Genomic DNA, 44,520 nt, shown 5'->3' on the forward strand with positions numbered 1-44,520 from the left:
GAGCAACCTCTTCACACATGCCACACATCGCAACACTCCTTCAGATCAGGGTGTTGCAACCACGGCTAGAAATCGCCCGTTCACGTGAACGCTCCAGCCGGTGGGGATGCGCACGGCTGGACGGGCGGCGCGAAGTGGCGGTCGAGCACGCCGGCCGCCGTCACTCCGGCAGAAGGCTGGGCGACTTCGTCCAGCAGGCCGGTGCGCCCCGGGTCGGCGCGTCCCGTCGAGGCGTCCTCAGGCGCTGAGACCGGCGGCGGCCACGTGGCTGACTGCGTCGCGGCTGCTGGCCCACTGCTCGTAGCCCGCCTCCCTGATCGCCACGGACACCGCGCCGAGCAGCTCGGCGCGCAGCCCCAGGTGGGCGCTGCGGACCTCGACCGTCTCCGCGGTGGAGGTCTGGGCATACCGGTCGATCGCCTCGCGCACCCCGTCGACCAGCGGGGCGCTGGCCGTCCCCAGCTCCCCACCGAGCACGATGCCCCGCGGGTTCAGCCAGTTGCACAGGTCGGCGAGCACCCGGCCGAGGGTGCGGCCCGTCTCGGACAGGTAGCGCGCCACCGGGGGGTGGCTCGCGACCTCGGCGAACGGGTGCGGACCCTCGCCGACGGCGATCCTGGACTGCCCGAGCAGCTGCCGCACGAAGGCACTGGAGACGACCGTCTCCAGGCAGCCACGGTTCCCGCAGCGGCACCAGGTGCCCTGGTCCGACAGCTGGGTGTGCCCCACCTCGCCGGCCAGGCCGCGTGACCCGGAGTAGGGCACGCCGTCCAGGATCAGCCCGGCGCCGAGACCCTCGTCCAGGCGGAGGTAGATCAGGTCGCGCAGCCCCCGCCCGGCGCCGTAGCGCAGCTCGCCCTGAGCACCCATGTCGGCGTCGTTGGCCACCACGACACGGACACCGAGCATCCGGGTGAGCTCCTCCTCCGGGCGGATGTCGAGCCAGTCCGACAGGATCGTCGTGGACCGGATCGCCTTGGTCCGGCCATCGATCGGCGCAGGGATGCCGGCCGCAGCACACCGGACGTCCTTGCTGGTCAGGCCCGCCCTGTCGAGCAGCCGGGCCGCGGTCCCGGAGGCGACGTCGAGCGCGGAGCGGGCGTTGCCGTCGACGTCCACCGTGCTCCACTCCTCGGCCACGACCTCGCCCTGGAGGTCGGCGATGCACACGGCCACGTGGGTGTGGGCGAAGTCCATGCCGATGACGTAGCCGCGATCCGCCCGGGGCACCAGGAGGGCGGAGGGCCGCCCGCGCCCGGCCCCCTTGCCGCCCGGGCGCAGGACGTCCTCCTCGACCAGCCGCTCGTCCAGCAGCTCCTGGACGACGGCGGCGACGGCGCTGCGGGACATGCCGGTGATCTGGCAGAGGTCGGCCCGAGTGACTCCTGCACCCCGACGGATGATCTCCATCAGCTGGGTCTTGGTCCGGCTCCGGCGCGCGTCCTGCGGTGTGGGTGGCTGCATGGGGTAACCCTACGGCAACTTAAGGAGTGTTGCAAGAGTCTTTCTATGTTTTTTTGTCCTGGTATGCCACATAAAGGTTCGCGCTCGCCTCTTGCGGCTCGGGGAGCCGACCTGCCTTACTCGGCAGGACTGCGCGCAGAGTCGCTCGCGCGCTCGCCCCGAGAGGACGTCAGATGACTGGTCGCACCGTCGCCGTGCTGGGCCCGATCCCCTACGACCGGGTCACGACCCACCAGGGCGGGGTGACCGAGAAGTTCGGCTGCGCGCTCTACACCGTCGCGGCGCTCTCGGCGCTGCTGGACGAGGACGACACGATCCTGCCCATCGTGCACGTGCGGGAGGCCGACGCCGAGACCATCCGCGGCCTGCTCCGGCAGTTCCCGCAGGTCGACCTGACCGGCGTGCGCTCCGGCCACGACCGTGGCGACGTCGTGGAGCTCACCTACCGCGACCAGAACTGGCGGGAGGAGCGGCAGTCCCACTTCATGGCCCCGATCCGACCGGAGGACGTGCACTTCGCCCTCGAGGCCGACGCCTTCGTCTGCGTCCCGATCACCGACTACCAGGTCAGCCAGGACACCCTGCGCTACCTCAAGACGCACGGGCGCGGCACCATCCACCTGGACGGGCACGGCCCCACCGTGGCCCTGACGGCCGGTGGGAAGCGGGCTCACCGGCTCTGGATCGACCGGGACGCCTGGCTCCCCTACCTGCACGTGCTGAAGATGAACCTGGACGAGGCCGGGTCCAGCTGGTTCCCGCCCGGCAGCGAGCCCAGCACGACCGGCGCCGAGCCGTTGCGCGTGGAGGACCTGCCCGACTTCGCCCAGCACTGCCTGGACCGGGGCGTCGAGATGGTCTGCGTGACCCTGGACGAGCAGGGCTGCGCGGTCTACTCCCGCGGTCCCGACGGGTCCCTGGTCGAGGAGCTCGTGGGCCGGATCCCCGTCTCGGACGTCGTCGACACGACGGGGTGCGGCGACTCCTTCGCCGCCGGCCTGGCCTACGGCTACCTCGAGACGGGGGACCCCGTGGCCGCGGCCCGGTTCGGCAACGCCATGGGGGCCCAGCGCTGCCGGTCGACCCGGCTCGACGGCTACCTGCCGCTGGAGCAGACCAGGGAGCAGATCCAGGACGCCTACCAGGGGGCGCCCGCGTGACCGAGCCGGACCCGACCTGGGAGGTCGTCGAGGAGACCTTCGACGAGGAGCACGCCGCCACCATGGCGACCCTGCTGTGCGTCGGCAACGGGCGGGTCATGACGCGCGGCACCCTGGAGGAGGGCCACGTCGGCGACCTCCCCGGCACCTTCGTCGCCGGCCTCTACGACGCCCACGACGTCGCCGTCACCAACCTGGTCAACGCCCCCGACGTCTTCGACGTCCGGGTCACGGTGGACGGCACCCGGCTGGGTATGCAGTCGTGCGAGGTGGTGGAGCACGAGCGCAGGCTGGACCTGCGCACCGGTGTGCTGCACCGCCGCACCGTCCTGCGCGATGCCGGCGGCGCGATGACGAGGCTCGAGTCCTGGCGGTGGGCGAGCCTTGCCGACCGGTCCCTGCTGGCGATGCGCCTGGAGGTCACACCGCTCGGCACGCAGCGGACGGCCGCCGTGACCGTCGAGCACGTCCTGGACGGCCACCGGCGCAACCTCGACCTGGCGCCCGAGTACCCGCCGGACGCGGCCTTCGGGCCCCAGACGGTGTGGGACAAGTGGACCCGGGCCAGGCACCTGGAGCACGTCGGCACCGAGGAGATCGGGGACGTCCTGGCCCTGATGTCCCGCACGATCGAGCGCGGGGTGCGTCTGGTCACCGCTGCCGAGGCGTCCGTCACCGGCCCGTCGGCGCAGCGGCGCAGCGTGGTGCACGGCTACGAACACGTCGAGGAGCGCCTGGAGTGGGAGGTCACCGGCGGCGAGACGATCGGCATCGACCGGTTCGTCGCGGTCGCCACCTCGCGTGCCGGGGCCGACCCGAGGCAGACCTGCCTCGAGGCGCTCGAGCGGGCCGGCACCCTGGGCTACGACGCCGCGCGGGCCGACACCGAGGCGGCCTGGGCGCGCGCCTGGGAGGTCTGCGACGTCGTCGTCGACGGTGCCCCGGACCTGACGCACGCGGTGCGTTTCGGCATACACCACCTGATCGCCGCCGCCGACCCGGAGGACCCCACGGTCAACATCGGGGCCAAGTCGCTCAGCGGCGAGGGCTACAAGGGCCACGTGTTCTGGGACACCGAGGTCATGATGCTGCCGTTCTTCCTGCACACGCTCCCGGACACCGCACGCACGCTGCTGCGCTACCGGCACCAGCTGCTGCCGGGGGCACGTGAGGTGGCGGCCGCGGGCGGGCACGCCGGCGCCCGCTATCCCTGGGAGTCGGCGGACCGTGGCACCGAGGAGTGCCCGCGGACCACCCCCGACGGCAAGCACACCTTCTGGATGCGCGAGGAGGAGCTGCACGTCTCGGCCGACGTGGTCTACGCCATGCTGAACTACGTCGACCTCACCGGCGACGAGGACTTCCTGGTCGACGTGGTCGCGGAGGTGGCCTTCGAGACCAGCCGGTTCTGGGCCAGCCGTGCCGAACGCGTGGACGGGGGCTACTCGCTGGTCCGGGTCATGGGTCCGGACGAGTTCCACTCGCACGTGGACGACAACGCTTTCACCAACGAGCTCGCGCGGTGGCAGCTGCGGCGCTCCGCCGACCTGGCGGACCATCTGTCCGCATCCCGGCCGCAGGAGTATGCCGCTCTCGCGCGACGGCTCGACCTGGCCGCGGACGAGCCGGCCACGTGGCGGGAGGTCGCCGAGGGGCTGCGGCCGCCGCGGATCGTGGACGACGTCGTGGAGCAGTTCACCGGCTACTTCGACCGGCTGGACGTGCCGATCACCGAGTGGGACGACAACGACATGCCCCGCTACCCGGAGGGCTACCACCACTTCAACTGCGAGGAGACCATGCTGCTCAAGCAGCCGGACGTCCTCATGCTGGTGCTCATGCTGCCGGACCTGCTCACCCCGGACCAGGCCGCGGCCTCGTTCGACTTCTACGAGCGCCGGACCCTGCACAAGTCCTCGCTGAGCCCGGCGATCCACGCCATCGTCGGGCTGCGGGTGGGCGACCCGAGCCGCGCCGTGCGCTACCTGCACCGCAGCGCCTTCGTCGACGTCCACGACAACCAGGGCAACACCCGGGACGGGATCCACATCGCCTCCGCCGGCGGGACGTGGCAGGCCCTCGTCTTCGGCTTCGCCGGCTTCCGGGTGGCCGACGGCGTGCTGACCCTCTCGCCGTGGCTGCCGCAGGAGTGGGAGGCGCTGCGGTTCAGCGTCGCGCACCAGGACGCACGGCTGGCGGTGGTGGCGCGTCGGGACCAGGTCGAGCTGACGCTGCACGGGCCGCCCGGCAGCCGGCGCAGCGTCCGGGTGTGGGACGTCGAGCGGGAGATCGGCGTCGGTGAGCCGGTGGTCGTCCTGCGGGACTCCTGACTCAGCCTCCGGCGGCCTGGGCCGCGATGTCGTCGAGCAGCACGGCGTGGATCAGCTGCGAGGCCCAGTCGAGGATCTCCTGGTCGCGCAGCGGTCGGCCACCCACCGGCGCGGTCTTCGGGACGGGCACGAGGATCTGCCGCAGCGCGGGCTTGATGATCGTGCCCCGGTAGACGCGGGTGAGCCGCAGCTGCTGGCTCTCCCGCAGGTTCTCCACCGGCGCGAAGCGCACCATCTGTCCCTGCATCGCGACGTCGCTGATCCCCGCCTCGCGTGCGACGGTCCGCAGCCGGGCCACCTCCAGCAGCGTCTGCACCGGCGTCGGCGGGGCGCCGTAGCGGTCCACCAGCTCCTCCCGGATCTGCTCGAGCTCGTGCTCGTCCGCCACCTGCGCCAGCTTGCGGTAGGCCTCCAGCCGCAGCCGCTCCCCCGGCACGTAGTCGTGCGGCAGGTGGGCGTCGACCGGCAGCTCGATCTTGACCTCCGCCGGCGCCTGCTCCCCCTCACCCTTGAAGGCCGCCACCGCCTCACCGACGAGCCGGACGTAGAGGTCGAAACCGACACCCTCGATGTGCCCGGACTGCTCCCCACCGAGCAGGTTGCCGGCGCCGCGGATCTCCAGGTCCTTCATCGCCACCGCCATGCCGGCGCCGAGGTCGGTGTTCGCCGCGATCGTCTGCAACCGGTCCACGGCCGTCTCGGTGAGCGGCTTCTCGGGCGGGTAGAGGAAGTAGGCGTAGGCCCGCTCCCGGCCCCGGCCGACGCGGCCGCGCAGCTGGTGCAGCTGGGAGAGTCCGAAGGTGTCGGCCCGGTCGACGACCAGGGTGTTGGCGTTGGAGATGTCCAGCCCGGTCTCCACGATCGTCGTGCACACCAGCACGTCGAAGCGCCGCTCCCAGAAGTCGACGACGACCTGCTCCAGCCGGTGCTCGCTCATCTGCCCGTGCGCGGTCTCGATCCGTGCCTCGGGCACCAGGTCACGCAGGCGTGAGGCCGCTGTCTCGATCGAGCTGACCCTGTTGTGCACGAAGAAGACCTGGCCCTCGCGCAGCAGCTCGCGCCGGATGGCCGCCGCGATCTGCTTCTCGTCGTAGCCGCCCACGAAGGTGAGCACGGGGTGGCGCTCCTCCGGCGGCGTCGCCAGCGTGGACATCTCGCGGATGCCGGTGATCGCCATCTCCAGGGTCCGCGGGATGGGCGTGGCCGACATGGCCAGCACGTCCACGTTGGTCCGCAGCGCCTTGAGCTGCTCCTTGTGCTCGACGCCGAAGCGCTGCTCCTCGTCGATGATGACCAGCCCGAGCTCCTTGAACCGGACGGTCGAGCCGAGCAGCCGGTGGGTGCCGATGACGAGGTCGACCGACCCGTCCGCGATCCCGTCGACCACGGCGCGCGCCTCGGCGTCGGACTGGAACCGGGACAGCGCCTTGACCACGACGGGGAACTGGGCATACCGCTCGGAGAAGGTCTGCAGGTGCTGCTGCACCAACAGCGTGGTGGGCACCAGCACGGCGACCTGCTTGCCGTCCTGGATCGCCTTGAACGCCGCCCGCACCGCGATCTCGGTCTTGCCGTAGCCCACGTCACCGCTGATCAGACGGTCCATCGGCACCGTCTTCTCCATGTCCGCCTTGACCTCGTCGATGGAGACCAGCTGGTCCGGCGTCTCGGCGTAGGCGAAGGCGTCCTCCAGCTCGCGCTGCCACGGGCTGTCCGGCCCGAAGGCGTGCCCGGTCGTGGCCTGACGGGCGCTGTAGAGCCGGATCAGCTCGGCGGCGATCTGCTTGACGTGCTTGCGGGCGCGGGACTTGGTCTTCTGCCAGTCCGCCCCACCCAGCCGGTGCAGCGTCGGCGCCTCACCGCCGACGTACTTCGTCAGCTGGTCCAGCTGGTCGGTCGGGAGGTAGAGCCGGTCACCGGGCTGGTTCCGCTTGGACGCGGCGTACTCCAGCACGACGTACTCCCGCGTCGCGCCCTGCACCTGGCGCTGGGCCATCTCGACGAAGCGGCCGACACCGTGCTGCTCGTGCACGACGTAGTCGCCCGGGCGGAGCTGGAGCGGGTCGACCTGGTGGCGCCGCCGCGAGGGCATGCGCCGCATGTCCCGGGTGCTGCCGCCGCCGCCCTGCTGGCCGGTGAGGTCGGTCTCGCCGAGCAGCACCAGGCCGTCCTCGAGGACGAAACCGCGACCCACCCGACCGGTGGTGATGAGCACGCGGTCGGTGTCCAGCGGCTCGGGAAGGCCGTCGGGGCCGTCGTGCAGGCGGTGCGGCACCTCCCGCTCGGTCAAGACCTCGCCCACGCGACGGGCCAGGCCCGCGCCGTCCAGCGAGAGCACCACCGGCCGGTCCTGGGTGAGCCAGCCCCGCAGGTCTGCGACCAGGGCGTCCACGTCGCTGCGGTATGCCGTCGCCGGCGTCGACGGGACGCTGACGGCGGTCGATCGGGGTGCGGCGACACCCTCGTCCGCGCCGTCCTCGACGAACTCCTCCAGCGACTCGTCGGCGGCGAACGCGGACAGGGTCCACCACGGCACACCCACGCCGAGGGCGTGCCCGCGCATGTCGGCCAGCGACCAGGACGAGGCCGTCCCGAGCAGCTGCTGCAGGTCGATGGGGACGGCCGCACCGCCGCCGGCAGCGGCGGCCCACCCGGCCTGCATGAACTCCTCGCTGGTGCGCACCAGGTCGTGCGCCCGGGTCCGGACCCGCTCCGGGTCGAGGACGACGACGCGCGAGGCCTCCGGCAGCACGTCCACCAGCGTCTCCATGCCGTCCACCAGGGCCGGGGCCAGCGACTCCATGCCCTCGACGGCGATGCCCTCGGCGATCTTCTCGAGCATGTCGGCGGCCCCCGGCAGCGTGTCGACCAGCTCGGCGGCCCGCGCCCGCACCGCGTCGGTGAGCAGCACCTCGCGGCACGGAGGGGCATACAGACCGTGCCCGGCGATCTCCAGGCTGCGCTGGTCCGCGACCTTGAACCACCGCACCTCCTCCACCGTGTCGCCCCAGAACTCGACCCGGACCGGGTGCTCCTCGGTCGGCGGGAAGACGTCGAGGATGCCTCCGCGCACCGCGAACTCGCCGCGGCGCTCGACCATGTCGACCCGGGTGTAGGCCGCGGCCGCCAGCGCCTCCACGACCTCGGTCATCGGGCGTTCGTCACCGGCCACGAGCCGGACGGGCACCAGCTCGCCCAGACCGGCGACGAGCGGCTGCAGCAGGGCGCGCACGCTGGCGACCACCACCCGGGCCGGGCCGGCGGCGGGATCCGCACCGGTGCGGTCCGGGTGGGCCAGGCGGCGCAGGGTCGCCAGCCGGTGCCCCACCGTGTCCGAGCGGGGGCTGAGCCGCTCGTGCGGGAGGGTCTCCCAGCTGGGGAAGCCGGCGACCGCGTCCGGACCCTCCGGCAGCAGGTCGCCCAGCATCCCGACCAGGTCGTCGGCCTCCCGTCCGGTGGCCGTGACCGCCAGCACCGGCCCCTGCGGGGGCTCCGCCTGGTCGGTGTCCGTGGTGGCGAGCAGGGCGACGAGGGCAGGGTGCATGCCCGGGGAGACCGACACCTCCAGCGTGGGCTCCCCCGTCGCGGCGGCCTCCAGCACGGAGGAGACCTGCGCCTGCGGGCGCAGGGCGGCGAGCAGCGGGGCGAGCGGCATGGGGTGCAGACCTCGGTGAGGAGAGGAACGGGTGAGGGACGGCATACCAGTCTAGGACGGGACGCCGACAGACCTGTCGCACGAGCCTCCCGCACCGGTGGCGCCCGGGCACCCGGTGGCGCGCCCGTGCCCGGTCAGGCAGGATCGCCTTCGTGAGTGAGTCGACACACCACGCCGTGGAGGGGCGCCGCCGGGGGCTCCGGACCGCCCTGACGGTGATCGCCGCAGCCGCCGCCCTCTCCAGCCTCGCCCAGCCGGCGGTCGCCGAGGAGCCGAGCTACCTGGAGGACGCGGTCTACGACGCCGCCGACGTGCTCAGCGGCGCGGAGGAGGAGGCGGCCGCGGAGCAGATCGCGGCGTTGCGCGAGGACACCGGGCTGCAGCTCTTCGTGGCCTTCGTCGACACCTTCACCGATGCCTCGGGGTCCACGATCGACGGGCCGGAGTGGGCCGAGCTCACCTCGCAGGAGTCCGGGATGGGCGCGGGCGACCTGGTGCTCGCCGTCGCCGTCGACCAGCGCGCCTACGGGCTCGGCGACATCGGGGAGACGCTGAGCGACGCCCAGCTGCAGACGATCCAGCTCGAGGACGTCGAGCCGCGGCTGGCCGACGACGACTGGGGCGGGGCCGTCGAGGGCGCCACCGAGGGTTTTGCGAGGGAGTATGCCGCGGGCTCCTCGTCCGGGTCCGGTGTCAGCGTGCCGGACGGCGAGGACGTCTACCCGCAGTCCTCCGGTGGCGGGCTGGGCGGCGCCTTCCCCTTGCTGTTCTTCGCCCCGCTGGCCATCGGCGGGGTCGCCATGGCGGCCCAGCGGATCCGTCGCCGTCCCGACCCGGGTGCGAAGGTGCCCGACCGGGCTCAGGGTCCCAGCCTGCCCGAGCTGCACCGCCAGGCGTCCGAGGCCCTCGTCGGCATGGACGACGCGGTGCGCTCGGCCGGTGAGGAGCTCGACTTCGCGCAGGCCCAGTTCGGCACCCAGCAGACCGAGGCCTTCCGCGAGGCCCTGGGTCGCGCCCGGACCGCCGCCAAGGAGGCGTTCAGCCTGCGCCAGCAGCTGGACGACGACATCGAGGAGCCGGAGAGCGTGCAGCGCGGCATGCTCGGCCGGATCCTGACGCTGACCGGGCAGGCCCGCCAGGAGCTCGACGCCCAGGCAGAGGAGTTCGCCCGGATGCGGTCGCTGCAGGACCGGGCCCCGCAGTTCCTCGCCGAGCTCGAGACCCGCGCGAGGGAGACCCGTGGTCGTCTGCCCGCCGCCGAGCAGGAGCTGCGCGGCCTGGCCGCCCGGCACCCGGCCGGCGCGTTGACGACGGTGCGGACCAACCTCTCCCAGGCCACCAACCTGCTCGACTCCGCGGACGGATTCGTCACCGCGGGGCGCCAGTCCCTGGACCGCGACGACCGCGCCTCGGCCGTGGCTGCGGCCCGCGCCGCCGAGGAGTCGATCGGCCAGGCGACGACGCTGCTGGACCAGATCAGCAGCGCGGACGCCGACCTGCGCAACGCGACCGAGGAGATCGCGGAGGGCATCGCGTCGCTGTCCGCCGACCTGCAGGATGCCCGCCCGCACGGCGGTGAGCCCACGATCGCCCAGGCGGTGCAGCGCGCCCGGGCCGCGATCGAGCAGGCGCAGGCGATCGGCAGCGGAGGCGACCCGCTCCGGGCGCTGGCCGAGCTGGACAGTGCGGAGCACGCGCTCGACGCCCTGCTGGAGCCGATGCGGGAGGCGGACCGCCACCAGGCCAAGCTGCGGGGCGACTTCGAGGCCAGGGTCAGCCGGGTCGGCGCCCGCCTGCAGAGCATCAACCAGACCGTGTCCACCCGCCGTGGCGCGGTGAGCAGCACGGCCCGCACCCGGATCTCCGAGGCGCTGCGGCTCTACGACGAGGCCGTCGCCCAGGCGTCGGAGTCGCCGACCGCCGCGATGGACCTGCTCACACGCGCAGAGCAGCTCGGCGAGCAGGCGCTCACCGAGGCCCAGCGGGACGCCGACCACTGGGGCAGCGGGTCCGGCGGGCTCGGCACCCCCTACTCCCGGGGCGGGTCCCGCGGGATCGACCCCTGGTCGGTCCTCCTCGGCGGCATCCTCTCCGGTGCCGGCAGCTCGCGGCGGCACAGCGGCGGCTGGGGCGGCGGTGGTTCGTTCGGCGGGGGCGGCGGCTTCGGTGGAGGCGGGGGCTTCGGTGGAGGCGGCTTCGGCGGCGGAGGGGGGAACTTCTCGGGCGGGCGATTCTGAGGGCGGCCGGCGCACGGCAACCGTCGTCGCCGAGCGGACGTCATACTCTCGACATCCGACCAGCAGGACCCGCGCCTCGACGCGGGAGGAGAAAGGACAAGACCAGATGACCCAGAAGCAGACGATCATCGGCCGGGTGAGCCAGCTGGCCCGCGCCAACATCAACGCCCTGCTGGACCGGGCCGAGGACCCGGAGAAGATGCTGGACCAGCTGGTCCGGGACTACACCAACTCGATCGCCGAGGCGGAGGAGGCGGTGGCGCAGACCATCGCCAACGTGCGGATGGCCGAGGCCGACCTGCAGACCGACCGCGAGGCGGCCGCCGAGTGGGGGCGCAAGGCCGCGGCCGCGTCGGCGAAGGCCGAGGAGATGCGGGGGGCGGGGGACCCCGACGGGGCCTACAAGTTCGACAACCTGGCGCGGGTGGCCCTGGGTCGGCAGATCCAGCACGAGAACGACGTCTCCACCGCCGAGCCCACCATCACCCAGCAGAACGAGACCGTGGAGCAGCTCAAGAGCGGCCTGGTCACGATGAAGACCAAGCTCGAGGACCTGAAGTCGCGGCGCAGCACGCTGGTCGCCCGCGCCCGGTCTGTGGAGGCGCAGGAGAAGGTCCAGGACGCGATGTCCTCCATCGACGTCATGGACCCCAGCAGCGACCTGTCCCGCTGGGAGGACAGCATCCGCAAGCAGGAGGCGATGGTCGCCGGGCGGGCCGAGGCGCAGTCGGCCAGCCTGGAGGACCAGTTCGCCGAGCTGGAGAGCAGCAGCGGGGACGCCGAGATCGAGGCGCGGCTGCAGCAGCTGAAGAACCAGGGCTGAGCCCGATCTCCGGCTGAGCCCGATCTCCGGCTGAGCTCGATTTCGACCTTGGGAATCGTCGCCATGGCGACGATTCCCAAGGTCGAATTCGTGCAGTCCCCCCACGACGGAGGGTCGGCGCGGGGTCAGCGGGTGTGGAAGCGCTGCTGGGTGGCCTCCAGGCCGAGCTGGACCAGGTCGACGACGGCGTCCTCGCCGTCCCCGATGAGCAGCTCCACCTCGGTGCGGTCGCGGGCGGGGAAGTCGGACAGCACGTAGTCGGCCGGGTCCTGCCGGCCGGGCGGGCGGCCGATGCCGAGGCGCACCCGCAGGTAGTCACGGCTGCCGAGGGACTGGCTGATCGAGCGCAGCCCGTTGTGCCCGCCCTCGCCGCCGCCACGCTTGAGCCGCACCTGCCCGGGCTCGATGTCCAGCTCGTCATGGATGACGACGACCCGCTCCACCGGCACCTTGTAGAAGGAGGAGAGGCCGGCCACCGGGGACCCGGACACGTTCATGTAGGTCATCGGGCGGGCGAGGACCGCCCGCGGGCCGGGAAGCCCGCCGGGCATCGTCCCGAGCCGCACCTCGGCGGCCCGGGCACGGCCCGCCTTGTGCTCCTTCAGGGTGCTGCCCGCCGACGCCGCCATCGCCTCGACGACCATCGCACCGACGTTGTGCCGGTGACCGGCATACCTCGGGCCGGGGTTGCCCAGCCCGACCACGAGCCACGGCGCCTCGCTCATCGTTCCTCTCCTCTGCCGGCGTCCGGCCGGTGACGCGGCGCGGCCGCGCCCGGGGCAACCCTGGGCGCGGCCACGTCAGCGCGGGAGCGGGCACGACGGCGCGTGCCCACCCAGGACCTCACTCGTCCTTGGCCTCGGCGTCCTCGCCACCCTCGGCGTCGCCCTCGCCCTCGGAGTCGCCCTCGCCCTCGGCAGCCTCGTCGTCCTCGTCGGACTCCTCCTGCTCGATGCCGGCCTCCGCCTCGGCCTCGGCCAGCTCGGCCTCCAGCGCCTCCTCGGACATGGCCTGCGAGACGTTGACGACCAGCGCCTCCGGGTCGGTGACCAGGGTGACGCCCTCGGGCAGCTCGACGGCACCGGCCAGGATCTGGGTGCCGGCCTCCAGGCCCTCCACGGACACGGTGATCCACTCGGGGATGCTGGTGATCGGGGCCTCGACCTCGAGCACCGAGTGGTCGGTGGTGACGATGGTCTCCGGAGCGGCCTCGCCCTCCAGGTGGACGCCGACGTCGACGGTGACCTTCTCGCCCGCGCGGACGACGACGAGGTCGACGTGCTCGATGAAGCGCTTGATCGGGTCGCGCTGGACGTCCTTGGCCAGGGCCATGTGCGCCTCGCCCTCGACGTCCAGGGTCAGCACGGCGTTGCTGTGACGCAGCGCCAGCATGGCCTCGTGGCCGGGCAGGGACAGGTGCAGCGGCGGGGTGCCGTGGCCGTAGAGGACGGCGGGCACCTTGTCGGCGCGACGGATGCGGCGGGCGGCGCCCTTGCCGAACTCGGTGCGCTTCTCGGCGGAGATCTTCAGCTCGTCAGCCATGCGGGTCAGACCTTTTCGTGCGGAGGGATGCGGTGTGCAGGGTCAGGCCTCGACGCGGGACACGGCGCGGGGCAGCGTCAGCCGTGAGCTCTTCGTCGATGACGGACACCGTGACGCGTCCCTCGCCGAGGCAACGCCGACCAGTCTATCGCCCGCGCCGCCGCGGCACGAAATCAGGCGCGGCCCTCGAACATCGAGGTGACCGAGCCGTCCTCGAAGACCTCCCGGATCGCGCGGCTGATGAGCGGGGCGATCGAGAGCTGGGTGAGCTTGTCCATCGCCAGCGCCTCGTCCGAGAGCGGGAGCGTGTTGGTCACGACCACCTCGGTGGCCACCGAGTTCGCGAGCCGCTCCACGGCGGGCTCGGAGAAGATCGGGTGGGTCGCGGCGATGACCACCTCGTTGGCGCCGTCCTTCATCAGCGCCTCGGCGGCCTGGCAGATGGTGCCACCGGAGTCGATCATGTCGTCGACCAGGATGCAGGTGCGCCCCTCGACCTCACCGACGACGCGGTTGGCGACCGACTGGTTCGGCCGGGTCACGTCGCGGGTCTTGTGGATGAAGGCCAGCGGCACCCCGCCGAGCTTGTTGCTCCACCACTCGGCGACCTTGATCCGACCCGCGTCCGGGGAGACGACGGCGAGCTCGCGGTCGCCGTAGTTCCGCTTGACGTGCTCGGACAGGATCGGGGTGGCCATGAGGTGGTCCACCGGCCCGTCGAAGAAGCCCTGGATCTGGGCGGTGTGCAGGTCCACGCACAGCAGCCGATCCGCGCCGGCGGTCTTGAACAGGTCGGCCATCAGCCGGGCCGAGATCGGCTCCCGGCCACGGTGCTTCTTGTCCTGGCGGGCATACCCGTAGAACGGGAGCACCACGGTGATGCGCTTGGCCGAGCCGCGCTTGAGCGCGTCGATCATGATGAGCTGCTCCATGATCCACTCGTTGACCGGCGCGACATGGCTCTGGATGACGAACGCGTCGCAGCCGCGCACCGACTCGTCGAAGCGCACGTAGATCTCGCTGTTCGCGAAGGAGTGCGCCTGCATCGGCACCAGCTCGGTGCCCAGCTCGGCCGCCACCTCGTCGGAGAGCGCCGGGTGCGCCCGCCCGGAGAAGACCATGAGGTTCTTCTCGGTGGTCCTGTGGATGCCCATCAGTCCTCCTGCGCCGTCGTGTCGTCCGACGATCCTTCGGGTATGCCGGTGCCCGGGTCGGTGGCCCCGCTCGCCTGTTCCGCCGCGGCCGCGGTCGGCGTGCCCGCGCGCCGGCGCGCCACCCAGCCGTCGATGTTGCGCTGCCGCGCCCGGGCCACCGCGATCTGGCCAGGCTCGACCCGTCCCTCGATCGTCGAGCCCGCGGCGACGTAGGCACCATCCGCGATGTCGACCGGTGCCACCAGCACGGAGTCCGAGCCGACGAAGCTGTGCCGCCCGACGGTGGTGTGGTGCTTGGTGACGCCGTCGTAGTTGGCGAAGATCGTGCCCGCCCCGATGTTGGCGCCCTCGCCGATGGTCGCGTCACCGCAGTAGGTCAGGTGCGGGACCTTGGCGCCGGGCCCGATCTCGGCGTTCTTGGTCTCCACGAAACCCCCGATCTTGCCGCGCTCCATGAGCACGGTCCCCGGCCGCAGGTAGGAGAACGGCCCGACGGTGGTGTCCGCACCGATCTGGGCGTGCTCGGCCTGGGTCCGCACCACGCGGGCCCGGTCACCGACCTCGCAGTCGCTCACCGTGCTGTCCGGCCCGATCGTGACCTCGGCGCCGATCGTCGTGGCGCCGAGCAGCTGGGTGCCGGGGCGGATCACCGTGTCCTGGCCGATCGAGACGTCGGCGTCGATCCACGTCGTGTCCGGGTCCACGACGATGACCCCGTCGCGCATGTGCTGCTCCACGATCCGGCGGTTCAGCTCCTTGCCCAGCGCGGCCAGCTGCACCTTGTCGTTGACACCCTCGGTCTGCATCAGGTCGGCCAGCGGGTGGGCGACCACCGGACGTCCCTCCTGGCGGGCGATCTTGATGACGTCTGTGAGGTACTTCTCGCCCTGCTCGTTGGCCCGGCCGACCTGGTCCAGCGCGCGCCGCAGCACCTCGACGTCGAAGGCGTAGATCCCGGAGTTGAACTCCCGGATGTCGACGACGTGCGCGTAGTCCGGGTCCCCCTCCTCACGGCGCCGCCTCGCGTCCTTGAACTCCATGATCTCGGCCAGCTCGCCGTCGGCGTCGCGCACCACGCGGCCGTAGGTCCCGGCGTCCTCGACCACCGCGGAGAGCAGGGTCACGGCGGAGCCCCGCTCCTCGTGCACGCGCGTCAGCTCGCGCAGCGTCTCGCCGGACAGCAGCGGGACATCGCCCATGGTGACCAGCACCGTCCCGGTCAGCTCAGGGGGCAGCGCGGCCAGCCCGCACTCGCAGGCCCGGCCCGTGCCCGGCACCTCGTCCTGGTCCGCGACGATCGCCCCGGGGTCGATCTCGGTGACGTGCGCGGCGACCTGCTCCCGCTCGTGCCGCACGACCACGGCGAGGTGCTGCGGCCCGACCTGGCGGGCGGCATACATCGCGTGACCGACGAGCGAGCGGCCGCCGATGCGTTGCAGCACCTTGGGGATGGAGCTCTTCATCCGGGTTCCCTGCCCGGCGGCAAGGATGATGACGGCGGCGGGGTGGTGGGACGTCACGGCACCGACTGTACCTGTGCGGGATCGGCCCGCGACCCGGCCTTGGCATGATGGGGTGGTGAGCTCCAGCGCGAAGACCTCCCGACACCGGATGACCGGCCCGCAGCGGCGGCAGCAGCTGATCGAGGTGGGGCGTGCGCTGTTCGCCGAGCGGGGCTTCGAGGGCACCAGCGTGGAGCAGATCTCCGAGGCGGCGGGGGTGTCCAAGCCGGTGATCTACGAGCACTTCGGTGGCAAGGAGGGGTTGTACGCCGTCGTCGTGGACCGCGAGATCCAGGCGCTGCTCGGGCAGATCACCGACGCGCTGACCGAGCACGAGGGCAACGCGCGGGCGCTGCTCGAGGCGGCGGCGATGGCGCTGCTGGACTACATCGACCACTCGACCGACGGCTTCCGGATCCTGGTCCGGGACAGCCCGCCCGGGCAGTCGACCGGGTCCTTCGCCTCGCTGATCAGCGACATCGCGACGCAGGTCGAGCACATCCTCGCGGCCGAGTTCCGGCGGCGCCGGCTCGACCCCAAGACCGCGCCGCTGTATGCCCAGATGCTGGTCGGCATGGTCGCGATCCCGGGTGGGTGGTGGCTCGACTCGCGGAAGATGAAGAAGGACGACGTGGCCGCCCACCTGGTCAATCTGGCGTGGAACGGGCTGGCCGGCATGGAGGCCAAGCCGACCTTGCGCACCGGGGTCAAGGGCTGACCCGAGCCGTTAGGCTTGCCGGTGCTTTCCCCGGTTGCTCTGCTGGTAGGGGCCGCCTGACTTTGAATCAGGATTAGCGACGTAGGTTCGATTCCTACCCGGGGAGCCCGTTCTCACGCCGCCGCTGCGGGCGTGTGCGTCGCCTACTGTGGGAGGCATGAGCCCGGCACCGGACGACGAGGTCGACCGCATCGTCGCCGCCTGGCGTCGCGAGCGGCCGGACCTGGACGTCGCCCCGCTCGAGGTCCTCTCCCGCGTCTCCCGCCTCGCCCGGCACCTCGACCTGGCGCGTCGCGACGCCTTCGGGGCGCACGACCTGGAGTCCTGGGAGTTCGACGTGCTGTCCGCGCTGCGGCGCGAGGGCGAGCCCTACGAGCTGACCCCCACGCAGCTGGTCAGGCAGACGCTGGTCACCAGCGGCACGATGACCAACCGGCTCTCCCGGCTGGTCGGCCGCGGGCTGGTGAGCCGTGCGTCCTCGGACGCGGACCACCGGTCCAAGCTGGTCCGGCTCACCGACGAGGGGCGCGGGGTCGTCGACGCCGCCTTCGCCGACCTCGTCGCGCACGAGCGTCGGCTGCTGGCCGGGCTCCCGACGGACCGGCAGGGCGAGCTGGCCCAGCTGCTCAAGGGGCTGCTCGCGCCCTTCGACGACGTCTGACCGAGCGACCTGGCCAACCACCGGCGACGCCCGGTGGGGTCAGGGCCAACCACAGGCGACGGTCGGTGCGCGAAGGGGTTGACTGAACGTTCAGTCAGTGCCATGCTGAACACATGGTCAGCCCTTCCGAACCCGGCGCCGAGGCCGAGGCTGCGGTCAGCACCGTCGAGCCCGGGCTGGAGCGCATCCTCACCACCGCCATCGACCTCTTCGGCCGCCAGGGCGTCAAGGCCACGAGCGTCCGCGCCATCGCCGAGCAGGCCGGCGTCTCCCCGCCGCTGGTGATCCACCACTACGGCTCCAAGGAGCGCCTCCGGGAGGCGTGCGACGAGCGCGTGCTGGCCTTCATCCGGGAGTCCAAGGCCGAGACCATGCGGGCCGGTCTCGGGGGCCCACCGATCCAGGTCGACACCCGCGTGGACGAGGCGCGGCCGGCGCTGCGCTACCTCGCCCGCACGTTGTCCGAGGGCAGCCCGCGGCTCGACGAGTTCGTCGACGACCTGGTCGAGGACGCGATCGGCTACACCGCCCAGGGTGTCGACTCCGGGCTGGTCCGGCCGAGCCAGAACCCCCGGGCCCGCGTCATCATCCTGACGCTCTGGTCGCTCGGGGCGCTCGTGCTGCACGAGCACATGTACCGGCTCCTCGGCGAGGACCTGATCGGCGAGGGCGGGACCGATCTCTACACGCAGACGATGCTGGAGCTCTTCTCCGAGGGCTTCCTCACCGAGCGGGCGCAGCAGGCCTTCACCTTCTCGACCGACACCGACGACACCAGCCAGGAGAGCGCATGAACTCCACGTCCAGCCCTGTGATCGAGACCAGCGACCTGGTCAAGACCTTCGGATCCACCCGCGCCCTGGACGGCCTCGACCTGTCCGTGGCGCAGGGAGAGGTCCACGGCTTCCTCGGGCCCAACGGCGCGGGCAAGTCCACCACCATCCGGGTGCTGCTGGGGCTGCTGCGGGCCGACGAGGGCGCCGCCCGGCTCTTCGGCGCCGACCCGTGGGACGACGCGGTGTCGCTGCACCACCGGCTGGCCTACGTGCCGGGTGACGTCGAGCTGTGGCCGAACCTCACCGGCGGCGAGGCGATCGACCTCTTCGCCCGGCTCCGCGGCACGCTCGACACGAAGCGGCGCTCCGAGCTGTGCGACCGCTTCGACCTGGACCCGACCAAGAAGGCCCGCACCTACTCCAAGGGCAACCGGCAGAAGGTCGCCCTCATCGCGGCGCTGGCCTCCCCGGTCGACCTGCTCCTGCTCGACGAGCCCACGGCAGGGCTCGACCCGCTCATGGAGCTCGTCTTCCAGGAGTGCATCCGGGAGGCCCAGCAGGCGGGCGCGACCGTCCTGCTGTCCAGCCACATCCTGGCCCAGGTCGAGGTGCTCGCCGACCGGATCTCCATCGTCCGGTCCGGCAGGGTGGTCGAGACCGGCAGCCTGGACGACCTGCGTCACATGACGCGCACCACGATCGTCGCCCGCACCGACCGACCGGCCGAGGGTATGCAGTCGCTCACCGGCGTCCACGACATCACCAGCGGCGACGGCGAGGTGCGGCTGGAGGTGGACGGCGAGCACGTCGGCCCGGTGATCACCCGGCTGGCCGAGCACGGCATCCAGAGCATCACCGCGCACCCGCCGACGCTGGAGCAGCTGCTGGTGAGCCACTACGGCCACGAGCCCGAGCCCGAGGAGGTCGCTCGATGACCACCACAAGGTCCGCGCCCCAGTCCACCCGGTCCACGCCGCGCCACCGCGGCCGCGGCGCTCCCAGCACGTCCGGCGGGGGCACGGCGTTCGCCGGCACCGGGACGCTCGTGCGGTTCATGCTGCGACGGGACCGGATCAAGCTCCCGGCCTGGGTCTGCGGGCTCGGCCTGTTCGTCGTCTACATCGGCGCGGCCCTGCCGCAGATCGCGCCGACCGAGGACGACCTCGCCGCCGCGAGCCCCATGCTCAGCCAGCCGATCGGACGGATGTTCTCCGGGCCGGCCTACGGGATGACGCCACCGACCTACGAGAGCTTCTTCGCCGGTGGCTACACGCTCTACCTCTACCTGCTCGCGGCGCTGATGAACATCCTGCTCATCACCCGGCATACCCGGCTGGAGGAGCAGAGCGGCCGCGCCGAGCTGGTGCGCGCCAACGTCACCGGCCGCCACTCCCGGCTGACCGCGGCCCTCGTCGTCGCGGGGATCACCAACCTGGCCGCGACCGTCGTGGTGGCCGGCCTGGCGCTCACCAACGACTTCTCGCCCACCGGGTCGCTGCTGGTGGGAGCCGGTGTCGGCCTGACCGGCATGGCGTTCGCGGGGGTGAGCGCGATCACCGCGCAGCTCTCGGAGTACTCCCGCTCTGCCTCGGGGCTGGCCGGTATCGTCCTCGGAGTCGCCTTCGGGGTCCGCGCCCTGGGCGACATGGCCGAGCAGGGCGGCAGCACGCTGTCCTGGTTCTCCCCGCTGGCGTGGCCGGGCCAGACCGCCCCCTACGTGCTGGACCGCTGGTGGCCGCTGCTGCTCCCGGTCGCTCTGGCCGTGGTGACCATCGCCGTCGCCTTCGCGCTGCAGGACCGGCGGGACCTGGGGGCGGGCCTGCTCGCCGCGCGCCCCGGACGCGCCGAGGCGACGCCGTCGTTGGGCACCGTGTGGGGCCTGGCCGCGCGGCTGCAGCGCGGCCCCGTCCTGGCGTGGGGCTTCGGCATCCTGGTCCTGGGCGTGGTCGACGGGCTCTTCACCCAGGTCATGCTCGACTCGGCCGGGGAGATGCCCGAGGCGTTGCGCCAGGTCTTCGGTGCCGAGCAGCTGGCCGACGGCTACATGTCCTTCCTCGCCGTCTTCGGCGGGTACCTCACCGCGGCCTTCATCGTGTATGCCGTGCAGAGCCTGAAGTCGGAGGAGGACTCCGGCCGGGCCGAGGCGGTCCTGGCCACCCCGACGGCTCGCGTCACCTGGGGCCTGTCGCACGTGGTCGCCACCGGCGTGGGCGCCGTGCTCATCATGCTGGTCACCGGGCTCGCGGTGGGTGCAGCGGCGTCCGGGGTCACGGGCACCGGCTCGATCTTCGGCGACGCCTTCCTCGCCCACCTCAACGTGCTGCCCGCCGTCCTGGTGACGCTGGGGGTCTGCACGCTCGCCTACGGGTGCGCGCCGCGGCTGCTCGCCCCGGTGGGCTGGGCGCTGGTGGCGGTGATGTTCTTCGTCGGCAACTTCGCCGCGCTGCTGGACGTCCCCGACTGGATCTTCCGGTTGTCCCCGCTGGACTACCCCGCCCAGGTGCCGGTCGAGGACATCGCGTGGAGGCCGTTGCTGTGGCTCGCCCTGGTGGCTCTGGCGGGCGTCGTGCTCGGGCTGGTCGGCCTGCGGCGTCGTCAGATCAGCGCGCGCAGCTGAGGGGTCCCACCGGGGAGGATCGGTGCAGGTGCACCGATCCTCAGCCCTCGGCCACCTCCGACGACTCGAGCCACTCGGTCTCCAGCGCCTCTTCCTGGGCGGCGAGCTCGGCGTCCTGTCGGGTCAGCCGGGCCAGCTCCTCCGGGTCGGTCGCGGCGGCCGCCATCTGCTCGTGCAACCGCGTCTGCTGGGTATGCAGCCGGTCCAGGGCCTTCTCGACCCGCGCCAGGGTCTTGCGCGCCTCCCGCACCTGCGCGGGTGTGTAGGTCGCCGCCGGCGCGCCAGGAGCAGGTGCACCGACGGCGCCGCCGCGCGAGGGCATACCCTCCTGCTGGCGACCAGCCCGGCCGGCCGACGCCGGGCGCCCCAGCTGCTGCCGCAACCGGAGGTACTCCTCCACCCCGCCCGGCAGGTCGCGCAGGGCGCCGTCGCCGAGCAGCGCGACCTGGCGGTCGGTCATCCGCTCCAGCAGGTAGCGGTCGTGCGAGACGACGAGCAGCGTCCCGGCCCAGCCGTCGAGGACGTCCTCCATCGCGGTGAGCGTGTCGATGTCGAGGTCGTTGGTCGGCTCGTCCAGCATCAGCACGTTGGGCTCGTCCAAGAGCAGGCGCACGAACTGCAGCCGACGCCGCTCCCCACCGGAGAGGTCGCCGACCCTGGACTGCTGCCGGCCGCCGGAGAAGCCGAGCCGCTTGGCCAGGGAGCTCGCGCTGACCTCCTTCCCGCCGATCATGGTGAACGACCGCACCTCGGTGATCGCGTCGATGACCGACCACCCGGCCACCCGGTCCAGCTCCCGCAGCTCCTGGGACAGGCAGGCGATCCGCACCGTCGTGCCGGTCTTGAGCTTGCCCGTGGCGAGCGGGTGCTGCCCCTGCAGGACCCGCAGCAGGGTCGACTTCCCGGCCCCGTTGACCCCGACGATGCCGAACCGGTCGCCCGGCCCGATCCGCCAGGTCACGTCGGAGAGCAGCTCACGGTCCCCCGCCGTGACCGTGGCGTTCAGCAGGTCCAGCACGTCCTTGCCCAGGCGCGTGGTGGCGAACCGCACCAGCTCGACCGCGTCGCGCGGCGGTGGCTCGCCCGCGATGAGCTCGGTGGCCGCCTCGATGCGGAACTTCGGCTTGCTGGTCCGGGCGGGTGCGCCGCGCCGCAGCCAGGCCAGCTCCTTGCGCGCGAGGTTGGCACGCCGCTCCTGGGTCACCCGGGCCACCCGCTGACGCTCCACCTTGGCCAGGACGTAGGCGGCATACCCTCCCTCGTAGGTGTGCACCTCCCCGTCGGCGACCTCCCAGGTCAGGGTGGAGACCGCGTCGAGGAACCAGCGGTCGTGGGTCACCACGACGAGGGCGCTCCCCGGGCGCACCCGCCGCCCCGACAGGTATGCCGCCAGCCACGCGACCCCTTCGACGTCCAGGTGGTTGGTCGGCTCGTCGAGCACCAGCAGGTCGGGGTCGGCGACGAGCAGCGCGGCCAGCGCGAGCCGGCGCCGCTCACCACCGGAGAGGGGGCCGACGGCGGCCTCCCAGCCGCCGACACCGGAGGCGCTCTCCCCGAGCAGTCCCTCGATCACGTGACGCACCCGCGCGTCCGAGGCCCACTCGTGCTCCTCCAGGTCGCCGAGCGCGACGTCCCGCACGGTCGCGGCCGGGTCCAGGACGTCGGTCTGGGCGAGCATGCCCGCACTGACCGCTCCCGTGCGGATCACCCGGCCCGCGTCCAGCCCACGACGCCCGGTGAGCACCGACAGCAGCGAGGTCTTGCCGCCTCCGTTGCGGCCGACGACGCCGATCCGGTCGGCGTCCAGCACGCCGACGGACACCTCGTCCAGCAGCACCTGGGTGCCCGCGAGCAGGTGGGCGCGGTCGAGGGTGACGAGGCTGGCGCGCGGCGGCGCCGGCATCAGCCGATCACCGGGCCGAGCGGCCCGGGGCGATCGGTGTCGGGTCGGGCCCGCGTGGGCTCGGGGCTGGTCCGCTGGTGGATGATCTGTGCCCCGGGGGCCGGGCCGACGGCGCGCACGATGTCGCCGGTGGGGCCGTTGGCGGCCAGGCCGACGGACAGGTCGATGGCCTCGGTCTGGGAGCCGACGAGGAAGGCCACGGTCGGTCCGGAGCCGGACACCAGGCCCGCGCGGGCACCCAGGTCGAGGCCGGCCGCGAGCGCCTCGGCCAGCACCGGCTGCAGCGAGATCGCCGCCTCCTGCAGGTCGTTGTGCAGCGCGGCAGCCACCTCGTCGGTGTCCATCCGGCGCAGCGCCGTCATCAGCGCCCCGCCCGGCTGCGGCGCGGCCGGTGTCTCCCCCGCCGCCTCACGCAACCGGTCGCACTCGGCATACACCTCGGGCGTGGACAGGGTGAGCCCCTCCCCGGCCCACAGCACCCAGTGCAGCTCGCCCCGCGCCAGGACCGAGGTGACGTGCTCGCCGCGGCCGCTGCCGATCGCGGTGCCGCCGTGCAGCAGGAAGGGGATGTCCGACCCGAGGCTGGCCGCGATCATCTCGAGCAGGTCGTTCTCGAGGTGGTCCAGACCCCACAGCTCCCGGCAGCCGACGAGGGTCGCCGCCGCGTCGGCGCTGCCCCCGGCCATCCCCCCGGCGACCGGGATGTGCTTGTCGATGTCGATCCGGACCGGGTGCACCTTGGCCTTGCGGGCGCGCCGCTTGGCCAGCGTCCTGGCCGCGACGAGGGCGAGGTTGCGCTCGTCGGTCGGCACCTCCTCGCCCCACGGCCCGGAGGCGTGGACCGACCAGGAGTCGGAGGGCTGCACGGTGACGGTGTCGTAGAGGCTGACCGCGTGGTAGACGGTGGACAGCTCGTGGTAGCCGTCCTCGCGCAGCGGACCGACGGACAGGCCCAGGTTGATCTTGCCGGGCACCCGGACGGTGACCGTCTGCGCCTGCGTGCCCAAGGTCATGACCTCACCCTATGGGGTCGCCTCACGGCGTCGACGACTGGCGCTGACCTGCGGCTTCGGCGATCCGGGCGAAGTCGCCCACGGTGAGCACCTCGCCGCGCGCCCGGGGGTCGACGCCCGCGGCGCGCAGGTGGGCCTCGGCCAGGGCTGCGGACCCGGCCCAGCCCGCGAGCGCCGCCCGCAGCGTCTTGCGACGCTGGGCGAAGGCGGCGTCGACGACCGCGAAGACCTGCTCCCGCGACGCCGACACCTCCGGTGGGTCGCGGCGGACCATCCGCACCAGGCCGGAGTCCACGTTGGGCGCCGGCCAGAAGACGTTGCGGCCGATCCGCCCGGCCCCGGTGACGTCGGCATACCACGCGGCCTTGACGCTCGGCACGCCGTAGACCCGGCTGCCGGGCGCGGCGGCCAGCCGCTCGGCCACCTCGAGCTGCACCATCACGAGCACGCTGCGCAGGGTCGGGACGGTCGCGAGCAGGTGCAGCACGACCGGCACCGCCACGTTGTAGGGCAGGTTGGCGACGAGCGCGGTCGGCTGCGGGTCGGGCAGGGCGGTGACCCGCAGGGCGTCGGTATGCACGACCTCCAGGCGTGCGGCGAGCTCCGGCGCGTGCTCGGTCACGGTCCGCGGCAGCTGGGTGGCCAGGGCCGGGTCGATCTCGACGGCGGTGACCCGGCGCACCTGCGGAAGGAGTCCGAGGGTGAGCGAGCCCAGCCCGGGCCCGACCTCCAGCACCACGTCGCCGGTGCCGACGTCGGCGGTCCGGACGATGCGCCGCACCGTGCCCTTGTCGATGACGAAGTTCTGCCCCCACTGCTTGGTCGGCCGGATCCCCAGCCGGTCGGCGAGGGCACGGATCTGCGCCGGCCCGAGCAGTGCGGTCTCGTGGGTCTCGGTCCGCTCGGCTGCGGGGTCCCTCTCGCGCTCCACATCAGGCATCCTGCCACCTGCGGCTTCCGGTCCACCGCTCCGCACCGACGTCTGGGCCACCCGGCCTCCCGGAGTGACCACGGCCTAGCACAAGCTTCATCGGGAAGTTTGCCGATGAGGGTTGTGCTATGCCGACCACACTCCGGGTGAGGAGGGGCCGGGACCGGACCGGCAGTCCGCTCACCAGGGCCCGTAGACGGCCTCGCTGTTGGCCGAGAGCGCCTCGCACAGCTGCGGCACGGAGGTGTTGAGCGTCGCCGCCATGGCCCGCACCGTCAGCGGCACGAGGTAGGGCGCGTTGAGCTGGCCGCGGTGCGGTGTCGGCGTGAGGTAGGGCGCGTCCGTCTCGACGAGCAGGTGCTCCAGCGGGGTCACCGCCAGCGCGTCGCGCAGGCCCTTGGCGCTCTTGAAGGTCACCGTGCCGGCGAAGGACAGGTAGTAGCCGCGCCGCACGCACTCGCGCGCCATCTCCATGCCGCCGGAGAAGCAGTGCAGCACCGTCGTGGCCGGGGCTCCCTCCTCGGCCAGGATCCGGAGCACGTCCTCGTGGGCGTCCCGGTCGTGGATCTGCAGCGCCAGCCCGAGCTCCTTGGCCAGCGCGATGTGCCGGCGGAAGGAGTGCTGCTGCGCCGCCACGCCGTCGGCGCCGGTCCGGAAGTAGTCCAGGCCGGTCTCGCCGACGACCCGGATCCGTGGGTGCCTCGCCAGGGTGCCGATCTCGTCGATCACCGCGTCGAGGTCGCCGGCCACCTCGTGGCCCGGAGCGTCATTCGGGTGGATCGCGACGCCACCGAGCACCGCCGGGTGCTCGTCCACGACCTGCGTGGTCCACCGCGCCGACACGATGTCGCACCCGATCTGCACCAGCCGGTCCACGCCGACGGCCTTCGCCTCCCGCACGACCTGGTCCACCGGCACCGGGTCGGCGTCGTCGCGGCGGCTGTCCAGGTGGCAGTGGTTGTCCACCACCGGGATCGGCAACGGATCCGGCGCGGTGGGTCGGGTCATACCGCGGCTTCCGCGGGCTCGTCCAGCAGTCCGAGGCGGGCCCGCTCCTCCTCGACCACCGACGGGTCGAGCTTGGTGAAGATCGGCGAGGGCTTGGCGACCTGGGCCCCGACGGTGACCGGCCGGTGCTCCCAGTGCGGCGCGGCGGAGTAGTCGCCGGTGATGATCGGGTAGTCGGGGCGCGCGGGGTCGTCCAGGTCGGCCACGGTCTGCAGCCGCGGCATGGGCTGGAAGTCGCCCTCGCCGCCGAGCGCCCGGTGCACCGCGGTGGAGCTGTGCGGCAGGTAGGGGGACAGGATGGTGTTGAGGTCGACCACCACCTGCGCGAGGGTATGCAGCACCGTCGCCAGCCGTTCCCGCTGGTCCTCACCCTTGAGCTTGAAGGGCTCGGTCGCCGAGACGTAGGCGTTCGCCTCCCCGACCAGGCGCATCGCCTCGGCGAGCGCGGCCCGCTGCTTGTGCGCGGCGATGAGCCCGCCCACCGTGTCGAAGCCGGCCCGCACCTGCTCCAGGATGGCCCGATCGACGTCCTCGGGCTCGCCCGGCCGCGGGACCTCGCCGAAGTTCTTGGCGATCATCGAGGCGGTGCGGTTGACGAGGTTGCCCCAGCCCGCCACCAGCTCGGTGTTGGTGCGCTTGACGAACTCGGGCCAGGAGAAGTCGGAGTCCGCGGTCTCCGGGGCCGCGGCGGAGAGGAAGTAGCGCAGCGCGTCGGGCTGGTAGCGCTCCAGCACGTCACGGACGTAGATGACGACGTTGCGCGAGGTGGAGAACTGCTTGCCCTCCATGGTGAGGAACTCGCTGGAGACCACCTCCGTCGGCAGGTTGAGCTCGCCGTAGGGGCCGACCTTTCCACCCTTGGAGCCCTGCCCGTTGTGCGCCAGCATCTCGGCCGGCCAGATCTGGGAGTGGAAGGTGATGTTGTCCTTGCCCATGAAGTAGTAGGTCAGGGCATCAGACCCGTTCCACCACTCGCGCCAGCGCTCGCCCTGCTCCCCGGGGAGCCGCCGCGCCCACTCCACAGATGCCGACAGGTAGCCGATGACGGCGTCGAACCAGACGTAGAGCTTCTTCGTCGGGTTCTCCCGCCAACCCTCCAGCGGGATGGTGATGCCCCAGTCGATGTCACGGGTGATCGGCCGCGGCCGGATCTCGGACAGGATGTTGGTCGAGAAGCGGATGACGTTGGGCCGCCACAGGCCGCTCGCCTCGCGCCCCTCGAGCCACTCGCCGAGCGCCTCGGCGAGCGCGGGCAGGTCCAGGAAGAAGTGCTGCGTGTCGCGGAACTCCGGCGTCTCCCCGTTGATCTTGGAGCGCGGCTCCAGCAGATCGGCGGGGTCGAGCTGGTTGCCGCAGTTGTCGCACTGGTCGCCGCGCGCATCGGCATACCCGCAGATCGGGCAGGTGCCCTCGATGTAGCGGTCCGGCAGGGTGCGACCCGTCGACGGTGAGATCGCGACCTGCTGCGTCTGCTCGATGAGGTATCCGTTGGCGTGGCAGGCGAGGAACATCTGCTGCACGACCTCGTCGTGGTTGGCGGTCGTGGTGCGCGTGTAGAGGTCGTAGGACACCCCGAGCGAGGTCAGGTCCTGCGCGATGAGCGCGTGGTTGGCGTCGATGAACTCCTGCGGGCTCTGCCCCGCCTTGTCCGCCTGGACGAGGATGGGGGTGCCGTGCTCGTCCGAGCCGGACACCATGAGCACCTCGTGCCCCGCCATCCGCATGTAGCGGCTGAAGACGTCGGAGGGGACGCCGAACCCGGCGACGTGGCCGATGTGGCGCGGGCCGTTGGCATACGGCCAGGCGACCGCGGACAGGACGTGACTCATGGGTCACCAGTCTAGGTCGGCCGATCGACGACGCATCGGGTATGCCGTCCGCCCGGCGACGTGGCTCAGCTCGCCGGCATGAGGAGGTCCAGCGGGAGGTCGGTCTCCCCGTCACCGTCGGTGTCGAGGCCCGAGATCACCTCACGCAGGTCGTCGCGGCCGGGTGCCTGCAGCGTGAGCGCCCACCAGCGGGTCCCGCCGCTCTCGGAGGTCGCACCCAGAGGCTGCTCCACCGTCATGTCCGCCTCCCGCGGCACGAGCACCGGATCCGCATCGCCTCCCGGCAGCCGGGCGACCAGGCTCCATGTGTCGTCGTCGAGCTGGATCGCTGTCAGCCCAGGACCGTCGACGACGCCGGGGGTGGCCGCATCGGTCCAGATCGCCCAGTGGTCGACCCCCTCCGCCGCGGACACCCGCACCTCACCGATCTCGCCCAGGGCGGGCTCGATCGACGGGCCCCCGAGCACCTGCACCGTGCCCTCGGTGACGAGGGAGTTGACCGACGCTGCGCCGACGAGCTGCTCGTCACCCAGGTCGAGCAGCATGGCCTGCAGCTCCTCCCCCGCGACCTCGACCGTGCTCTCCTCGGCGACGAACTGCGGCGCGATGGACACGGGCGCCGAGTCCATCGACGTCCACCGCACGATGGGCTGCAGCTCGGCTGTCGGATGGCTGTCCGGCGTACGAGCGACGAGCACCACGGCCTCCCGGTCGCGCTCCTGCCACGCCCACAGCCCGTCCCCGAGGTCCGCGAGCGGCTCCAGCGGGACGCCTGCGCGCGCGGCACGCAGCTGCTCGCCGTCGCCCAATAGGTCCACGCCCGCGAGCCCGCCGGAGGAGACCACCTCACCGTCCCGGTCGTGCCACTCCTGACCGTCGGCCGACCACTGCAGGTCAGGACCGTAGACCTGCCCCGACCCAGGCGCGGCCGGGCGCGACGCGAGGGCGAACGTGCTGTCCCCCAGCGGCACGGTGTCGACCACCGTCCCACCGCCGACGTGCGTCCCGGGGGCGTCGGTCACCAGGCGAGCCTGCGCCGCCTCCTGCGGCAGCCGGGCCAGGACCCAGTCGCGCTCATCGCCACCGCGCCACCACGGCGACCGGTCGACGCCGACGACGGCATCACCCTGGGGCACGAGGTCCACGCCCTCGGTCACGACACCGCCGAGCCCCAGTCCGGAGAGGGAGAAGACCGTCCGCTCGACCCCGCCGTGGGCGACCACGGCAGTCTCCGCAACCTCCCCACCGGCGGTCCAGACCGCGCCACCCCCGTGGAAGAGCAGGTCCTGGGGCACGTGCGCGGGCTCGTGGAAGACGGCATACCAGAGGCCGCCGTCTGCCTCGGCCGCGCCGATCTCGCCGAACCCGGGCGCTGCCGGGACGACCTGCGCGCCCTCGGCGGCGTCCGGCTGCCGCCAGACGAGGACGCTCGCCCGCTCACCGGCATACAGCTCGGCGCCGAAGCCTGTCGTCGTCCCCGCGACGGTCTCCTGCTCGCCGTCGACGACGAGGCTCGCCTCCGAGCCCGTGACGGTGCGGGTCACGACGACCGAGGACACGTCGTCCGGCCCGTCGCGGTCCACGAGGGTGAGGGTGGTCGGCTCGTCCACCTCCCAGGTCACGGACGCCGGCGACACCTCCGGCGCACCGAGCGGGTCGCCCAGCCCCAGCCAGATGGCCCCGGCCACGGCCAGCGCACCCACACCGGACCCCAGCCCGACGGCGCGGCGTCGGCGGACCCGCCCGCGTCCGGCCTGCAGCAACGCGTCCGTACCGAGGTGGCTCGGTGGTGCCTGCTCGGCGACCCGCTCCAACATCCGGGTGAGCTGCTCAGACATGGCGCTCCTCCTGCATCAACGGCCGCAGCGCGGCCAGGCCCTTCGAGGTGTAGCTCTTGACCGCCCCGACGCTCACCCCGAGCGTGGCCGCGGTCTCCTTCTCCGACAGATCGAGGTAGTGCCGCAGCACCACGCACTCCCGCTCGCGCGGTGACAGCTGCTGCAGGGCCCGCACCAGGTCCACCACCGCGGGCTCGTCCGTGCGGTATGCCTGCTCCGGCAGCTCGTCGGTCAGCGTCTCCCGCCGGGCCCTGCGCCAGCGGTCGGTGTGCAGGTTGGACATGATGCGGCGGGCGTAGGCGAGCGGCTGGCCGGTCGCGACGCGGCGCCACCGGACGTACATGCGGACGAAGGTCTCCTGCAGCAGGTCCTCGGCGGCGTGCGCGTCGGCGGTCAGCAGCCAGGCATACGCGTGCAGCGTGGGTCGGCTGGCGTCGACGAAGTCGACGTAGCCCGCCTCCTCGCTGCTGCGCATCTCCCGCTCCCGTCGCCGCCCGGTGCCTCGGACCGGTCGGGGACCGGGACCGGGGCCCTCAGTGTGCCTCGGTAACGGGCGGGGCAGCCGAAAGGTTGGGACAGACCGGACAGGCCGTCGGAGTCGTCGAAGGCCTGTCCGGTCGATTGCTGAGTGCGTGCTCGCTCAGTCGTCGAAGGAGCGCACCTGGATCTTGTCCAGGTCGAGCTCGGTGACCGTGCCGTCCGCCGCCGCCTCGCCGATTCCGACGACCTCCTCGCCGTCCTCGAGTGAGTCGAGCGCCAGGAGGGTCACCGGGCGGCCGTCGAAGAGCTCGCGCACCTGCGCGGCGTCGGCGTCGACCTCGACCCACCTCAGGCCGTCACCACGTCCCTCCAGGGCCACCTGGGCGGGGCGGGTGCTATCGCTCGGCGCCCACCCAGGCACCACGACGACCGCTCCGTCACGATGCGGGGCGACCGTCGCCGCACGGTCCGTGAGGTCGGCGGTCTCAAGCATCAGCGTCGACCCACCGGCTTGCAGCTCGAGCCCGTCCGGCATCGGGCCGTAGCCCAGCGTCAGGTCAGCCAGCACCAGCTCGAGCCGAGCGGACTGCACGTAGTGGCTGAGCTCGCGCTCGTCACCGTCCAGGACGAAGCGGACCGTGGGCAGCGGCGCACCCTCCTCCGAGGTGGCCAGCAGCACCTGCTGACCGGCGAGCGTCGCCACGTCGCTGCGCGCGCCGGCCGGCGACACGACGACGTCCGACGCACCCTCCGGGAGCATCCCCACCAGGTAGGACGGCACGTCGCCCACCCCACCCTCGTGGGCGGCCCCGCCGACGACCGGCAGCAGGTAGGCCCACCCGTCGTCTCGCGCGACGTCGGTCCCGACCAGGATCTGCTCCTCAGGGTCGAGACCGACGACCCAGGACATGTCGTCGGTCTGCAGGAGGGTCGACTCGACCGGGGCGCCGCTGGCCGCACGTACCTCCTGCTCGTCGACGAGGTAGAGCTCGACCACGTCAGCCTCAGCTCCCTCCACGTGCTCCGAGGTGGCGTAGCGGATCGAACCGCCCGGAACCTCGATCTCGCCACCCTGGCCATAGACCACGCCGTCGGTCCACAGCACCTCCTGGGCGATGCCGTCCACCGGCACCGGCCAGACGAGGACGGTGATCCCGTCGGCCCGGAAGACCTCGCTCTCCCCCGGCCCGTCCTCGCCGACGATCGTCTCGGACTCCCCACCGTTCCTGGTCAGGACCAGCTCCGGGTGCTGCCCACCCTCGACGGTGCGCAGCCGGCCGGTCCAGTGGGTGCGGTCGGGCTCGTGCTCCGGGTTGGGCCCGTTGTCGAAGAGCTCGATGTCGATGGACCCGTCGGACCAGGTCACCGACGCCGGTGCCGGCGCCCCGCCGCCCAGCGGCAAGGTCTCGATGCCGAGCCAGAGCGTGCCGGCGAGCGCCAGCGCGCCGACCCCGGCGGCCGTCTGGCGGCGCCGGCTCCGGAGGCGACGCCCCCTCGCGACGACCTCGTCATGACCCACGTGCAGCGGCGGTGTGTGCGCCCCGGCGCGATCCAGCAGGCCCACCACGTGGGTCGTGTCGTCGTTGCGCCCGCCCTCGAGCTCAGACATGAGAGGTGCTCCCTTCCCGCAGCAGGTCCCGCAGGGTGCGGCGACCGTTCATGGCGTACTTCTTCACGCTGCCGACGCCCACGCCGAGCGTCCGCGCCGTCTCGGCCTCGGAGAGGTCGAGGTAGTGGCGCAGGATCACGCACTCACGTTCGCGGCGGGGCAGCCGGGACAGGGCACGGACGAGGTCGACCGACATGGCGTCGTCCGACGTCGCCCGGTCGGGGACCTCGTCGGTCAGCACCTCCCGGCGCCGCTTTCGCCAACGGTCGGTGTGCAGGTTGACGATCGTCCGCCGGGTGTAGGCCGAGGGGTTGCCTCGGCGCACCCGGCCCCAGCGGGCATACGTGCGCGCCATCGCCTCCTGGACCAGCTCCTCGGCGACGTGACCGTCCCCGCTGAGCATCCAGGCTGCGGTGAGCAGCCGCGGCGAGCTCGCCTCGAAGAACTCGGCGAACTCCGCCTCGTGCGTGCTCCGCATACCGCCTCCTCGGTGACACCCTGTCACCCCCTCAACGGACCAGGGACCGGCCACGTGGGGTGCGCGATCCGCTCGTCCGGCGGGTGGACGCCCCGTCCCGACGGGAAGATCCGCGGTATACCGCGTGGTTGACTATGGATGACGGCCCCCGCCGGGGGTCGCCGAGTCAGGAGGCCATCACGTGCTCGCTGCCCTCACCGGAGCCGGACTGTCGGCCGCGGCGGGACTGAACGCGTACATCCCGTTCATCCTCGTCGCGCTCATCGCGCGGTTCACCGACGTCATCAACCTTCCGCACCAGTACGCCTGGATCGAGTCGAACTGGGCCATCGGCATCGCCGCCGTGCTGCTCCTGTCGGAGGTCGTGCTGGACAAGGTGGCCCTCGTCGACCACGTCAACGACGCGGTCGGGACCTTCGTGCGACCCGCGACGGGTGGTCTGATCTTCGCCGCGACGACGGCGGCGGAGGACTTCGAGCAGGGCTCGACCTTCATGCAGGACAACCCCTGGGTGGGGGTGCTGCTCGGCATCATCACCGCCGGCATCGTGCACACCGGCAAGGCGGTCAGCAGGCCGGTCGTGAACACCTCGACCGCCGGTCTGGGGACACCGGTGGTGTCGGCGGCCGAGGACGGCGTCGCGATCACGCTCTCGCTGGTCGCCATCTTCCTGCCGGTGCTCGTCATCTTCCTACTGCTGCTCCTGCTCTGGGGCGGCTTCGCCCTCTGGCGCCGCGGCCGTGCGCGCAAGCGGCACCGCGACCAGCTCATGGCGGACGCCGGCTACAGCTGAGCCGCGTCAGTCTGCCGAGGACTGCGGCCGCAGCAGTGCCGCCGCGAGACCGCAGACCACCGCCAGCAGGACGAGTCCGGCGCCCAGCATGAGGACCGTCCCGACCAGGAACGGCCACGCCCCCTCCGGCACCGAGTCGGTGCGGACCCAGGCATACGTGCCGGCCAGGGTGGCCAGCAGGGTGGTGATCGCCGCGATCCCGCCCAGTCCGCGGGCGCGTCTGCCGTTGACGAACCAACCGGCGACCACGCCCAGCGCCCCGCCCACGGCGGCCACGATGCCGGACCACACCATCTGCGAGGTGGTGAGCTCTCCGGCGTCGCCGGGCAGCACCTGGGTCGTGGCGTAGACCGCCACCAGTCCGGCGAGCACGCCGCCTGCCAGGCCCCCGAGGATCGCCTGCCAGTTGGGTCTCATCGCTGTCCTTCGGGTCGGGGCGGCCGCGGCGGTGCGGCGCCGCACAGTCAATCACGGCACCGGCTCCCCCACCAGCGGCCTCACCGCGGTGGGTCCGGGTTGCCCTGGCGACTAGGGGCCACCGCGGTGGGTATGTGTTGCCCTGGCGACCAGAGGCCACCGCGGTGGGTATGTGTTGCCCTGGCGACCAGGTGCCACCGCGGTCGGTATGGGTTGCCCTGACAGCACCTTCCGACCGCGGTGGGTATGTGTTGCCCTGACAGCACCTTCCGACCGCGGTGGGTCAGCGGGCGCGGATCGCCTGGTCGTAGATCGCCCGGGCCGACAGCCCGGTGCGCGCGGCGAGGTCGCGGGTGACGTCCTTGAGGCGCTCCCCCGACCCGACGCGCTCCAGCACCTCGGGTATGACCTCGGCCGGGTCGCTGACGGTCGCCTCGCCCGCGGGGCGGCCGGCGACGACCACGGTGATCTCCCCCTTCACGCCGTCGGTCGCCCAGTCGGCGAGGTCGGCCAACGGCCCGCGACGCACCTCCTCGTAGGTCTTGGTCAGCTCCCGGCAGACCGCCGCCGGCCGGTCCTCGCCGAGGACGGAGACCATCGAGGTCAGGGTCGCCGCGAGGCGGTGGGGTGCCTCGAAGAAGACCATGGTGCGGGGCTCGTCCACGAGGGCGGCGAGCGCACGCTCCCGCTCGCCCGCCTTGCGGGGCAGGAACCCCTCGAAGCAGAACCGGTCCACCGGCAGCCCGCTCACGGCCAGCGCCATGAGCACGGCGGACGGGCCGGGGACGCAGGTCACCGGGAGGTCCTCGGCGACGCACGCCTGCACCAGCCGGTAGCCGGGGTCGGAGACCGAGGGCATACCGGCGTCGGTCACCAGCAGCAGCCGCGCCCCGGCTGCGATGCGCTGCACCAGCTCGGGGGTCCGCGACGCCTCGTTGTGCTCGTGGTAGCTGACCACCTCGCCGGCGACCACGACGTCGAGCCGGTCGGTCAGCCGCCGCAGCCGGCGGGTGTCCTCGGCGGCGACCAGGTCGGCTCGGGCCAGCTCATCGAGCAGCCGCGGGCTCGCGTCGCGCGAGTCGCCGATGGGGGTGGCGGCCAGCACGAGCGCGGCTCGGTCCTCAGCCGGCACGCGCCCTCCCCTCACGTTCTGGACATCGGATCTTGGGGAGCGGGCCCCAGAAACCGATGTCCACGTCGTGGGAAGGGGAGGTCAGTCGGCGGAGGAGCCGCCGTAGCCGGCCCGCCGGTAGTCGGCGTTGAGCTGGCTGATGACGTTGAGGGGTATGCCCTTGGGGCAGGCGCGGGTGCACTCGCCCAGGTTGGTGCAGCCACCGAAGCCCTCGAGGTCGTGCTGCTCGGTCATCGCCACGACGCGGGCGCCGCGCTCGGGCTGGCCCTGAGGGAGCTCACCGAGGTGGGTGACCTTGGACCCCATGAAGAGCATGCCGGAGGCGTTGGGGCAGGCGGCGACGCACGCGCCGCAGCCGATGCACTCCGCGGCCATGAAGGCGCGGTCGGCGTCCTCCTTGGGCACCGGCGTCGCGTGGGCGTCCGGGGCCGACCCGGTGTTGGCCGAGATGAAGCCTCCGGCCTGGATGATCCGGTCGAAGGAGGTGCGGTCGACGCACAGGTCCTTGATCACGGGGAACGGGTCGGCGCGCCAGGGCTCGATGACGATCTCGTCGCCGTCGTTGAAGCTGCGCATGTGCAGCTGGCAGGTGGTGGTCCGCTCCGGGCCGTGCGCCTCGCCGTTGATGACGACACCGCACATGCCGCAGATGCCCTCGCGGCAGTCGGAGTCGAAGGCGACCGGGTCCTCGCCGGAGGTGATCAGCTGCTCGTTGAGCAGGTCCAGCATCTCGAGGAACGAACTGTCCTCGGACACCCCGTCGATGTCGTAGCGGACCATCTGGCCCGCATCCGCCGGGCCGTCCTGGCGCCAGATCTTGAGGGCGAGCTTCACTTGTAGCTCCTCTGCTTCAGCTCGATGAAGTCGTAGACGAGGTCTTCCTTGTGCAGCACCGGCGCCTCGTCGTCACCGCCCCACTCCCAGGCCGCGACGTAGGCATACTCGTCGTCGTGCCGCAGCGCCTCACCGTCCTCGGTCTGGCTCTCGGCGCGGAAGTGGCCGCCGCACGACTCCCGTCGGTGCAGCGCGTCGATGCACATCAGCTCCCCGAGCTCGAGGAAGTCGGCCACCCGGCCGGCCTTCTCGAGGCTCTGGTTCAGCCCGTCGGCGGCACCGAGCACCCGGACGTTGGACCAGAAGTCGGCCTTGAGCGCCCGGATCTCCTCGATCGCCTCGCGCAGGCCCTCCTCGGTGCGCTCCATGCCGCACTTCTCCCACATGACCTTGCCGAGCGCCTTGTGGTAGGAGTCCACGGTGCGCGTGCCGTCGATCGACAGCAGCTTCTCGAGGCGCGAGGTCACCGTCTGCTGGGCCTCGACCACCGCCGGGTCGTCGTCCGAGATCTTGGTGAACGGTCCCTTGGCGAGGTAGTCGCGGATCGTGTTGGGGAGCACGAAGTATCCGTCGGCCAGGCCCTGCATGAGCGCCGAGGCCCCGAGCCGGTTCGCCCCGTGGTCGGAGAAGTTGGCCTCCCCGGTGACGAACAGCCCCGGGATCGAGGACTGCAGGTCGTAGTCGACCCAGAGGCCGCCCATCGTGTAGTGCACGGCGGGGTAGATGCGCATCGGCACCTGGTAGGGGTTCTCCCCGGTGATCCGCTCGTACATGTCGAACAGGTTGCCGTACTTGGACCGGACCGCGTCCTCGCCCATCCGGCCGATCGCGTCGGCGAAGTCCAGGTAGACGCCACGGCGCACCCCGTCGACCGCGGGACCGACGCCACGCCCCTCGTCGCACATGTTTTTGGCCTGCCGGGAGGCGATGTCGCGGGGCACCAGGTTGCCGAAGCCGGGGTAGATCCGCTCCAGGTAGTAGTCGCGGTCGTCCTCCCCGATCTCGCGCGGGTCCTTGTCGCAGTCCTCGGCGTTCTTCGGCACCCAGATGCGGCCGTCGTTGCGCAGCGACTCGCTCATCAGGGTCAGCTTGGACTGGTGGTCGCCGGCCTGCGGGATGCAGGTCGGGTGGATCTGGGTGTAGCAGGGGTTGCCGAAGTAGGCGCCCTTGCGGTGGGCCCGCCACGAGGCGGTCACGTTGCAGCCCATCGCGTTCGTCGACAGGAAGAAGACGTTGCCGTAGCCGCCGGAGGCCAGCACCACGGCGTCCGCGAGGTGGGTCTCGATCTCCCCGGTGACCATGTCGCGGGCGATGATGCCGCGGGCCTTGCCGTCGACGACCACGAGCTCGAGCATCTCGTGCCGGGCATACATCTCGACCGTCCCGGCGGCGATCTGGCGCTCCAACGCCTGGTATGCCCCGATCAGCAGCTGCTGCCCCGTCTGACCGCGGGCGTAGAAGGTCCGGGAGACCTGGACACCGCCGAAGGAGCGGTTGTCGAGCAGGCCGCCGTACTCGCGCGCGAACGGCACACCCTGGGCCACGCACTGGTCGATGATGTCCGCGCTGACCTCGGCGAGCCGGTAGACGTTGGTCTCACGCGAGCGGTAGTCGCCGCCCTTGACCGTGTCGTAGAAGAGCCGGTGCACGGAGTCGCCGTCGCCCTTGTAGTTCTTCGCCGCGTTGATCCCGCCCTGGGCGGCGATCGAGTGCGCCCGGCGCGGGCTGTCCTGGTAGCAGAACGACTTCACCTGGTAGCCGGCCTCACCGAGCGTCGCCCCGGCGGAGGCACCCGCCAGGCCGGTGCCGACGATGATGACCGAGAGCTTGCGGCGGTTCGCCGGGTTGACCAGCGCGGCCTCGAACTTGCGGGTGGTCCACTTGCCGGCGATGTCCCCGCCGGGCGCCTTGCTGTCCGCGATCGGCGCGCCCTCGCGGTAGACGCCGTCGATCAGCTCGGGGGTGGAGGTCACAGTGTCAGTCATGGGTGCACTCACTCGATGAAGCCGAAGAGGATGGCGAAGGGTGGGATGAGGAAACCGACGACCACGATCGTCGCGAGCAGGATCGAGACGAACCGGATCTGCTCGGCGCGCTGCAGCGAGGTGTTCAGGCCTAGCGTCATCGCGGCCCCCCAGACGCCGTGCAGCAGGTGCATCCCGAGGAAGACCATGGCCAGGGCGTAGATGCCGACCACCCACCACACGGCGAAGCTGCTGATGACCCGCTCGGCCGGGCTGGCGTGCGCCCCGTCGATGGTGATCGTCTGGGTGGTGAAGTGCAGGATGTGGAAGACCACGAAGGCCAGCAGCGCCAGCCCGCCCCACCGCATGGCCTTGGCGTAGAACCCGCCGTAGGAGGTCTTCTTCTTCCCGGCATACCTCGTGGTCCGCGCCTGGCCGGCACGCCGCCACAGCGACATCGAGGCCCACACGTGCCCCACCACCGAGGCCAGCAGCAGGATCCGGAAGACCCACAGGAACGACTTCTCCGGCAGCATCGGCTCGCCGAAGGTGCGCAGGTGGTGGGCGTACTCGTCGAAGGCCTCGGGGCCGACGAGGATCTGCAGGTTGCCGTACATGTGGAACAGCACGAAGAAGACGAAGAACAACCCGGTGACCGCGACGACGGTCTTCAGCAGGATGCTCGGCGGCCCCTTGCGGGCCGCACGCGCGGGAGCAGTTGAGGTGGCCACGTCCCCGACTCTACCGCCCCACCTGTATCGTCACCGCCCGACCCTCGGGCACGGCGGTCCACCCAGGACGCGCCCAGGTCGGCACCTACGATGAGGCCCATGGAGTCTCTGCGGGCGCGCCTCCTCGGCCGCGCGCCCGGGGACTTCGCCGCGCAGCGACGGGTGGCGACCCTCGGCATCCTGCTGGTCACCCTGGTCGGTGGCGCCCTGCGGTTCTGGCGGCTCGGATACCCCGACCGGCTCGTCTTCGACGAGACCTACTACGTCAAGCAGGCCTGGTCGCTGGTCCGCTACGGCCACGAGCGCGAGATCAAGGACGGCCTCGAGGAGCCGGACGCGCTGTTCACCGCCGGCGACCCGGACGTCTTCGGCGCCCAGCCCGACCTCGTCGTGCACCCGCCGGTCGGCAAGTGGATGATCGCCCTGGGCGAGCTGGTCACCGGCCCCGAGTCCTCCTTCGGGTGGCGCCTGTCGTCCGCGACCATCGGGACCCTGTCGATCGCCGTCCTCGGGGTGGTCGCCTGGCTCATGTGGCGGAACGCGCTGCTCGCGATCAGCGCCTCCACCCTGCTCGCGGTGGACGGCCACCACTTCGCCTCCTCGCGGATCGGGCTGCTCGACCTCTTCCTCATGTGGTGGGTGCTGGTGGCCTTCCTCTTCCTGCTGCTCGACCGGGAGCAGGGGCGCCGGCGGCTGGCCGCCCGGTGGGGGCCCTGGTGGGAGCGCACGCACGCCCCCGGTATGCCGGTGCCCCGGTCCGCCTGGGCCCGGGCCAGACGGTGGTGGGGGCCGAGCCTGGGCTTCCGCGGGTGGCGGCTGGCGGCCGGGGTCTGCCTCGGGCTGGCGGTCGGGACGAAGTGGTCCGGCCTCTACTTCCTGGCCGTCTTCGGCCTGGTGACCGTCGCCTGGGACCTGGGCGCGCGCCGCGCCGCAGGAGCGCGCGACTGGCTGGCCGGCACCGTGGTGCGCGACGGCATACCCGCCTTCCTGCTCATGGTGCCGACCGCCCTGGTGACGTATGTCGCGAGCTGGGCGGGCTGGTTCGCCACCGAGGGTGGGTGGAAGCGGCAGTGGGCGGTAGAGAACCCGGCCGCGTCCGGAAGCCTGGGCTCGCTCGTGCCCGACCCGCTCCGCTCGCTGTGGGCCTACCACCAGGAGCAGTGGAACTTCCACATCGACCTGGCCAACGAGCACGCGTGGAGCTCCAACGCGTGGAGCTGGACGGTCCAGTGGCGGCCCACGCTGTTCTACGCCGAGTGGCCGAAGCGGGGGGAGAAGGGGTGCGAGGTCGCCGACTGCGTGGAGTACGTCGCCTCGCTCGGCAACGTGGTGCTGTGGTGGGGCGGGACGCTCGGGCTCCTCGTCGTCCTCTTCCTGTGGCTGCTGGGCCGGGACTGGCGTGCGGGGGCGGCGCTCTCCGGCATCGCGGCGGGCTGGCTGCCGTGGTTCCTCTACCAGACCCGGACGGTCTACAGCTTCTACGCCGTCGCCTTCGTGCCGTGGCTGGTGCTGGTCGTGGTCACCTGCCTGGCGCTCGTGCTGGGCAGAGAGAGTGCCTCCCGCGAGCGCAGGCGGTGGGGCGCGGTCGCGGTGATCTCCTACCTGACCCTGGCGGCCGCGTTCTTCGCGTGGTACTGGCCGGTGCACACCGCCATCACCATCCCGCGGGAGGCGTGGAACCTGCGGATGTGGTTCGACTTCTGGACCTGAGACCGGCTCAGCTCCGGCGCCGGGCGGTCACGCCTCCAGGCCCATAGCTTCGGCCATCTTGAGGTGAGGCGCCCCCTCCTCGGCGCGGCCCGCGCGCTGCAGGGTGCGGGCCAGCACCAGGTGGGCGTAGGCGTCGCTGGGCCAGCGCTCGATCATGGCCCGCAGCTCCGTCTCGGCCTTGCCCAGGCGCGCGGCGTGGTAGTAGCTGCGCGCCAGGAGCAGGCGCACCTCGGCGTTGCCGGGGTCGGCCTCAACCAGCGGCTCCAGCAGGGCGGCGGAGCGGACGTAGTCCTTGGTCTCGAAGGCGAACGTGGCGCGGTCGTAGCGGGCGCGGTCGTCCATCTCCTCGAAGTCACCCATGTCCCCTCCTACGCCCGCAGCCGGTCGAGCATTCCCGGGGTGGCGGCGTCGGCCAGCTCGATCGCCGCGCCGACCGGGATGTTCGGTGCCACGAGGCGCTCGTTGCCGGCCGCCGTCGTCGCGGTGAGGTCGGCCAGCCCGAGCCGGCGCTGGAAGAAGCTCTGGTGGAGGACCCAGCCGATGATCCCGGCCCGCTCCAGCACCTCACGGCTGCGGATGATCGCGCCGGTCTGGACCACCACGTGGTCCTGCGTCAGCCCGTGCCCCAGGTTGCGCCAGCTCGCCTCGGCGATGGCGAGGTTCAGCAGCCCGACGGCCCCGAGGGCCGCCAGCGGCACCCACCAGGGCCAGCTGGCGAACCACCACACGTCGATCCAATAGGTGGGCACCGCCACCAGCACCGCGAGGAAGAGGCTGCCCCACTGCTGGCTCACGTGGATCCGGCGCCGCGCCTTGGGGCCGTGCCCGGTCAGGGCCATGGTCAGCGCGCCGTCCTCCTCGAGCAGCTCGTGCCCGACCTGCTCCACGACCCGGCGCGGGGCCGGCGGCAGCAGCCGGGTGGTGCCGCCCGTGCCCACGCCGGTGGCGAGCGCGGTGAGCTCCGCCCCGCGGACGAAGCGCAGCAGGAACTGCTCGGTCATGAGCACGCCGCGGATCTTGGCGCTCTCGATGGTCTGGCTGCGGGTGGTGAGCAGCCCCCGGCTCAGCCGGATCTTGCCGCCCGGCTCGCGCACCAGGCGCAGGTTCCACCAGTTGAGGACGTAGGACGCGGTGGAGACGAGCACCCAGCTGAGCAGCAGCGCCACGACCGCGCCGGCGATGAGCAGCACCAGGCTCCGGGCGATCACCCACTCCCACGCGCCCTGCGCCGCGGACACCTCGTCGAACGGCAGGTCGTCGCCGAACTGGCCGAGGACACCCGCGGCTCCGGCCACGACGACGAGACTGGACAGGCTGAACGGGGCATACCGGAGCCAGCCCCAGTTGATCCGGGCGAGCTCCTCCTCACCGGTCCGGTCCGCCGTGGCACCGGCGTCCGCGTCGGTCGCCGCGGGAGCCTCGGTCGACGGGGAGTCGCCGGTGTCCACGACGTGCGAGCGACGCAGCAGGAAGACCCGCAGGTCCGCCCCCTGCTGGCGGGTCAGCCCGTCCAGCTCGATCTGGCTGGTGTCGACGCCGGTCCCGATCTTGGCCTTGGCCAGCCCCAGCACGCGGTGGATCGGGGTGGACTCGAGGTCCACGCTGCGGATCCGGTCCAGCGGCGCGGTCACCACCTTGCGGCTCAGCACGCCGGTCCGGAGCTGCAGCTGCTCGCTGGTGAAGCGGTACGTCGTGAAGAACCAGGCCAGCACACCGAAGACGACAGCGAGGACCGCACCGACGACGACGAACCACAACCACGGCCCGTTGTCGCCACGGCTCACGCCGAAGACCACGAGGACCAGCGGCACGGCCATCGACATGAGCGCCCGGACCGGATGGACGAGCAGCATGCGCGCGCTCAGCCGGTGCCAGCCCTCCTCGTCCCCGGCACCCATGCCGGGCGGGGGTGCGGGCATACCGCCGTCGGCCAGCACGGGCTGACCTGTGGGTGGGGGCAGGCTCACGTCGCGTCGCCCCGCGTCTGACCGGTCACCCGGGCGAGGTCGGCGGTGACCTGGTCGGCCAGGTCCGTGTCCAGGCAGGTAAGGGTGATCGGACCCGCCGCGGAGGCGGTGGTGACGGTGATGTTGGCGAGGCGGAACAGGCGCATCACCGGCCCCCGCTGGGTGTCCACCGTCTGCACCCGGGACAGCGGCGCGATGCGCTGGTCGCGGGAGAGCCAGCCGGTCTGGGAGAAGACCCGCTCGCCGGTGACCTCCCAGCGGGTGCGCCGGTAGCGGATGAGCGGCTCCAGCGCCAGGGTGACGACGTTGTAGAGCATGATCAGGATGAAGAGCGGACCCAGCCAGCGGGCCCAGGAGTCGGGCAGGAACTGGTAGCCGACGACGAGGCCGACGCCCACGACGAAGGACCAGATGGCGTCGGTGATCACCCAGTACTTGAGCGCGCGGGGGTTGACCCGGTGGGCGGGCTCGCGCAGGGTCGGCTCGGCGGCGTGACGTGTGGGCTGGACGACGGTCATCGCAGCGTCGCCACCATCACGGCCTTGATGGTGTGCAGCCTGTTCTCCGCCTGGTCGAAGACGATGCTGGCCGGGGACTCGAAGACCTCGTCGGTCACCTCGAGCCCGTTCTTCAGCTCCGGGTTGGTCGCCATCAGCTCCTGCCCCACTTCGGTGTCGGTGTCGTGGAAGGCCGGCAGGCAGTGCATGAAGCGTGCCGCCGGGTTCTGCGTGGCCGCCATGAGCGCGGCGTTGACCTGGAAGGGCATCAGCAGCTCGATCCGTTCCGCCCACGCGCTCGCCGGCTCCCCCATGGAGACCCAGACATCAGTGTGCACGAAGTCCACCCCGGCGACCGCCACGTGGGGGTCGTCGGTGATCCTCAGGCGGGCACCGGTCTCCTCGGCGACCTCCTGGCAGCGGGCGACGACAGCCGGGTCCGGCTGGAGTGCCTGCGGGGCGGCGATCCGCACGTCCATCCCGAGCTTGGCCCCGAGGAGCAGCAGGGAGTGGCCGGTGTTGTTGCGGGCGTCCCCGAGGTAGGCGTAGGAGATCTCGCCGAGGTCCGCGGTGTCGTCGCTGTGCTCGATCATCGTGAGCGCGTCGGCGAGCATCTGCGTGGGGTGCCACTCGTCGGTGAGCCCGTTGTAGACCGGCACCCCGGCATACCTCACGAGCTGCTCGACGGTCGCCTGCGCGGCGCCGCGGTACTGGATCGCGTCGTACATGCGGCCCAGCACCCTCGCCGTGTCCTTGATCGACTCCTTGTGCCCGATCTGGGTGCTCTTCGGGTCGAGGAAGGTGGTGTGCGCGCCCTGGTCCGCCGCCGCTACCTCGAAGGCGCTGCGGGTCCGGGTGGAGGTCTTCTCGAAGATCAGGGCGATCGACCTGCCGACGAGGTGGCGCTCCTCGGTGCCTGCGCGCTTGGCGGCCTTGAGCTCGGCGGCGAGGTCGAGCAGGGCCCGGATCTCCTCGGGCGTCTCCTCCACCAGCGACAGCAGGCTGCGCCCCCGCAGGTCGACGGTCATGGTCGTGCTCCTCCGTGATGGGTCGGCGGCCGGATCACCCGCCGGTCGCTGGCTCCAGCGTAGTCGTCGGGCGGCGGGAGTCCGGCGGCCCCGGTGACGCCTGCGACGAGGGAGGTCGAGGGTGGTCGGCGGATCAGCGTCGACGGTGTCGGCGGATCAGAAGGGTGGCGCGTCGTCGTGCGCGGCGGGTTCGTGGTGGCCGGGCCGGCGGGGTCGGTCTGGGGTGCTGCTGAAGGGGTCGGTCCAGTGGTCGGCGCGCAGGACGGTGCCGGGTGGGTGGTCGAGCAGCTCGTCGGGGGTGGGGGTGCCAGGGCGGGCGCCGGTGACGCGGCGGCCGTCGCGGTCGCGGGTGTGGCGGACCCAGACGGCGCGGGTGGCGGTGTCCAGCAGGTGGGTGTCGGCGTCGGGGTCGTCGTCGGGCGCCTCGAGCCGGTCCGCGGTGTGGCGGTGTGCGAGGGCGGCGTAGACCAGGATCGAGGCGAGGTGACGGCGGCTCGCGGGGGTCAGCTCCGCCTCGTGGTCGCGTCCCCTGACGCTGGTCCCGGGACGGTCGGGTCCGTGCGCGGTGGTCTCCGGGTGCCGCGGGTCACGGTCGGGCTCTGGGTGGAGGCCGAGGTACTGCCGGTAGTCGTGCGGTCGGGTGGTGTAGTGGCGGCCGAACAGAGTGGTCCAGGTGACGTCGCGGGTGGCCTCGATCTGCGCGTGCCAGAACTTCTGCGTCTTCAGCGCGTGGTGCACGGTGTCGAGACCCTGCAGGTTGGGCTCGGCGGTCGGACCGCCGAGGAGGTATTCGGTGACGTGGTCCAGCTGGCCGTCCCGGACCGGAAGGGTCCCGTCCGGCGCCCGGGAGAGCAGGTCGGCGGCGGCGACCTGGGCCCGCATCGCCGCGTCCGGTCGGTACCGCGCGATCGACCGCTCCACGCACCGGCCGTCGGCGGGATCGGTGAGCACCCGGTGCAGCGTGGTGCCCGGCGAGAGGACCAGCTCCCGGATCGCGCCCGGGGTGAGGAAGGTGGCGCACCGGGACACCACCCGGCCTACCCCTGGCGGCCCGGCCGAGGATCGGGGCGCGGGCCTCGTGGGCCGTGCCTGAACGGGCGGGGTCGGCGCCAGTGACTCCCACGGGACGACGACCTGCAGGTCGCAGGTGGGGGCGCCGGCCAGGATCTGTGCCAGCGAGGCGATCTCCTCAGGGGTGACCAGGTCGGCCACCGTGTCCTGCGGCCCGGAGTCGGTCACCGTGGCCTGTGGCCCGGTCCTGGTGCTGGTGCCGGTGCTGGTGCCGGTGCTGGTGCCGGTGCTGGTGCCGGTGCTGGTGCTGGTGCTGGTGCGGGTGCGGGTGCGGGTGCCGAGGGTGGGTAGCGGCAGCTCGCCGTGGAGCAGCAGGCCGCGGGCGATGTCGGAGCGGAGCTGGGCCTCGGTGCGCTCGTCCCCGGCCGCCCGGGCCCGCTTGGCCAGGACGTGCAGCCGGTCCGCGCACGCCGCCGTCCCCACCGCGTCGCCGGTGATGACGACCTGACCGGTGCCGTCGTCGTCGATGATCCCGTAGGCCGTCCGCGCCCGGTGCCGCTGCGCCCGGGTCGCGGCCTCGGTGGCAGGGTCGGACCCCTGGGCTCGGGTCACCTCCCGGTGCACAGCCTGCGGAGGTGTCAGATGGTCTGTGTAAGTGGAGGGGTCTCCTACCTGGAGGAGATTGACTGTGACCATGACCGAGCCGAA

36 protein-coding genes and 1 tRNA gene are annotated in these 44,520 nt (G+C 72.2%); 12 read left to right on the top strand and 25 right to left on the bottom strand.

The annotated features are described in order from the left end of the window. Nucleotides 1–237: 237 nt before the first annotated feature. Nucleotides 238–1,464, bottom strand: coding sequence for an ROK family transcriptional regulator (locus tag FXF60_RS15725; RefSeq protein ID WP_151526928.1), 1,227 nt, complete (start codon nucleotides 1,462–1,464; stop codon nucleotides 238–240). Between the two features lie 173 nt (nucleotides 1,465–1,637). Here FXF60_RS15725 and FXF60_RS15730 point away from each other — a divergent pair, with 173 nt between their 5' ends. Then, a complete protein-coding gene (locus FXF60_RS15730) occupies nucleotides 1,638–2,624 on the top strand; it encodes a carbohydrate kinase family protein (protein ID WP_151526929.1) in 987 nt (328 codons plus the stop codon). Next, nucleotides 2,621–4,954 carry a glycoside hydrolase family 65 protein gene (locus tag FXF60_RS15735; protein WP_151526930.1) on the top strand — a complete coding sequence of 778 codons (2,334 nt, stop codon included), beginning with the start codon at nucleotides 2,621–2,623 and terminating at the stop codon, nucleotides 4,952–4,954. The genes FXF60_RS15730 and FXF60_RS15735 overlap by 4 nt, the downstream gene beginning before the upstream one ends. A gap of 1 nt (nucleotide 4,955) precedes the next feature. On the opposite strand, the gene mfd is transcribed toward FXF60_RS15735, so the two are convergent. Continuing rightward, the gene (gene mfd, locus FXF60_RS15740; RefSeq protein WP_151526931.1) at nucleotides 4,956–8,609 is read right to left on the bottom strand and encodes a transcription-repair coupling factor; all 3,654 of its coding nucleotides are present in this window, start codon (nucleotides 8,607–8,609) and stop codon (nucleotides 4,956–4,958) included. A gap of 152 nt (nucleotides 8,610–8,761) precedes the next feature. Here mfd and FXF60_RS15745 point away from each other — a divergent pair, with 152 nt between their 5' ends. Both FXF60_RS15745 and FXF60_RS15750 read left to right on the top strand, forming a co-directional pair. Then, a complete protein-coding gene (locus tag FXF60_RS15745; RefSeq protein WP_151526932.1) occupies nucleotides 8,762–10,846 on the top strand; it encodes a TPM domain-containing protein in 2,085 nt (694 codons plus the stop codon). Nucleotides 10,847–10,952: 106 nt separating this feature from the next. Further along, nucleotides 10,953–11,669 (top strand): PspA/IM30 family protein, encoded by a 717-nt coding sequence (locus tag FXF60_RS15750; RefSeq protein WP_151526933.1) that lies wholly within the window; start codon nucleotides 10,953–10,955, stop codon nucleotides 11,667–11,669. Between the two features lie 125 nt (nucleotides 11,670–11,794). Here the strand turns inward: FXF60_RS15750 and pth are convergent, their stop codons facing one another. The 4 genes from pth to glmU all read right to left on the bottom strand — a co-directional run bounded on the left by pth (nucleotide 11,795) and on the right by glmU (nucleotide 15,885). Then, nucleotides 11,795–12,394, bottom strand: coding sequence for an aminoacyl-tRNA hydrolase (gene pth / locus FXF60_RS15755; protein ID WP_151526934.1), 600 nt, complete (start codon nucleotides 12,392–12,394; stop codon nucleotides 11,795–11,797). Between the two features lie 118 nt (nucleotides 12,395–12,512). Beyond that, on the bottom strand, nucleotides 12,513–13,211 hold the full coding sequence (locus FXF60_RS15760) for a 50S ribosomal protein L25/general stress protein Ctc (RefSeq protein ID WP_151526935.1): 699 nt from the start codon (nucleotides 13,209–13,211) through the stop codon (nucleotides 12,513–12,515). A 173-nt stretch (nucleotides 13,212–13,384) separates the two neighbouring features. Then, nucleotides 13,385–14,365 (bottom strand): ribose-phosphate diphosphokinase, encoded by a 981-nt coding sequence (locus FXF60_RS15765; RefSeq protein ID WP_151526936.1) that lies wholly within the window; start codon nucleotides 14,363–14,365, stop codon nucleotides 13,385–13,387. Then, the gene (gene glmU, locus FXF60_RS15770; protein WP_151526937.1) at nucleotides 14,365–15,885 is read right to left on the bottom strand and encodes a bifunctional UDP-N-acetylglucosamine diphosphorylase/glucosamine-1-phosphate N-acetyltransferase GlmU; all 1,521 of its coding nucleotides are present in this window, start codon (nucleotides 15,883–15,885) and stop codon (nucleotides 14,365–14,367) included. Before glmU ends, FXF60_RS15765 begins: the two co-directional genes overlap by 1 nt. 91 nt (nucleotides 15,886–15,976) lie before the next feature. Between glmU and FXF60_RS15775 the strand changes: the two genes are divergently transcribed. From FXF60_RS15775 to FXF60_RS15800, 6 genes are all read left to right on the top strand, one after another. Next, nucleotides 15,977–16,585 carry a TetR/AcrR family transcriptional regulator gene (locus FXF60_RS15775; protein ID WP_151526962.1) on the top strand — a complete coding sequence of 203 codons (609 nt, stop codon included), beginning with the start codon at nucleotides 15,977–15,979 and terminating at the stop codon, nucleotides 16,583–16,585. A gap of 27 nt (nucleotides 16,586–16,612) precedes the next feature. Next, nucleotides 16,613–16,691 (top strand) — tRNA-Gln (locus tag FXF60_RS15780). Between the two features lie 51 nt (nucleotides 16,692–16,742). After that, nucleotides 16,743–17,246, top strand: a complete 504-nt coding sequence (locus FXF60_RS15785; protein ID WP_151526938.1) for a MarR family winged helix-turn-helix transcriptional regulator — start codon at nucleotides 16,743–16,745, stop codon at nucleotides 17,244–17,246. Nucleotides 17,247–17,359: 113 nt separating this feature from the next. Then, complete coding sequence (locus FXF60_RS15790) at nucleotides 17,360–18,040, top strand: TetR/AcrR family transcriptional regulator (protein ID WP_151526939.1); 681 nt, start codon at nucleotides 17,360–17,362, stop codon at nucleotides 18,038–18,040. Further along, on the top strand, nucleotides 18,037–18,957 hold the full coding sequence (locus tag FXF60_RS15795; RefSeq protein WP_151526940.1) for an ABC transporter ATP-binding protein: 921 nt from the start codon (nucleotides 18,037–18,039) through the stop codon (nucleotides 18,955–18,957). The genes FXF60_RS15790 and FXF60_RS15795 overlap by 4 nt, the downstream gene beginning before the upstream one ends. After that, nucleotides 18,954–20,639, top strand: coding sequence for an ABC transporter permease (locus FXF60_RS15800; RefSeq protein WP_151526941.1), 1,686 nt, complete (start codon nucleotides 18,954–18,956; stop codon nucleotides 20,637–20,639). Before FXF60_RS15795 ends, FXF60_RS15800 begins: the two co-directional genes overlap by 4 nt. A 40-nt stretch (nucleotides 20,640–20,679) precedes the next feature. Here the strand turns inward: FXF60_RS15800 and FXF60_RS15805 are convergent, their stop codons facing one another. The 9 genes from FXF60_RS15805 to FXF60_RS15845 all read right to left on the bottom strand — a co-directional run bounded on the left by FXF60_RS15805 (nucleotide 20,680) and on the right by FXF60_RS15845 (nucleotide 31,728). Continuing rightward, a complete protein-coding gene (locus tag FXF60_RS15805; RefSeq protein WP_151526942.1) occupies nucleotides 20,680–22,542 on the bottom strand; it encodes an ABC-F family ATP-binding cassette domain-containing protein in 1,863 nt (620 codons plus the stop codon). Next, complete coding sequence (locus FXF60_RS15810) at nucleotides 22,542–23,555, bottom strand: 4-(cytidine 5'-diphospho)-2-C-methyl-D-erythritol kinase (protein ID WP_151526943.1); 1,014 nt, start codon at nucleotides 23,553–23,555, stop codon at nucleotides 22,542–22,544. The genes FXF60_RS15805 and FXF60_RS15810 overlap by 1 nt, the downstream gene beginning before the upstream one ends. 22 nt (nucleotides 23,556–23,577) lie before the next feature. Beyond that, nucleotides 23,578–24,495 (bottom strand): 16S rRNA (adenine(1518)-N(6)/adenine(1519)-N(6))-dimethyltransferase RsmA, encoded by a 918-nt coding sequence (rsmA, locus tag FXF60_RS15815; RefSeq protein WP_151526944.1) that lies wholly within the window; start codon nucleotides 24,493–24,495, stop codon nucleotides 23,578–23,580. 171 nt (nucleotides 24,496–24,666) lie between these two features. Continuing rightward, a complete protein-coding gene (locus FXF60_RS15820; protein WP_151526945.1) occupies nucleotides 24,667–25,494 on the bottom strand; it encodes a TatD family hydrolase in 828 nt (275 codons plus the stop codon). Next, the gene (gene metG / locus FXF60_RS15825) at nucleotides 25,491–27,323 is read right to left on the bottom strand and encodes a methionine--tRNA ligase (protein WP_151526946.1); all 1,833 of its coding nucleotides are present in this window, start codon (nucleotides 27,321–27,323) and stop codon (nucleotides 25,491–25,493) included. Before metG ends, FXF60_RS15820 begins: the two co-directional genes overlap by 4 nt. Nucleotides 27,324–27,388: 65 nt before the next feature. Further along, complete coding sequence (locus FXF60_RS15830) at nucleotides 27,389–29,161, bottom strand: hypothetical protein (RefSeq protein ID WP_151526947.1); 1,773 nt, start codon at nucleotides 29,159–29,161, stop codon at nucleotides 27,389–27,391. After that, nucleotides 29,154–29,636 (bottom strand): SigE family RNA polymerase sigma factor, encoded by a 483-nt coding sequence (locus FXF60_RS15835; RefSeq protein WP_151526948.1) that lies wholly within the window; start codon nucleotides 29,634–29,636, stop codon nucleotides 29,154–29,156. Before FXF60_RS15835 ends, FXF60_RS15830 begins: the two co-directional genes overlap by 8 nt. A 165-nt stretch (nucleotides 29,637–29,801) precedes the next feature. Then, on the bottom strand, nucleotides 29,802–31,250 hold the full coding sequence (locus FXF60_RS16610) for a hypothetical protein (protein ID WP_192796784.1): 1,449 nt from the start codon (nucleotides 31,248–31,250) through the stop codon (nucleotides 29,802–29,804). Beyond that, on the bottom strand, nucleotides 31,243–31,728 hold the full coding sequence (locus tag FXF60_RS15845; RefSeq protein ID WP_151526949.1) for a SigE family RNA polymerase sigma factor: 486 nt from the start codon (nucleotides 31,726–31,728) through the stop codon (nucleotides 31,243–31,245). Before FXF60_RS15845 ends, FXF60_RS16610 begins: the two co-directional genes overlap by 8 nt. A 181-nt stretch (nucleotides 31,729–31,909) precedes the next feature. Here FXF60_RS15845 and FXF60_RS15850 point away from each other — a divergent pair, with 181 nt between their 5' ends. Next, a complete protein-coding gene (locus FXF60_RS15850; protein WP_151526950.1) occupies nucleotides 31,910–32,521 on the top strand; it encodes a DUF4126 domain-containing protein in 612 nt (203 codons plus the stop codon). 6 nt (nucleotides 32,522–32,527) lie between these two features. Here FXF60_RS15850 and FXF60_RS15855 read toward each other — a convergent pair whose 3' ends face one another. From FXF60_RS15855 to FXF60_RS15875, 5 genes are all read right to left on the bottom strand, one after another. Continuing rightward, on the bottom strand, nucleotides 32,528–32,938 hold the full coding sequence (locus tag FXF60_RS15855; protein WP_151526951.1) for a hypothetical protein: 411 nt from the start codon (nucleotides 32,936–32,938) through the stop codon (nucleotides 32,528–32,530). 283 nt (nucleotides 32,939–33,221) lie between these two features. Continuing rightward, a complete protein-coding gene (rsmI, locus tag FXF60_RS15860; RefSeq protein WP_151526952.1) occupies nucleotides 33,222–34,070 on the bottom strand; it encodes a 16S rRNA (cytidine(1402)-2'-O)-methyltransferase in 849 nt (282 codons plus the stop codon). An 81-nt stretch (nucleotides 34,071–34,151) separates the two neighbouring features. Then, on the bottom strand, nucleotides 34,152–34,904 hold the full coding sequence (locus tag FXF60_RS15865; RefSeq protein WP_151526953.1) for a succinate dehydrogenase/fumarate reductase iron-sulfur subunit: 753 nt from the start codon (nucleotides 34,902–34,904) through the stop codon (nucleotides 34,152–34,154). Beyond that, nucleotides 34,901–36,889, bottom strand: coding sequence for a fumarate reductase/succinate dehydrogenase flavoprotein subunit (locus FXF60_RS15870; protein ID WP_151526954.1), 1,989 nt, complete (start codon nucleotides 36,887–36,889; stop codon nucleotides 34,901–34,903). Before FXF60_RS15870 ends, FXF60_RS15865 begins: the two co-directional genes overlap by 4 nt. An 8-nt stretch (nucleotides 36,890–36,897) precedes the next feature. Then, entirely contained in the window at nucleotides 36,898–37,599 is a 702-nt protein-coding gene (locus tag FXF60_RS15875) for a succinate dehydrogenase cytochrome b subunit (RefSeq protein WP_151526955.1), read from the bottom strand. A 99-nt stretch (nucleotides 37,600–37,698) separates the two neighbouring features. On the opposite strand from FXF60_RS15875, the gene FXF60_RS15880 reads away from it, so the two are divergent. After that, entirely contained in the window at nucleotides 37,699–39,309 is a 1,611-nt protein-coding gene (locus tag FXF60_RS15880; protein WP_151526956.1) for a dolichyl-phosphate-mannose--protein mannosyltransferase, read from the top strand. Between the two features lie 27 nt (nucleotides 39,310–39,336). Here the strand turns inward: FXF60_RS15880 and FXF60_RS15885 are convergent, their stop codons facing one another. From FXF60_RS15885 to FXF60_RS15905, 5 genes are all read right to left on the bottom strand, one after another. Continuing rightward, the gene (locus FXF60_RS15885; RefSeq protein WP_151526957.1) at nucleotides 39,337–39,669 is read right to left on the bottom strand and encodes a tetratricopeptide repeat protein; all 333 of its coding nucleotides are present in this window, start codon (nucleotides 39,667–39,669) and stop codon (nucleotides 39,337–39,339) included. Between the two features lie 8 nt (nucleotides 39,670–39,677). Continuing rightward, a complete protein-coding gene (locus FXF60_RS15890) occupies nucleotides 39,678–41,276 on the bottom strand; it encodes a PH domain-containing protein (protein ID WP_151526958.1) in 1,599 nt (532 codons plus the stop codon). Beyond that, nucleotides 41,273–41,794 (bottom strand): PH domain-containing protein, encoded by a 522-nt coding sequence (locus FXF60_RS15895; protein ID WP_151526959.1) that lies wholly within the window; start codon nucleotides 41,792–41,794, stop codon nucleotides 41,273–41,275. The genes FXF60_RS15890 and FXF60_RS15895 overlap by 4 nt, the downstream gene beginning before the upstream one ends. Further along, nucleotides 41,791–42,801 (bottom strand): ornithine carbamoyltransferase, encoded by a 1,011-nt coding sequence (gene argF, locus FXF60_RS15900; RefSeq protein WP_151526960.1) that lies wholly within the window; start codon nucleotides 42,799–42,801, stop codon nucleotides 41,791–41,793. The genes FXF60_RS15895 and argF overlap by 4 nt, the downstream gene beginning before the upstream one ends. A gap of 156 nt (nucleotides 42,802–42,957) precedes the next feature. Continuing rightward, nucleotides 42,958–44,424 (bottom strand): hypothetical protein, encoded by a 1,467-nt coding sequence (locus tag FXF60_RS15905; protein ID WP_151526961.1) that lies wholly within the window; start codon nucleotides 44,422–44,424, stop codon nucleotides 42,958–42,960. Nucleotides 44,425–44,520: the final 96 nt, after the last annotated feature.

The sequence above is a fragment of the Serinicoccus kebangsaanensis genome (genome assembly GCF_008919445.1).
Taxonomy (GTDB): Bacteria; Actinomycetota; Actinomycetes; order Actinomycetales; family Dermatophilaceae; genus Ornithinicoccus; species Ornithinicoccus kebangsaanensis.

Bases quoted from the DNA above. Each gene is read 5' to 3' on its own strand.
- FXF60_RS15725 (WP_151526928.1), bottom strand. From the start codon at position 1,464: ATGCAGCCACCCACACCGCAGGACGCGCGCCGGAGCCGGACCAAGACC.
- FXF60_RS15750 (WP_151526933.1), top strand. From the start codon at position 10,953: ATGACCCAGAAGCAGACGATCATCGGCCGGGTGAGCCAGCTGGCCCGC.
- mfd (WP_151526931.1), bottom strand. From the start codon at position 8,609: ATGCCGCTCGCCCCGCTGCTCGCCGCCCTGCGCCCGCAGGCGCAGGTC.
- FXF60_RS15895 (WP_151526959.1), bottom strand. From the start codon at position 41,794: ATGACCGTCGTCCAGCCCACACGTCACGCCGCCGAGCCGACCCTGCGC.
- FXF60_RS15820 (WP_151526945.1), bottom strand. From the start codon at position 25,494: ATGACCCGACCCACCGCGCCGGATCCGTTGCCGATCCCGGTGGTGGAC.
- FXF60_RS15765 (WP_151526936.1), bottom strand. From the start codon at position 14,365: ATGGGCATCCACAGGACCACCGAGAAGAACCTCATGGTCTTCTCCGGG.
- FXF60_RS16610 (WP_192796784.1), bottom strand. From the start codon at position 31,250: ATGTCTGAGCTCGAGGGCGGGCGCAACGACGACACGACCCACGTGGTG.
- FXF60_RS15880 (WP_151526956.1), top strand. From the start codon at position 37,699: ATGGAGTCTCTGCGGGCGCGCCTCCTCGGCCGCGCGCCCGGGGACTTC.
- FXF60_RS15760 (WP_151526935.1), bottom strand. From the start codon at position 13,211: ATGGCTGACGAGCTGAAGATCTCCGCCGAGAAGCGCACCGAGTTCGGC.
- pth (WP_151526934.1), bottom strand. From the start codon at position 12,394: ATGAGCGAGGCGCCGTGGCTCGTGGTCGGGCTGGGCAACCCCGGCCCG.
- FXF60_RS15790 (WP_151526939.1), top strand. From the start codon at position 17,360: ATGGTCAGCCCTTCCGAACCCGGCGCCGAGGCCGAGGCTGCGGTCAGC.
- FXF60_RS15730 (WP_151526929.1), top strand. From the start codon at position 1,638: ATGACTGGTCGCACCGTCGCCGTGCTGGGCCCGATCCCCTACGACCGG.
- FXF60_RS15885 (WP_151526957.1), bottom strand. From the start codon at position 39,669: ATGGGTGACTTCGAGGAGATGGACGACCGCGCCCGCTACGACCGCGCC.
- FXF60_RS15835 (WP_151526948.1), bottom strand. From the start codon at position 29,636: ATGCGCAGCAGCGAGGAGGCGGGCTACGTCGACTTCGTCGACGCCAGC.
- FXF60_RS15855 (WP_151526951.1), bottom strand. From the start codon at position 32,938: ATGAGACCCAACTGGCAGGCGATCCTCGGGGGCCTGGCAGGCGGCGTG.
- FXF60_RS15800 (WP_151526941.1), top strand. From the start codon at position 18,954: ATGACCACCACAAGGTCCGCGCCCCAGTCCACCCGGTCCACGCCGCGC.
- FXF60_RS15870 (WP_151526954.1), bottom strand. From the start codon at position 36,889: ATGACTGACACTGTGACCTCCACCCCCGAGCTGATCGACGGCGTCTAC.
- FXF60_RS15830 (WP_151526947.1), bottom strand. From the start codon at position 29,161: ATGTCTGAGCAGCTCACCCGGATGTTGGAGCGGGTCGCCGAGCAGGCA.
- FXF60_RS15785 (WP_151526938.1), top strand. From the start codon at position 16,743: ATGAGCCCGGCACCGGACGACGAGGTCGACCGCATCGTCGCCGCCTGG.
- rsmA (WP_151526944.1), bottom strand. From the start codon at position 24,495: ATGCCTGATGTGGAGCGCGAGAGGGACCCCGCAGCCGAGCGGACCGAG.
- argF (WP_151526960.1), bottom strand. From the start codon at position 42,801: ATGACCGTCGACCTGCGGGGGCGCAGCCTGCTGTCGCTGGTGGAGGAG.
- FXF60_RS15795 (WP_151526940.1), top strand. From the start codon at position 18,037: ATGAACTCCACGTCCAGCCCTGTGATCGAGACCAGCGACCTGGTCAAG.
- FXF60_RS15845 (WP_151526949.1), bottom strand. From the start codon at position 31,728: ATGCGGAGCACGCACGAGGCGGAGTTCGCCGAGTTCTTCGAGGCGAGC.
- FXF60_RS15810 (WP_151526943.1), bottom strand. From the start codon at position 23,555: ATGACCTTGGGCACGCAGGCGCAGACGGTCACCGTCCGGGTGCCCGGC.
- FXF60_RS15805 (WP_151526942.1), bottom strand. From the start codon at position 22,542: ATGCCGGCGCCGCCGCGCGCCAGCCTCGTCACCCTCGACCGCGCCCAC.
- metG (WP_151526946.1), bottom strand. From the start codon at position 27,323: ATGAGTCACGTCCTGTCCGCGGTCGCCTGGCCGTATGCCAACGGCCCG.
- FXF60_RS15775 (WP_151526962.1), top strand. From the start codon at position 15,977: ATGACCGGCCCGCAGCGGCGGCAGCAGCTGATCGAGGTGGGGCGTGCG.